The organism is Streptomyces sp. NPDC043878, assembly GCF_056435735.1.
In genome coordinates, this window is sequence record NZ_JBWKDW010000042.1 from 1 (window position 1) to 45998 (window position 45998).

At 70.9% G+C, this 45998-nt stretch carries 41 protein-coding genes; 12 read left to right on the forward strand and 29 right to left on the reverse strand.

Annotated features, from left to right (window positions below; genetic code table 11):
- The 4 genes from AC07AZ_RS36240 to AC07AZ_RS36255 all read left to right on the forward strand — a co-directional run.
- Nucleotides 1–1097 (forward strand): CynX/NimT family MFS transporter (locus tag AC07AZ_RS36240; protein ID WP_478855012.1); only part of this gene is annotated, 1097 nt, incomplete at its 5' end.
- Between the two features lie 43 nt (nt 1098–1140).
- Nucleotides 1141–1257, forward strand: a complete 117-nt coding sequence (locus tag AC07AZ_RS36245; protein ID WP_003947372.1) for an SGM_5486 family transporter-associated protein — start codon at nt 1141–1143, stop codon at nt 1255–1257.
- Between the two features lie 336 nt (nt 1258–1593).
- Nucleotides 1594–3147 (forward strand): amino acid permease, encoded by a 1554-nt coding sequence (locus AC07AZ_RS36250; RefSeq protein ID WP_478855013.1) that lies wholly within the window; start codon nt 1594–1596, stop codon nt 3145–3147.
- A 492-nt stretch (nt 3148–3639) separates the two neighbouring features.
- Entirely contained in the window at nt 3640–4608 is a 969-nt protein-coding gene (locus AC07AZ_RS36255) for a pseudouridine synthase (RefSeq protein WP_478855014.1), read from the forward strand.
- On the opposite strand, the gene AC07AZ_RS36260 is transcribed toward AC07AZ_RS36255, so the two are convergent.
- The 6 genes from AC07AZ_RS36260 to AC07AZ_RS36285 form a co-directional block, all read right to left on the reverse strand.
- Nucleotides 4602–6101 (reverse strand): cytochrome P450, encoded by a 1500-nt coding sequence (locus AC07AZ_RS36260; RefSeq protein ID WP_478855015.1) that lies wholly within the window; start codon nt 6099–6101, stop codon nt 4602–4604. The genes AC07AZ_RS36255 and AC07AZ_RS36260 overlap by 7 nt on opposite strands.
- A gap of 179 nt (nt 6102–6280) precedes the next feature.
- On the reverse strand, nt 6281–6901 hold the full coding sequence (locus AC07AZ_RS36265) for a GTP-binding protein (RefSeq protein WP_478855016.1): 621 nt from the start codon (nt 6899–6901) through the stop codon (nt 6281–6283).
- A complete protein-coding gene (locus AC07AZ_RS36270; RefSeq protein WP_478855017.1) occupies nt 6882–7271 on the reverse strand; it encodes a DUF742 domain-containing protein in 390 nt (129 codons plus the stop codon). The genes AC07AZ_RS36265 and AC07AZ_RS36270 overlap by 20 nt, the downstream gene beginning before the upstream one ends.
- Complete coding sequence (locus AC07AZ_RS36275) at nt 7268–7675, reverse strand: roadblock/LC7 domain-containing protein (RefSeq protein WP_478855018.1); 408 nt, start codon at nt 7673–7675, stop codon at nt 7268–7270. Before AC07AZ_RS36275 ends, AC07AZ_RS36270 begins: the two co-directional genes overlap by 4 nt.
- On the reverse strand, nt 7672–9249 hold the full coding sequence (locus AC07AZ_RS36280; protein ID WP_478855019.1) for a sensor histidine kinase: 1578 nt from the start codon (nt 9247–9249) through the stop codon (nt 7672–7674). The genes AC07AZ_RS36275 and AC07AZ_RS36280 overlap by 4 nt, the downstream gene beginning before the upstream one ends.
- 504 nt (nt 9250–9753) lie before the next feature.
- Nucleotides 9754–10389, reverse strand: coding sequence for a TetR/AcrR family transcriptional regulator (locus AC07AZ_RS36285; RefSeq protein ID WP_478855020.1), 636 nt, complete (start codon nt 10387–10389; stop codon nt 9754–9756).
- Between the two features lie 216 nt (nt 10390–10605).
- Here AC07AZ_RS36285 and AC07AZ_RS36290 point away from each other — a divergent pair, with 216 nt between their 5' ends.
- Genes AC07AZ_RS36290 through atzF form a run of 4 tightly spaced genes read left to right on the forward strand, consistent with a single transcriptional unit; the run spans nt 10606 to nt 17223 of the window.
- Nucleotides 10606–11430, forward strand: a complete 825-nt coding sequence (locus tag AC07AZ_RS36290) for an urea amidolyase associated protein UAAP1 (RefSeq protein ID WP_478855021.1) — start codon at nt 10606–10608, stop codon at nt 11428–11430.
- A complete protein-coding gene (locus AC07AZ_RS36295) occupies nt 11427–12044 on the forward strand; it encodes an urea amidolyase associated protein UAAP2 (protein ID WP_478855022.1) in 618 nt (205 codons plus the stop codon). Before AC07AZ_RS36290 ends, AC07AZ_RS36295 begins: the two co-directional genes overlap by 4 nt.
- Nucleotides 12041–15553, forward strand: coding sequence for a 5-oxoprolinase/urea amidolyase family protein (locus AC07AZ_RS36300; RefSeq protein ID WP_478855023.1), 3513 nt, complete (start codon nt 12041–12043; stop codon nt 15551–15553). Before AC07AZ_RS36295 ends, AC07AZ_RS36300 begins: the two co-directional genes overlap by 4 nt.
- A 17-nt stretch (nt 15554–15570) precedes the next feature.
- Nucleotides 15571–17223 carry an allophanate hydrolase gene (gene atzF / locus AC07AZ_RS36305; protein ID WP_478855024.1) on the forward strand — a complete coding sequence of 551 codons (1653 nt, stop codon included), beginning with the start codon at nt 15571–15573 and terminating at the stop codon, nt 17221–17223.
- Nucleotides 17224–17510: 287 nt separating this feature from the next.
- On the opposite strand, the gene AC07AZ_RS36310 is transcribed toward atzF, so the two are convergent.
- From AC07AZ_RS36310 to AC07AZ_RS36360, 11 genes are all read right to left on the reverse strand, one after another.
- The gene (locus AC07AZ_RS36310) at nt 17511–20363 is read right to left on the reverse strand and encodes a DEAD/DEAH box helicase (RefSeq protein ID WP_478855025.1); all 2853 of its coding nucleotides are present in this window, start codon (nt 20361–20363) and stop codon (nt 17511–17513) included.
- Nucleotides 20364–20455: 92 nt separating this feature from the next.
- The gene (tatC, locus tag AC07AZ_RS36315) at nt 20456–21361 is read right to left on the reverse strand and encodes a twin-arginine translocase subunit TatC (protein WP_478855047.1); all 906 of its coding nucleotides are present in this window, start codon (nt 21359–21361) and stop codon (nt 20456–20458) included.
- Nucleotides 21362–21453: 92 nt separating this feature from the next.
- A complete protein-coding gene (gene tatA, locus AC07AZ_RS36320) occupies nt 21454–21741 on the reverse strand; it encodes a Sec-independent protein translocase subunit TatA (RefSeq protein WP_356041690.1) in 288 nt (95 codons plus the stop codon).
- A 262-nt stretch (nt 21742–22003) separates the two neighbouring features.
- Nucleotides 22004–22198, reverse strand: a complete 195-nt coding sequence (locus AC07AZ_RS36325; RefSeq protein WP_478855026.1) for a hypothetical protein — start codon at nt 22196–22198, stop codon at nt 22004–22006.
- 54 nt (nt 22199–22252) lie between these two features.
- Nucleotides 22253–22546, reverse strand: coding sequence for a hypothetical protein (locus AC07AZ_RS36330; RefSeq protein WP_478855027.1), 294 nt, complete (start codon nt 22544–22546; stop codon nt 22253–22255).
- Nucleotides 22543–23595 carry a helix-turn-helix transcriptional regulator gene (locus AC07AZ_RS36335; protein WP_478855028.1) on the reverse strand — a complete coding sequence of 351 codons (1053 nt, stop codon included), beginning with the start codon at nt 23593–23595 and terminating at the stop codon, nt 22543–22545. Before AC07AZ_RS36335 ends, AC07AZ_RS36330 begins: the two co-directional genes overlap by 4 nt.
- Before the next feature lie 18 nt (nt 23596–23613).
- Entirely contained in the window at nt 23614–24567 is a 954-nt protein-coding gene (locus tag AC07AZ_RS36340) for a helix-turn-helix transcriptional regulator (protein ID WP_478855029.1), read from the reverse strand.
- A 187-nt stretch (nt 24568–24754) separates the two neighbouring features.
- Nucleotides 24755–25126 carry an FKBP-type peptidyl-prolyl cis-trans isomerase gene (locus AC07AZ_RS36345; RefSeq protein WP_478855030.1) on the reverse strand — a complete coding sequence of 124 codons (372 nt, stop codon included), beginning with the start codon at nt 25124–25126 and terminating at the stop codon, nt 24755–24757.
- A gap of 58 nt (nt 25127–25184) precedes the next feature.
- Nucleotides 25185–26201 carry an FKBP-type peptidyl-prolyl cis-trans isomerase gene (locus tag AC07AZ_RS36350; protein WP_478855031.1) on the reverse strand — a complete coding sequence of 339 codons (1017 nt, stop codon included), beginning with the start codon at nt 26199–26201 and terminating at the stop codon, nt 25185–25187.
- Nucleotides 26202–26327: 126 nt separating this feature from the next.
- A complete protein-coding gene (pafA, locus tag AC07AZ_RS36355; RefSeq protein ID WP_057607036.1) occupies nt 26328–27689 on the reverse strand; it encodes a Pup--protein ligase in 1362 nt (453 codons plus the stop codon).
- 9 nt (nt 27690–27698) lie between these two features.
- The gene (locus AC07AZ_RS36360) at nt 27699–28958 is read right to left on the reverse strand and encodes an MFS transporter (protein WP_478855032.1); all 1260 of its coding nucleotides are present in this window, start codon (nt 28956–28958) and stop codon (nt 27699–27701) included.
- Nucleotides 28959–29077: 119 nt separating this feature from the next.
- Between AC07AZ_RS36360 and AC07AZ_RS36365 the strand changes: the two genes are divergently transcribed.
- Nucleotides 29078–30094 (forward strand): LacI family DNA-binding transcriptional regulator, encoded by a 1017-nt coding sequence (locus AC07AZ_RS36365; RefSeq protein ID WP_478855033.1) that lies wholly within the window; start codon nt 29078–29080, stop codon nt 30092–30094.
- Nucleotides 30095–30155: 61 nt separating this feature from the next.
- Here the strand turns inward: AC07AZ_RS36365 and prcA are convergent, their stop codons facing one another.
- The 6 genes from prcA to arc all read right to left on the reverse strand — a co-directional run bounded on the left by prcA (nt 30156) and on the right by arc (nt 36273).
- The gene (gene prcA / locus AC07AZ_RS36370; RefSeq protein ID WP_478855034.1) at nt 30156–30902 is read right to left on the reverse strand and encodes a proteasome subunit alpha; all 747 of its coding nucleotides are present in this window, start codon (nt 30900–30902) and stop codon (nt 30156–30158) included.
- 60 nt (nt 30903–30962) lie between these two features.
- Entirely contained in the window at nt 30963–31808 is an 846-nt protein-coding gene (gene prcB, locus AC07AZ_RS36375; protein ID WP_478855035.1) for a proteasome subunit beta, read from the reverse strand.
- Nucleotides 31760–32353 (reverse strand): endonuclease VII domain-containing protein, encoded by a 594-nt coding sequence (locus tag AC07AZ_RS36380; protein WP_478855036.1) that lies wholly within the window; start codon nt 32351–32353, stop codon nt 31760–31762. Before AC07AZ_RS36380 ends, prcB begins: the two co-directional genes overlap by 49 nt.
- Nucleotides 32354–32386: 33 nt before the next feature.
- Nucleotides 32387–32605, reverse strand: coding sequence for a ubiquitin-like protein Pup (locus AC07AZ_RS36385; RefSeq protein ID WP_478855037.1), 219 nt, complete (start codon nt 32603–32605; stop codon nt 32387–32389).
- A gap of 155 nt (nt 32606–32760) precedes the next feature.
- The gene (gene dop / locus AC07AZ_RS36390) at nt 32761–34272 is read right to left on the reverse strand and encodes a depupylase/deamidase Dop (protein ID WP_478855038.1); all 1512 of its coding nucleotides are present in this window, start codon (nt 34270–34272) and stop codon (nt 32761–32763) included.
- 234 nt (nt 34273–34506) lie between these two features.
- Entirely contained in the window at nt 34507–36273 is a 1767-nt protein-coding gene (arc, locus tag AC07AZ_RS36395; RefSeq protein ID WP_478855039.1) for a proteasome ATPase, read from the reverse strand.
- A gap of 244 nt (nt 36274–36517) precedes the next feature.
- On the opposite strand from arc, the gene AC07AZ_RS36400 reads away from it, so the two are divergent.
- Nucleotides 36518–36823, forward strand: coding sequence for a ferredoxin (locus tag AC07AZ_RS36400; RefSeq protein WP_478855040.1), 306 nt, complete (start codon nt 36518–36520; stop codon nt 36821–36823).
- Nucleotides 36824–36879: 56 nt separating this feature from the next.
- Here the strand turns inward: AC07AZ_RS36400 and AC07AZ_RS36405 are convergent, their stop codons facing one another.
- The 3 genes from AC07AZ_RS36405 to AC07AZ_RS36415 form a co-directional block, all read right to left on the reverse strand.
- Nucleotides 36880–37470, reverse strand: coding sequence for a hypothetical protein (locus AC07AZ_RS36405; protein WP_478855041.1), 591 nt, complete (start codon nt 37468–37470; stop codon nt 36880–36882).
- Between the two features lie 280 nt (nt 37471–37750).
- On the reverse strand, nt 37751–38653 hold the full coding sequence (locus AC07AZ_RS36410) for a tRNA (adenine-N1)-methyltransferase (protein ID WP_266395020.1): 903 nt from the start codon (nt 38651–38653) through the stop codon (nt 37751–37753).
- A 104-nt stretch (nt 38654–38757) separates the two neighbouring features.
- Nucleotides 38758–40290, reverse strand: coding sequence for a site-2 protease family protein (locus AC07AZ_RS36415; protein WP_478855042.1), 1533 nt, complete (start codon nt 40288–40290; stop codon nt 38758–38760).
- Nucleotides 40291–40490: 200 nt separating this feature from the next.
- Here AC07AZ_RS36415 and AC07AZ_RS36420 point away from each other — a divergent pair, with 200 nt between their 5' ends.
- Nucleotides 40491–41516 (forward strand): RecB family exonuclease, encoded by a 1026-nt coding sequence (locus AC07AZ_RS36420; RefSeq protein ID WP_478855043.1) that lies wholly within the window; start codon nt 40491–40493, stop codon nt 41514–41516.
- 15 nt (nt 41517–41531) lie between these two features.
- Nucleotides 41532–42203 carry a response regulator gene (locus tag AC07AZ_RS36425; protein WP_058926326.1) on the forward strand — a complete coding sequence of 224 codons (672 nt, stop codon included), beginning with the start codon at nt 41532–41534 and terminating at the stop codon, nt 42201–42203.
- Between the two features lie 70 nt (nt 42204–42273).
- On the opposite strand, the gene AC07AZ_RS36430 is transcribed toward AC07AZ_RS36425, so the two are convergent.
- From AC07AZ_RS36430 to AC07AZ_RS36440, 3 genes are all read right to left on the reverse strand, one after another.
- Nucleotides 42274–43872 carry an ABC transporter substrate-binding protein gene (locus AC07AZ_RS36430; protein WP_478855044.1) on the reverse strand — a complete coding sequence of 533 codons (1599 nt, stop codon included), beginning with the start codon at nt 43870–43872 and terminating at the stop codon, nt 42274–42276.
- A 421-nt stretch (nt 43873–44293) separates the two neighbouring features.
- Nucleotides 44294–44992: an HAD family hydrolase gene (locus AC07AZ_RS36435; protein ID WP_478855045.1), complete on the reverse strand. Its 699-nt coding sequence runs from the start codon at nt 44990–44992 to the stop codon at nt 44294–44296.
- A gap of 194 nt (nt 44993–45186) precedes the next feature.
- A partial coding sequence (locus tag AC07AZ_RS36440) for a vitamin B12 dependent-methionine synthase activation domain-containing protein (RefSeq protein ID WP_478855046.1) occupies nt 45187–45998 on the reverse strand: 812 nt, incomplete at its 5' end.

Consider the following 45998-nt stretch of genomic DNA (forward strand, 5'->3'; position numbering starts at 1 on the left):
GCGACGGGCTCGGCATGAGCGGCAGCGTCGCCGGACTCCTCACCTCCGTGCCCCCGCTCTGCTTCGCCCTCTTCGGCGTCATGGCGCCCCGGCTGGCCCGCCGCTTCGGCCCGCCCGCCGTGGTCTGCGCCGGCATGGCCGCCATCGCGACCGGTCTGCTGGTCCGCCCCTTCACCGGGGCCACCCCCGCGTTCCTGCTCTTCAGCGCCCTCGCACTGATGGGCATCGCGGTCAGCAACGTCCTGATGCCGGTCATCGTCAAGCGCTGGTTCCCCGACCGGGTCGGCACCATGACCGGCCTCTACTCCATGGCGCTGGCCGTCGGCACCTCCGCCGCGGCCGCCGTCACCGTGCCGCTGACCCGCGCCCTCGGTGACGACTGGCGCTTCGGCCTGCTGGTCTGGGCCGCCCTCGGTGTCGCCGCGGTCCTGCCCTGGCTTCTCTTCGCCCGCGAGCGGCAGGAGCAGGCCGCCCCCGCCCCCACCGGCGGGGCGCCGGCCGCCCGGCTCAGCATGGTCCGCAGCCCCACCGCCTGGGCCCTCGCGGTCTTCTTCGGCCTCCAGGCCACCGGCGCCTACATCACCATGGGGTGGATGGCGCAGATCTTCCGCGACGCCGGGGTCGCCGCCGGCACCGCCGGCATCCTGCTCGCCGTCACCATGGCCATGGGCATCCCGCTCGCCTTCGTCATCCCCCGCGTCGCCACCCGCCTGCCCCGCCAGGGCCCGGTCGTGGTCGTCCTCGGCACCTGCGGCCTCATCGGCTACGCCGGGCTCTACCTCTGGCCGGTCGGCGGCGCCTGGCTCTGGGCCGTGCTGCTCGGCATCTCCAACTGCGCCTTCCCGCTCGCCCTCACCATGATCGGCATGCGCGCCAGGACCGGCCCCGGGGTCGCCTCGCTCTCCGCCTTCGCCCAGAGCACCGGCTACCTCATCTCCATCCCCGGCCCGCTCCTGGTCGGCGTCCTCTACCAGCACAGCGGCGGCTGGAGCCTGCCCATCGCGCTGATGGCCGCCCTGATGGTGCCGCAGATCGTCGCCGGCATCCTCGCGGGCAAGAACCGCGTCATCGAGGACGAGGCCGCCGCGCGGGCCTGACCCGGGTCCACCGGGGCCGGGCGGCGGTGCGACACTGGGGGCCATGGGCGTACTGGAACCGAACCCTCCGAACGGGCAGCGCAAGTTTCTCGGCCTGCTCAGCCTGATACTCGGCATCAGCGTGATCATCGGCATCATCGCCACCATCGCCTCACCCTGAGGCGCCGGGGCCAGTGGGGCCCCCCCCCCTTCCCCCGGGAGGGGTTCGGCAGCCGCCCGACTGCCCGGCGGTGCCGCTGCCTCCGCCGTACGCGCCCGGCTGCCCGACTGTGTGGCCGTGTGGCTGCCCGACGGTGTGGCCCCGGCTCCTGGCGGCGGCTTCCCGCACCCGCTTTCCCACCCCCGGGAACAGACGCGACCCATCGCGACAGGGCGGGGTCGCCCGGAACGTGAGGACTTGGGCCCGGCTCGGACACGCTCACGTGACGCCACGGAAACAGCGGCTCCCTAATTTCTGTCAACCGACAGGAATTCAGCGCCCAAGGCAGGTGCCGCCGTGACCACGACCCTTCCCTCCGACCTGCGCCCCGACCCGCCGGAGTCCCCCGGCGACCGCTCCCTCGCCGAGTTCGGCTACCGCCAGGAACTGCACCGCAGCCTCGGCCGGTACGCCTCGTTCGCGGCCGGCTTCTCGTTCATCTCCGTCCTGACCACCGTCTTCCAGTTCTTCGCCTTCGGCTACGCGTTCGGGGGCCCCGTCTTCTTCTGGGCCTGGCCGATCGTCCTGACCGGACAGCTCCTGGTCGCCGCCTGCTTCGCCGAACTCGCCGCCCGTTACCCCATCTCGGGCGCGATCTACCAGTGGTCCTCGCGCCTGTCGAACCCCACCTTCGGCTGGTTCGCCGGCTGGATCATGGTGATCGGACAGATCGTGGTGGTCGCGGCAGCCGCACTGGCGCTCCAGATGGTGCTCCCCGCCATCTGGTCGGGCTTCCAGCTGATCGGCAGCGACCCCTCACCGGTCTCGGCCGACGGAGCCGCCAACGCTGCCGTCCTCGGTGTGGTCCTGCTGGTCCTCACCACGATCGTGAACCTCGTGGACAACCGGGTGATGTCCGTCGTCAACCGGGTCGGCGTGACCGCCGAGATCATCGGCGCGGTCCTCATCGTCGTCCTGCTGCTGACCCACTCGGAACGCTCCCCCGGGATCACCTTCCACACCGGGACCGCCGCCCAGTCCGGCCTGTTCGGCGCGCTGCTCGTGGGCTCGTTCACCGCGGCGTACGTGATGATCGGCTTCGACAGCGCGGGCGAGATGAGCGAGGAGACCCACAACCCCCGGCGCACCGCGCCCCGCACCATCCTCACCGCGCTGGGCGCCGCCGGCCTGCTCGGCGGACTGATCGTCCTCGGCGGACTGCTCGCCGCGCCGAGCCTCACCGACGGCCACCTGGGCGTCGACGGACTGAGCTACGTCCTCACCAGCAGCCTGGGCGACGGCGTCGGGCGCGCGCTGCTGGCCGACGTGGTGGTGGCGATCGCCGTCGCCACGCTGGCGATCCAGACCGCGGCCTGCCGGATGCTGTTCTCGATGGCCCGCGACGGGCAGCTCCCCTTCGCCCGCCGCCTCGCCAAGGTCAACACCCGCACCGGGATGCCCGGGGCGCCCGCCCTGGTCGTCGGCGTCCTCGCGGCGGCGCTGCTGCTGCTCAACTTCGCCTCCCCTGAGGCGTTCCTCGCGATCGGCACCACCTGCATCGTGATGCTGTACCTGGCGTACGCGATGGTCACCGGCCCGCTGCTGCTCCGCCGCCTGCGCGGCGGGTTCACCTCCGAGGGCACCGACGAGACGGGTGCCCGTCTGTTCTCCCTGGGCCGCTGGGGCGTCCCGGTGAACGTGCTGGCCCTGCTCTACGGACTGTTCATGACCGTCAACCTGGCCTGGCCCCGGGCCGCGGTGTACGACCCGGCGGGCGGCCACTGGTACTTCCTGTGGTTCACGGTGCTGTTCCTGCTGGTCACGGTGGGCGCCGGAGCGCTGTGGCGGGTGGCGTCCACACACCGCGGCCGATCAGTGACACCAGCTGCGGTCCCGGAAGCGGCGTCCTAGTGCCGTGGCAGGCAACGTTTGCCCGTGAAGGAGCGGCGTCCGGTGCGTGCTCTGGGGGTCCCCCCGGCCGGAGGCTGGGGGAGTGCCGGCCGGAGGCCCTCGACTGGACGTACTCGGGTCTTCGGCTGGTGCGGCGAGTGGGGGCACCTCCCCCGCCCTTACGGCAGTGGGGGAGCGTGCCGGGCGTCGCGACGGGGCGAACGTCGCCTGTCGCGGCACTAGCCGCGCTCGGCGGGCCGCGGGGTCGCGGGGGCCGTTGCGACGGGACGGAACCCGGGCTGTCGTACGGCGGACCGGATGGCCGTACGACAGCCCGGCGCCGCGCCCGGCAGAGCGCCGGGGCCACCCGACCGGGGCGGCGCCTCGGACGGCGAGGGGCCGTTCGACCAGGGCGGCGCCGGAGCGCGCGCCGAGGGCCGGTCCCGTGCTTGCGTGGACCGGCCCTCGGGCGCGGGGAGTCGCCCGGGACCGCACCTCGTACGCTTGCTCCCGATGAGACGCAAGCCCCGGATTCCGCCCTCTCCCCTGCCTCAGCGCGAGGGGATCGATCCGGTGCGGGTGCGGCTGCCCCACGAGGGTGACTGGGCCACGGTGCGAGAGCATCTCGCGGAGCGGCTCTCGGGGGCAGGTGCCGGGGTCGTCGACCGGATGTTCTCGGCGGGCCTGGTCGTCGGGGCGGACGGCCGGGCGGTCGCGGCCGACGCGGTGTTCGAGCCGGGGATGTTCGTCTGGTTCCACCGCGAGCTGCCCGCCGAGGTGCGGGTGCCGTTCCCGCTGGAGGTCGTGCACCGCGACGAGCACATCGTGGTCGTCGACAAGCCGCACTTCCTGGCCACCACACCCCGGGGCAGCCATGTCACCGAGACCGCGCTCGCACGGCTGCGGCGGGAGCTGGACCTCCCCGCCCTCGGTGCCGCCCACCGCCTGGACCGACTGACCGCCGGACTCCTGCTGTTCACCGTGCGACCGGAGGAACGCGGCGCGTACCAGTCGCTGTTCGGCGAGCGGAGAGTGCGCAAGGTGTACGAGGCCGTCGCGCCCCTCGACGTCTCGCTCACCCTGCCCCGGACCGTACGCAGCCGGATCCTCAAGGAGCGCGGAGTGCTGGCCGCCCGCGAGATCGACGGCGAGCCGAACGCGGTCACCCGGGTCGAACTGGCGGAGCACCGCCCGCTGCCGGACGGGCTGGGCCTCCTCGGCCGCTACCGCCTGCTGCCCGCCACGGGACAGACGCACCAGTTGCGCGTCCACATGAACACGCTCGGCGTGCCGATCCTCGGCGATCCGCTGTACCCGGTGGTGACCGGTCCCGTGCCGGCCGGTGACTTCCGGCGCCCGCTGCAACTGCTGGCACGGGAACTTGAGTTCACCGATCCGGTCACAGGGGTCGAGCACCGGTTCCGCAGTGGGCTGGAGCTCGGGGCCTGGGCCTCGTACGACCGCTGGTCGGCCGGTCAGTAGCCGCGCCACCACACCAGGAAGCGCCGCCAGGCCCCCATCGGGCGGGCCGGTTCGGCCGCGGGCTGCGCCGGAGCGGCCGCCACGGGCACCGGGTCCGGCAGCGGCGCCGGTGCCGGTGGCGCGGTCCGGACGGCCTGGGGCGGCGGGGTGCCGATCTGCCACGGGGCCCGCTGGGGTGGGACCGGGGCGTGGCTCGGTTTCTGCATCACGTCCTGCTGCGGCTTCGGCTCGAAGCGGACCGGCATCTCCACCAGGTGGCGTGAGGCGAGCGACTCGGTCCAGGACAACTCGTCCTCGTCGATGTCGAGTTCGACGTCCGGCAGCCGCATCAGCAGGGCGTCGACGCCGGTGTCGGCGATGGCGCGCCCGATGTCCTGGCCGGGGCACTCGTGCGGGCCGCCGCCGAAGGCGAGATGGGAGCGGTTGCCCTGCATGTGGGCGCCGAGGTCGGGGCGCACCCGGGGGTCGACGTTGCCGGGCGCGATGCCGAACAGCAGTCCGTCGCCCTTGCGGATGCGCCGGCCGCCGAGTTCGGTGTCCTGCTTGGCGAAGTAGGCGAAGACCGTGCTGAACGGCGGTTCGTCCCACAGGGACTGCTCGACCGCCTCGGGCACCGTCATCTGCCCGCCGTTGAGCTGCGCGCGGAAACGCGGGTCGGTGAGGACCATGCGCAGCACGTTGGCGATGAGGTTGGCGGTGGCCTCGTAGGCCGCCATGAGGACGACCCACAGGTGCTTGGTGACCTCGTCGTCGGTGAGGCCCGCCGGGTGGTTGACGAGGTGGCTGGCGAAGTCCTCCTCGGGCTGGGCGCGGCGGCGGACGGTGAGCCGCTGGAGGGCGGACATGACGTAGGCGTGGCTGGCGATGGCGGTCTCGGTGCCGCGGAGCATGTCGCGGGCGGCCTGCACCATGCGGTCGTTGTACTCCTCGGGCATGCCGAGGATCTCGCACAGCACGGCCATCGGCAGGTGCTCGGCGAACTGGCTGACCAGGTCGGCCGCGCCCTCCTCGCAGAACTCGTTGACCAGGCGCTGGGTGTAGCGGTTGATGTGCCGGCGGGTGCTGCGGTAGTCGATCGTCGAGATGGCGCCGGTGACCGCGCCGCGCAGCCGCAGGTGCTCGTCGCCCTCGGTGTGGGAGCAGATGGGCTCCCAGGCGATGTGCGGCATGAGCGGGTGGTCGGGCTTGACCATGCCCTCCAGGAGGGGTGTCCAGATGCGGCTGTCCCGGCAGAACTGGGAGGGCGTGCGTACCATGTGCAGGTTCTCGGCATGACCGAGGACCACCCACATCGGCACGTCGTCGTGCAGCAGCACGGGCGCCACCGGGCCGTGTTCCTCGCGCAGTTGGTCGTACAGGGAGCTCAGGTCCTCCGCGTCCGGGCCGTACAGCCGGCGCAGCCCCCCGGGGCCGCGGCCGTGGGCGGGGCAGCCGGGCGGCGGACCGGCCGTGGGGTCCTGCGTACCGGTGAGGGAGTGGGACTCAGACGTCACAGTGATCGCTCCGAAGTGGATCCGGGGTCTGGGCAGTCGGTGGATACGGGGGTGTGGGGCTATGGGGCTCTGGGCCATCGGGCTATGGGGCTATGGGGCTATCGGGCTATCGGGATGCGGCCGGGCGGGAGCCGGTCGGCGCGGCCGGGTCGGTCCGGCGGGTGTGACCGGCCGGGTCCTCAGGTGAGCGAGCCCGTCATCGCGAGGGAGTGCAGGAAGCGCATCAGGGTCATCAGGACGTCCCGGCTGGAGGCACGGCGGCGGGCGTCGCACTCGATGATGGGGATGTCCGGGCTCAGGTCGAGCGCCGCGCGCAGGTCCTCGACGGGGTGACGGGGTCCGTCCGGGAAGGTGTTGACGGCGACCACGAACGGCACACCGCGCTCCTCCAGTCGGTCCATGACCTCGAAGCTGACCTCCAGCCGGCGGGTGTCGATCAGCACGACCGCGCCGAGGGCGCCCTCGAACAGGCCGTTCCACAGGAACCAGAAGCGTTCCTGGCCGGGGGTGCCGAACAGGTACAGCACGAGCTGGTCGGTGATGCTGATCCGACCGAAGTCCATCGCCACGGTGGTGGCCGTCTTGGAGTCGGAGCCGTAGTTGTCGTCGACCCCGACGCCGGCCTGCGTCATGGTCTCCTCGGTGGTCAGCGGCCTGATCTCACTGACCGAGCCGACCATGGTCGTCTTGCCGACCCCGAAGCCGCCCACGATCACGATCTTCACGGCGGCCTGGGCCGTGTGCGGCAGGTGGTCCTCGGTCCGTGGACCCGTGATGGTGTCAGAGCTTTTGAAGTCCATGCATCACCGCTTCGAGGAGGGAACGGTCGGGGAGCGCCTGGCGGACGATCGGGGCGCGCGCCTGGACCAGTCCGGCCGTCAGCAGCTCGGTGAGCAGGACGGTCACCACGCTGTACGGCAGGTTGAGATAGGCCGAGATCTCGGCCACGGACAGGGGGGTCGAGCACAGCCGGACCAGGGCCGCCTGCTCGGGCTGCGCGGAGGGCGGGGGGTCGGCGCGTGCCACGATCAGCGTGACCAGGTCGAGTTCCGCGCGCTGCCCCTGGTCTCCGGCGCCGGTGAGCACGTAGAGCCGCTGGGGGTCCTTGCCGCCCTGTCTGGGCGGCGGTTCTGTTCGGGGGTGTCGCCGCCGGCGTTGCGGAGGAGTCATACGGTCTGGCCGTTGCGCCGGGGCGGGCTGGTGAGGTGTGCTCCGATCCGGACGACGAGGTCGCGCATGCGGTTGCTCATCAGGCCCGGCTCGGCGACCACGTCGGACAGGACCGCGAGGTAGGCGTTGGGGCCGGCGGCCATCAGGTAGAAGTAGCCGCCGTTGACCTCGATGATGACCATGCGCATCCGGCCGTCGCTGTCCGGGATCTCCTGGGCGACGGCTCCCGCCAGGCTCTGCAGGCCCGCACATGCCGCGGCGACGCGGTCGGCGGCGTCCTGTTCGCCGCCGTGGCGGGCGATGCGCAGGCCGTCGGCGGAGAGCACCACGATCATCTCGATACCGGGGACGCCGTCGGCGAGATCCTTCAGCATCCAGTCGAAGTTCGCTCGTTGCTGGATCACTTGAGGTCCCTCTCGTCGTCGGCCTCGATGCGGGCCGGCTCGTGTGTCGGCTGGGTGAATGCGGTCGGGTCCGGGGCGCCCTTGAGGCCGTCCATGAACGCCTCGACCCACAGCCCCGGTTCGGGGTCCTTCGGCGCCGGTTCCGGGGCGGGCGTCGACCAGATCGTGGGCCGGCCCTCGCGTTCGGCGCGCTCGATGGCCGCCTGCTCGGCGAGCCGCTGGGCGAGCGGGGTCTTGACCCGGCTGCGGCGCTGCGGCAGACCGCCCGCCGTCCACTCCGTGACCTCGGGAACGTCGTCCTCCATGGAGAGCGGCGCGGTGATGCGGGGGCTGGTGGGACGGCGCTTCTTGGGCGTGCGCTTGGGTCCTTCGAGCGCGCCGAGGTCGGTCTTGGGCGCGGCGGTGGCGCCGATGCCGTGGGCGAGGCCGGGGGCGTGGTCGGAGGTCATCATGTCGCTGGGCACCACGAGGACGGCGCGGACACCGCCGTAGGCCGAGGCCCGCAGCGAGACCTGCATCTTGTACGTCTTGCAGAGCCGGCCGACGACGGCCAGGCCCAGCCGGGGCGACTCGCCGAGGTCCTCCACGCCGCCGGTCCTGGCGCGTTCCAGCATGCCCTCGACCTGGGCGCGGGCCTCCTCGCTGAGACTGACGCCGGCATCCTCGATCTCGATGGCGACACCGGTCTGCACCTCGTGCGCGGTGACGTGCACCTTGGTCTGGGGCGGCGAGTAGCGCGTGGCGTTGTCGAGGAGTTCGGCCGCGGCGTGGATGAGGGGTTCGACGGCGGTGCCGCGGATGTTGACCTTGGCGATGGAGTGCAGCTCGATGCGGCGGTACTCCAGGATCCGGGACATCGCGCCGCGCATCACGCTGAACAGCGGCACGGGTTCGGGCCACTGGCGGCCGGGGCGGCCGCCGCCGAGGACGGAGATGGAGTCGGCGAGCCGGCCGATGAGCGCGGTGCCGTGGTCGATGCGCAGCAGGTCGTCGAAGACCTCGGGGTTGCGGCCGTGGTCCTCCTCCATCTCCCGCAGTTCGTTGGCCTGCTGGTGGACGATGGCCTGGACGCGGCGGGCGATGTTGACGAAGGAACGCTGCGCGGCGTCGCGCATCGACTCCTCGCGGTCGACGATGTCGAGCACCGTCTTCAGCAACGACACCTGTGCCTGGGGAAGTTCGCGGTAGGAGGGGTCGATGTCCCCGAGGTGGCGAATCACCTCTCCGGGGGAGTTTCCACCGCGCATCCGGTTCAGCGCGGCGGGCGCGATCTCCTTGGCGAAGCGGAGCATCTCCTGGTCGTGGGCGGCGATCCGCTGTTCCAGGTACGCGGTGTGACGGGTCTGCTCGGCGCTCAGGTCGCGCAGGGAGCGCCCGCGTCGGACCGCCGACGCGGCGGTGACGAGTACCAGCAGGGTGGCGGCGGCGCCGCACCAGCCGACGGCCGTCCGGGCCGGCTCCGCCACCACGGCGACGGCGGCTCCGGTAACCGCCGCCATCGCTATGGCGGGCAGCAACAGCACCCGTGCGTACGGGAGTTCACGGCGGTCTGGAGTGGGTCGAACACTCACCATGTGGGCCCTCTGAAACAAGTCGGCTGGGAGTCTGGGGTGTGCGGTGGGGGGTATGTCCAAGGAAATTCAGGATCTTCGGTATGTTTGGGAACAAGCGCACGAATACACCTCAACTCGGTGCGCTGCGGGCGAGCTTAGTCCGACCGGATCAAGGCCGTGTCATATTCGGCAAGCGCCTGAATCGCCCCTCGCGACAGGAGTACCCTCTGCCTCATTTATACGCTCAGCCTCCATTCGCACACGGAGCGTCACGGAGCACAGGCGTGCGAAAACCACTCACCGTGACGGGTGACGGGGTCCCCCGGACGGTCCGGGCGAGGGCCACCGGAGGGCCGGGGAGGGGCCCGGCGGACGCCCGGACGGGACCCGGCGGCGGTACGGGCGGGGCCCGACGACGGCTCAGGGCGGGACCCGCCTGAGGTACGGGCGGGACCCGGCGGACGCCCGAACCGGACCCGGTAGCGGCTCAGGCCGGACCCGGCGGCGGTTCAGGCGGAGGTTCCCTCAGACGCCGGCGATCCGGAGCGCCGCGTCCGCCGTGGCCTCGGCGAACACCGACACGGACCGCTCCGGATCGGAGCGGTGGACCAGGATGACCCCCTCGATCAGCCCGAACACGAGGTCCGTACGCAGATCGAGGTCGGTCTTGGCGAGCGCGCCCCCCGCGGCCGTGGCGGCGAGCAACTGCCGGTAGGCGTCCTTGAGTTCGGCACGTACGGCGTGGAAGCCGGCGAACTTCTCGGCCCGCACCTCGGGCAGCAGGTAGAGGCCGCCGAGGTTGTGCGGTCCGCCGCACAGCAACTCCACGTCCGTACGGCACAGCTTCCACAGCCGGCCCTCGGCCGGGGCCGTGTCGTCCGCGAGGAGGGAGCGGGCGTAGGCGAGGGAGGGCGTCACCGTGGACTCCAGGAGCGCGGCGAGCAGTTCCTCCTTGCCGGAGACGTAGTGGTACATGGAAGCCTGCCGCATGCCCGCCCGTTCGGCGACGGTCCGGGTGGTGGTGGCCGCGTAACCGCGGGTGGTGAACAACTCGGCGGCGGCCGCGAGCAGTTCCTCGCGCGGCCGCAGACCGCTGTCCGGCCGCTGCGCGGCCCGCGGCCGGCCGACCCGGCGGCCCGGCGGTTCCCCTGTCGTCCCCATGCGTTCGATCCTCGCACACGGCATCGCGGGCGATCTCCCGGCGACGACGTCACTGCCCCCGGGCGGACCCGGCAGCTTCGCGTGAGTGCTCGGTAACCCGGCGGCAACGCGAGGGCAACGCCCACGACCCGGCCCCCGCCTAATTTCTGTCGGGCGACAGAAATACAACGGAGCCGTCCGCCGGGACGGTCCCCCACCGGAGCCGGAGGTCCCGCGATGGCGACAGCGACCACTTACGGAGCCCGCGCCCATGCGCGTGCCCAGCAGGGCACGCGCACCGAGGCCATGCCCGTCGTACCGGCCGGGAGCTGGCCGGCGCCCCCCTGCGAGGCGGGCCACCTGGTGTGGGCCGAGACGGTCGCGGGCGGCAACTACACGCACCGGGTACTGGCCCGCGGCACCGAGCTGCGGCTGACCGACCTGCGGGGCGACGCCTGCGCCCACCTGCTGCTGTACGCGGCCGACCGGCCCTGGGAGCGGCTGAACGTCGCCGACACGGTCAAGGTCCAGTGGAACGCCTACCTCGGCGAGGACCGGCTGCTCCTGTCCGACCAGGGCCGGGTCCTCGCCTCGGTGGTCGCCGACAGCTCCGGCCGGCACGACGCCCTGTGCGGCACCTCCACGCTCGTGCGCAACACCGCGCGCTACGGCGACGGCGCCCCCCAGTCCCTCTCCCCCGCCGGCCGCGAGCTGTTCAAACTGGCGGCCGCGAAGAACGGCCTGGAGCCCCGCGACCTGCCGCCCTCACTCTCCTTCTTCCAGGGCGTCGAGGTCCGCGACGACGGCACCCTCGACTTCACCGGCTCCGCGGGCCCCGGCGGCAGCGTGACACTCCGCGCCGAGCAGGACGTGACCGTGCTGATCGCCAACGTGCCGCACCCCGCCGACCCCCGCCCGGACTACGTCAGCACCCCGCTGGAGGTGCTGGCCTGGCGCGCCGAGGCGACCGGGCCGGGCGACCCGCTGTGGGAGGCCACCCCGGAGGGCCGCCGCGCCTTCCTCAACACCGCCGAACTTCTCGCCGCGAGGGGGCTCGCATGAGCACGTCCGTCGTTCCCGCCCGGGCCGCCTGGTCGTCCGTCGTCCGCGCGGGCCAGACGCTCACCGTCACCGACCTGCACGGCAACCAGGCCGTCGACTTCCTCGTCTACGACGCCCACGACACGTCGGTGCGCTACAGCGCGCCCGACACGATCCACGCGCAGGGCGGCATCTTCCTCACCACCGGCAGCGTGCTGATGTCCAACGAGCACACCCCGCTGATGACAGTGACCGCCGACCAGGTGGGCCGGCACGACACGGTCGGCGGCGCCTGCTCCAAGGAGTCCAACACCCTCCGCTACGGCCACCACACCTGGTCGCAGCACGCCTGCGTGGACAACTTCCTCGCGGAGGGCGCGAAGTACGGACTCGGCAAGCGGGACCTGGTGTCCAACATCAACTGGTACATGAACGTGCCGGTCGAGAAGGACGGCACCCTCGGCATCGTCGACGGCCTCTCGGCTGCGGGCCTGAAGCTGACCCTGCGCGCCGAGCGGGACGTGCTCGTCCTGGTCTCCAACTGCCCCCAGATCAACAACCCGTGCAACGGCTTCGAGCCGACGGCGGTGGAGATGACCGTCACCGCCGCCGACACCGAGGCGGGCACCGCATGACCTTCGACACGCTGCTGGTCGCCAACCGGGGCGAGATCGCGGTCCGCGTCATCCGCACCGCCCGCGAACTGGGCCTGCGCACGGTCGCCGTGTACTCCGACCCCGACCGCTCCGCGCCGCACGTCCGGCTCGCCGACGAGGCGGTGCGGCTCGGTCCGGCGCCCGCGAAGGAGTCGTACCTCGACGCGGACCTGGTCCTGAAGGCGGCCAAGGACACGGGCGCCGGCGCCATCCACCCCGGGTACGGCTTCCTGTCCGAGGACGCGGCCTTCGCACGCCGCTGCGAGGACGCCGGGATCGTGTTCGTCGGCCCGACACCCGGGCAACTGGAGCTGTTCGGTGCCAAGCACACGGCCCGGGCGGCGGCCGAGGCGGCCGGAGTACCCCTGGCACCGGGCACCGGACTGCTGGCATCCCTGGACGAAGCCCTCGAACGGGCGGGCGCGATCGGCTACCCGGTCATGCTCAAGGCGACCGGCGGTGGCGGCGGCATCGGCATGTCGGCCTGCCACTCCGCCGGCGAACTCGCCGACGCCTGGGAGCGGGTGCAGCGCGTCGCCGCCGCCTCCTTCTCCCTGGCCGGCGTGTTCCTGGAACGTCTCGTCGAGCGCGCCCGCCACGTCGAGGTCCAGGTCTTCGGCGACGGCGAGGGCCGGGTCGTCACCTTCGGCGACCGCGACTGCTCCCTGCAGCGCCGCAACCAGAAGGTGCTGGAGGAGGCACCGGCGCCCGGCCTGCCCGCGCACGTGCGCGCCCAACTCGCCGACGCCGCCCGCGACCTGTGCGCCTTGGTCGGCTACCGCTCCGCCGGAACGGTCGAGTTCGTGTACGACGCGACCCGCGAGGAGGCGTACTTCCTGGAGGTCAACACCCGCCTCCAGGTCGAACACCCGGTCACCGAGGAGGTCTACGGCGTCGACCTGGTCGCCTGGATGCTGCGCCTGGCCCGCGGTGAGGCGGACGTCGTCCGCGAGCCCGGCCGGCCCCGCGGTCACGCCGTCGAGGCCCGCCTGTACGCCGAGGACCCCTCACGCGAACACCGGCCGAGCGCGGGCCTGTTGACACGGGTGGAGTTCCCGCCGGGGGTCCGCGTGGACGGCTGGGTGGAGACCGGCACCGAGGTGACGACGTCGTACGACCCGATGCTCGCGAAGATCGTCGCGTACGGCTCCGACCGGGCGCACGCCCTCGAACGGCTGGACGAGGCGCTGGCCCGCACCCGGGTCGACGGCATCGAGACGAACCTGGGGCTCGTGCGGGCCGCGCTCACGCACCGGGACTTCCGCGCCGCCGCCCACTCCACGGCGACCCTCGCGACCGTGACCGACCCGACGCCGCGCGTCGAGGTCGTCTCCGGCGGGACACTCACCACCGTCCAGGACTGGCCTGGCCGCACCGGCTACTGGCAGGTCGGCGTGCCGCCCTGCGGCCCGATGGACGACCTGTCCTTCCGGCTCGGCAACCGGGCGCTCGGCAACCACGAGGGCGCGCCGGGACTCGAATGCACCCTCAAGGGGCCCGCCCTCCGGTTCACCCACCCCACCACCGTGTGCGTCACGGGCGCCCCCGCCCCCGTGACCGTGGACGGCGCACCGGCCGCGCAGTGGGAGCCGGTGACGGTGCCCGCCGGCGCCGTACTGGAGATCGGCGCTCCCGCCGAGCACGGCCTGCGCACCTACCTCCTCGTCGCGGGCGGCCTCGACATACCGGCGTATCTGGGCAGCGCGAGCACCTTCACCCTGGGCCGCTTCGGCGGTCACGGGGGGCGGGCGCTGCGCACCGGCGACGTCCTGCACGGCGGAACGGTCCGCGAGGGCACGCCGGTGCCGGCCACCGACCGCCCCGCCTTCGGCGCCGTCTGGCACGTGGCCGCCGCCGAAGGCCCGCACGCGGCACCGGAGTTCTTCACCGAGGAGGACATCCACGACTTCTACGCCGCCGACTGGAAGGTCCACTTCAACTCGGCGCGCACCGGTGTCCGCCTGGTCGGCCCCAAGCCGCGCTGGGCACGCTCCGACGGCGGCGAGGCGGGGCTGCACCCGTCCAACATCCACGACACCCCGTACTCCGTCGGCGCGGTCGACTACACCGGTGACATGCCGGTCCTGCTCGGCCCCGACGGTCCCTCCCTCGGCGGGTTCGTCTGCCCGGCGACGGTGACCAGCGGCGAGCGCTGGAAGCTGGGCCAGCTGCGGCCCGGCGACACGGTCCGCTTCACCCCGGTGGACGTCACGGGGGCGCCCCGCCCGGCCATCGTCGACGGCGGGATACTCGCCCGGGACGGCGACGTCACCTACCGGCGCAGCGGGGACGACAACCTGCTCATCGAGTTCGGCCCCATGCAGCTGGACCTGGCCCTGCGGATGCGCGTCCACGCCCTGATGGAGGCGGTCACCGACGCCTGCCTCGACGGGGTCACCGACCTCACCCCCGGCATCCGCTCCCTCCAGGTCCGGACCGACCCGCGCCGGCTGCCGCAGCACGAACTCCTCACCGCCGTACGGGAGATCATCACCGGCCTGCCGCCGACCGACGAGCTGGTCGTGCCCTCCCGCACGGTCCACCTCCCGCTCTCCTGGGACGACCCGGCCACCCGCGAGGCCATCGCCCGCTACATGGCGGGCGTCCGCGACGACGCGCCCTGGTGCCCGTGGAACATCGAGTTCATCCGCCGCGTCAACGGCCTCGACGCGGTGGCGGACGTGTACGACACGGTCTTCGACGCGGAGTACCTGGTCCTCGGCCTCGGCGACGTCTACCTCGGTGCCCCGGTGGCCACCCCCCTGGACCCGCGGCACCGTCTGGTCACCACCAAGTACAACCCGGCGCGCACCTGGACCGCCGAGAACTCCGTCGGCATCGGCGGCGCCTACCTGTGCGTCTACGGCATGGAGGGCCCCGGCGGCTACCAGTTCGTCGGCCGTACGACCCAGGTGTGGTCGGGCTGGCAGCAGCGCGGCGCGTTCGAACCGGGCTCCCCCTGGCTGCTGCGGTTCTTCGACCGGATCAAGTGGTATCCGGTCGAGGCGGACGAACTCCTCGAACTGCGCGCCGACATCACCTCCGGCCGCTTCGTACCGCGCATCGAGGAGGGCACCTTCTCGCTCGCCGGCCACGAGGCGTTCCTCGCCGGGAACGCCGCGTCCATCGCGGAGTTCCGCTCCCGGCAGCGGACGGCCTTCGCGGCGGAGCGGGACGCGTGGGAGACGGCGGGCGAGTTCGCGCGCGCCGACGCGGCGGCGGCACCGGCCGCTCCCCCGGCGGAGGTCACCGTGCCCGCGGGCGGCCGGCTCGTCGAGGCCGAGTTCGCCGCCTCGGTCTGGCAGCTGAACGTCGCACCCGGCGACACGGTGACCGCCGGACAGCCGCTTCTGGCCCTGGAGGCGATGAAGATGGAATCCAGGGTGCACGCGCCGGTCGCCGGCGTGGTGGCGGACATCCTGGCGAAGCCGGGAGACCAGGTGGAGGCGGGCACGGCGCTCCTCGTGCTCGCCCCGGCCCCGAACTGAAAACCGAGGAACAGCGCATGTCCAGCACCCTCTCCCGCGTCGACGCCGCCTACGCCCGCCTCGACGCCGTCCACCGCCCGGAGATCTGGATCGGCCTGCGCCCGCGGGCCGAGGTCGAGGCGGAGGCCCGCGCGCTCGACGCGCGGGTGTCCGCCGGCGAGCGGCTCCCGCTCGCCGGACGCCTGCTCGCCGTCAAGGGCAACATCGACGTGGCCGGACTGCCCACCACCGCGGGCTGCCCGTCGTACGCCTACGAGCCGCAGGCCGACGCGCCGGCGGTCGCCCGCCTCCGCGCGGCCGGCGCGATCGTGCTGGGCACCACCAACCTCGACCAGTTCGCGACGGGCCTGGTCGGCACCCGCTCGCCCTACGGCGCGGTACGCGGCGCCCACGACCCGGCGAGGATCAGCGGCGGCTCGAGTTCCGGCTCCGCCGTCGCGGTGGCCCTGGGCCTCGTGGACCTGGCGCTGGGCACCGACACCGCGGGCTCGGGCCGGGTCCCGGCCGCCTTCAACGGCGTCGTCGGCCTCAAACCGACCCGCGGCCTGGTCCCGACGACCGGAGTCGTTCCGGCCTGCGCCTCCCTCGACTGCGTCACGGTGTTCGCCCGCACCCTCCCGGAGGCCGAACAGGCGCTGTCGTACATGGCGTCGCCCTCGGCCCGCGACCTGCCCCCGCTCCCGCAGCGCGCTCCCGGGCCGTGGCGCGTCGCGGTCCCGGCCCGGGAGCAGCTCGGCGAACTGGACGAGGGCTGGGTGGAGGCCTACGAAGCCGCCGTCACCCGGCTGGGCGCGGCGGGCGCCGACCTCCGCACCCTCGACCTCGCCCCCTTCACCGAGGCCGCCGCGATGCTCTACGAGGGCGCGTTCGTGGCCGAGCGCTATACAGCGGTGGGTGGTTTTGTCGACAAGGCAATCTCCGAAGGCGACGAGTCCCTCGATCCCACCGTCGCCGGCATCATCACCCGCGCCCGTGACATCCCGGCCCACCGGCTCTTCACCGACCACGACCGCCTGGCCGCCCTGCGCACCCGGGCCCTGGCCGAACTGGGCGACGCGGACGCCGTGTTGCTGCCCACCGCACCCGGCCATCCCACCCTCGCCGAGGTCGCCGCCGACCCGCTGGGCAGCAACGCCCGGCTGGGCCGCTTCACCAACTCCACGAACCTCTTCGACCTGGCGGCCGTCGCCGTCCCGGCGGGCGAGGTGAACGGGCTGCCCTTCGGCGTCATGCTGGTCGGCCCGGCGTTCACCGACGAACGACTGGCCCGCGTCGCGGCCCTCCTGCGGCCGGTGACCCACCTGGCCGTCGTCGGCGCCCACCTCACGGGCCAGCCCCTGAACCCACAGCTGCTCTCCGTGGGCGCCCGCCTCGACCGTACGACCACGACGGCCCCCGTCTACCGCCTGTACGCCCTGCGCACGGACCCGCCCAAGCCCGGCCTGGTCCACGTCGGCGAGGGCGGCGCCCCCATCGAGACGGAGATCTGGCAGCTCCCCCCGGAGGGCCTGGGCCACCTGCTGACCACCCTCCCCCGCCCCATGGCCCTGGGCAGGATCCACCTCTCCGACGGCACCCACACCCCGGGCTTCCTCTGCGAACCCTCAGCCCTGACAGCCGCCGAAGACATCACCCACCACAAAGGCTGGCGCCCCTACCTGACGACCTGACCCGTCAGGACGCGGAACCGAGGCAACAGACCGCAGCCCCAACCCCCTCGGGAACGCGGGGCGAAGCAACAGGCCCCGCCCCAACCCCCTCAGGAACGCGGGGCGAAGCATCAGGCCCCCGCCCCAACCCCCTCAGGGGCGCGGGGAACTGCGCGACCGGCCCCGACAGACCCGCGCCCGGCACACCGGCCGAGACCCCCCGCAGGGGCGCGGGGAACTGCGCAACACGCCCCGACGCCCCGCACCTCACATCACCGCCCGGCTGCCCCACCCGCCGTACGGCGACGTCACCCCACAGACGAGTACGCCACAACCCCCCGCAACAACTCGTCAACGGCCTTACGCGCGACCTTCCCCACACTGGAGCCCTCCGCAGGAGAAGCCGCCGAGATCTGCCCCAGCACGTCGATCACCTGCTTGCACCACCGCACGAAGTCCCCCGCCGGCATCTCCACCTCCCGCAGCACCTCGTCGAGGCCCTTCCCGGACGCCCACATGTACGCGGCCCAGGCGAAGCCGAGGTCCGGCTCGCGCTGGCCGACGCCCTCGGTCTGGTTGATCCGGAAGTCCTCCTCCAGGGCGTCGAGACGACCCCAGATCCGGACCATCTCGCCGAGCGCGGCCTTCGCCTTGCCGGCGGGCACCTTCGGCGCCGTCGCGTCGTCACTGGCCCTCGCCTCGAACACCAACGCCGAGACGCACGCGGCGAGTTCCGCCGGGGCCAGGCCCTCCCAGACACCGGCCCGCAGGCATTCGCTGGCCAGCAGGTCGAGTTCGCCGTAGAGCCGGGCGAGCCGCCTGCCGTGCTCGGTGACCTCGTCGCCGCGCAGGTAGTCGAGTTCGGTCAGCAGCGCGACGATCCGGTCGAAGGTGCGGGCGATCGTGTTCGTACGTCCCTCGATGCGCCGCTCCAACTGCGAGGTGTCCCGCAGCAGCCGGTGGTACCGCTCCGCCCAACGCGCGTGGTCCTCGCGGTCGTTGCACCCATGGCACGGATGCGCCCGGATCGCCGTGCGCAGCCGGGCGATCTCACGGTCGTCGGCGGCCTGGGACCGCTTCTTGCGGGCCCGCTCCGGCGGGATGTGCCCGGCCTTGGTGCGCAGCGCGGAGGCGAGGTCCCGACGCGACTGCGGGGACCGCGCGTTGAAGGACTTCGGGATCCGCATCCGGTCGAGTGCCTCGACGGGCACCGGGAAGTCCATCGAGGCCAGCCGCTTGACCTGCCGCTCGGCGGTCAGCACCAGGGGGCGCGGACCGTCGTGCTGCTCGAAGCCGCGGTGGCCGTTGGAGCGCCCGGCGGGCAGCCCCGGGTCCAGCACGAGGGCGAGGCCCGCGAACCGGCCGGTGGGCACGTGGATGATGTCACCGGGCTTGAGCTTCTCCAGCGCGACGGCCGCCTCGGCCCGGCGTTCGACGGCGCCCTGCCGGGCCAGCTCGGTCTCGCGGTCGCTGAGTTCGCGGCGCAGCCGCGCGTACTCCTCGAAGTCGCCGAGGTGGCAGGTCATGGACTCCTTGTAGCCCTCCAGCCCTTCCTCGTTGCGCTGCACCTGACGCGAGATGCCGACCACCGACTTGTCGGCCTGGAACTGCGCGAAGGACGTCTCGAGGAGTTCGCGCGAACGGTGCCGCCCGAACTGCTCGACCAGGTTGACCGCCATGTTGTACGACGGCTTGAAGCTGGAGCGCAGCGGATAGGTGCGGGTCCCGGCCAGGCCGGCGAGGTGCTCGGGGCTGCTGCCGCGCTGCCACAGCACGACCGCGTGTCCCTCGACGTCGATGCCGCGCCGGCCGGCCCGGCCGGTGAGCTGCGTGTACTCGCCGGGGGTGATGTCGGCGTGCTGCTCGCCGTTCCACTTGACGAGCTTCTCCAGCACCACCGAGCGCGCGGGCATGTTGATGCCGAGGGCGAGGGTCTCCGTCGCGAACACGGCCTTCACCAGGCCGCGTACGAAGAGTTCCTCGACGACCTCCTTGAACGTGGGCAGCATGCCGGCGTGGTGGGCGGCGATGCCGCGCTCCAGGCCCTCCAGCCACTCGTAGTAGCCGAGGACGTGGAGATCCTCCGTCGGGATGGAGGCCGTGCGCTCCTCGACGAGGGCCCGCACCTGTTCCCGCGCCTCCTCGTCGTTGAGCCGAAGACCCGCGAACAGGCACTGCTGTACGGCTGCCTCGCAGGCGGCGCGGCTGAAGATGAAGGTGATGGCGGGGAGCAGGTCCTCGTTGTCGAGCCGTTCGATGACCTCGGGCCGGCTGGGCGTCCACACCCGGGAGCGCTGTCTGCGCTCGCGTTCGCGGTCGGCCTCACGCATGGCGCGGCCCCGCCTGCGGTCCTGGTAGGAGGGGCGGCTGGCCTCCATCCGGGCCAGGCGGGTGAGGTCGGGGTTGACGGCCTTCTTGTGGCCCTCGCCCTCCTCGAACAGGTCGTACATCCGGCGCCCGGCGAGCACGTGCTGGAACAGCGGTACGGGCCGGTGCTCGGAGACGATCACCTGGGTGTCACCGCGGACGGTGTCCAGCCAGTCGCCGAACTCCTCGGCGTTGGACACGGTCGCCGACAGGGAGACGAGGGTGACCGACTCGGGCAGGTGGATGATCACCTCCTCCCACACGGCGCCGCGGAAGCGGTCGGAGAGGTAGTGCACCTCGTCCATCACGACGTAGCCCAGGCCGAGGAGGGTCTGCGAGCCGGCGTACAGCATGTTGCGCAGCACCTCGGTGGTCATCACGATCACCGGTGCGTCGGAGTTGACGCTGTTGTCGCCGGTCAGCAGGCCGACCTTGTCGGCGCCGTACCGGCGGGACAGGTCGGCGTACTTCTGGTTCGACAGCGCCTTGATGGGGGTGGTGTAGAAGCACTTCTTGCCCTGCTGGAGGGCGAGGTGGACGGCGAACTCGCCGACGATCGTCTTGCCCGAGCCGGTGGGCGCGGCCACCAGGACACCCTTGCCGCCTTCGAGTGCCTGGCAGGCCTCGATCTGGAAGGGGTCGAGGCCGAAGTCGTACATCTCGCGGAAGCCCGCGAGCGAGGTGGCCTGCTCGACAGCGCGCTTACGGGCTGCCGCGTACCGCTCGGCCGGTGAGAGATCCTCTGTCATCGTGCTTTCGAGCGTACCGGGCGCCACTGACAACAGGACGATCATTATCCGGATCTACCGCCGGCACCCGCGGCCCACCGTGGACGAGGACCGCGATCGCGCCGGCCGGGCCCCCGGAGCGGGGCCCGGCGGGGGCGTCACGTCACGTCGTCGTACCCGTTGACCCGGTCCGTGGTCGTCTGCTCGGGCAGCGCCCGGGTCGCGGAGACGGTCTCGATCTCCCCGATGTCCTCGGGGGTGAGGTCCAGGTCGGAGGCTTCGTCGTCGGCGGGGCCACCGGCGTCGCGCAGGCGCCTGCGCCGGTCGTTCAGCAGGGAGAAGACGACCGCGCCGAAGTACAGCACCCAGATCGGTCCGGCGAGCGCCAGCATGGTCAGCGGGTCGGTGCTCGGGGTCGCGACGGCCGCGAACACGGTGATGCCCATGATCATGCCGCGCCACCAGCCGAGCATGCGCCGGCCGGTGATCGCACCCGTCAGGTTGAGCATGATCAGCAGCAGGGGCAGCTCGAAGGAGAGGCCGAAGACGAGCACCATGCGCGTGACGAGGTCGAGCAGGTCGTCCAGTGGCAGCAGGTTGTGGACGTCGTGCGGCGTGAAGCCGATCAGGACCTTCGCGGTGGTCGGCAGCACCACGTAGGCGAAGTAGGCGCCGGCCAGGAACAGCGGGACACCGGTGCCGACAAACCCGTAGGCGTACTTGCGTTCGTGCTTGTGCAGTCCGGGCGCGACGAAGGCCCACAGCTGGTACAGCCAGACCGGCGAGGCAAGGACGACACCGGCCATCAGGGACACCTTCAGGGCCAGCGTGAACGGCGTCAGCAGACCGTTGATGGTGATCTGCGCGCACTGCTGGCTGGCGTCCGTCGACCTCGACAGTTCCTCGAAGGACTTGGGGCAACCGATCGAGTCCAGCACCGGCTTGGTGATGAGGTTGACGATGTCGTTGTAGAAGAAGGCGGCCACGGCCGTGACCAGGACGATGGCCAGCATCGCCTTCGCGAGCCGGTTGCGAAGCTCACGCAGGTGGTCCGCGAGGGGCATCCGCCCCTCGGGGTCACTCTCCTTCTTGCGGGCAGGCTTGAGCAACCCACGTTCCCATCTCGTGCGGCGGGCCGGAGGTCACCGGCCCTGCGTCAGCGCTTCGTGGTGTCCGTCGGCTCGGTGACCGGGCGTGCGCTGGTCACGTCGCCGGGCGAGGCCTGGATCGTGCGCTGGGACGGGGACTGCTCGTCGGTGTGCGGCGGGCCGGCCGGGGTGGCCGTGCTGTTGCCGTCGTCCTTCATCGCCTTCGCCTCGCTCTTGAGGATGCGAGCGGACTTGCCGAGCGAGCGCGCCATGTCGGGAAGCTTCTTCGCGCCGAACAGCAGGATGACGACGACGAGGATGAGAATGATCTCGGGGGCGCCGAGCCTTCCGAACATAAGTCTTTACCTTCTCACCGAGGCGGCTGGGGTGGAGATGCCGTCCGACCGGTCGGACCTGCGTCCGATCAATCGTGCTGACAGCGATCGTAACGCTCAGGGGTGAACGTCTGGCAATCCCTGTGCGTACTCCCGGTCCGCGGTCCGCGCCTCGTTCTGCGGGCCGCGATCAGCAGCGTACCTGTCCTAACCGTCGGCTCGACAGGGCGAAGTGGCCCAAAACGCATCCGGCGCACGACTCACACCATGCGCACATCGGGACTCACAGCGAGTCCACAGCGCGGGCCGTGCTCACGGCCGCCCGCTCCAGATCCTCCGCCGCCCGGCCGATGCGCAGCGCCGAGTCGCTGACCTGCCTGCCAAGCCGCCGCGCCTCCACGAAGACCCGTACGGCCAGCACACCGAGAACGGCGAGACCCAGGAAACCCACAGCTACCGCGAACATCGGCCAGAACATGGGGCCGAGCCTAGACCGTCCCCCGGCCCGGGGCGCAGCCGCCCGGCAGTGTGCCTACAGCGCGGAGTGCAGCCGCAGGGTGCTGACCCCGCCCCCGGTCAGCAGCTCGACGACCCGCTCACCGGCCGGCTTGCGGACGGCGGCGCCGCAGTCGGGGCAGGTGAAGGAGTAGAAGGTGGTGCGGCTCGTGGCGCCGATGACCAGCCGCAGGGCTCCCGCGGCCAGCTCGAAGCGGCCCCGGCAGTCGGGGCAGCCCGCCCGGAACCACACCGGGTCCACCCCTCTCATCCCCGAGAACGCGTCCGCCACCGTCATGCCCCGCACCCCGGCCGTCGACGACTCGTTCACAGCGCCTGCTCCTGCCTGTCGTACTGCCCCTCGGTCACCGCGGGCGCGCCGTGGGCGTCCCGCGCCTCGACCCCGTCGTACGCCGCGAGCGCCTCCCGGGCCGCCTCACGAGCGCTGTCGGCGAGGTCGCGCGGCGACACGATCCGGCCGTCGCGACCCAGCCGCAGCGCCAGCCGCCGCAGGGACGTCGGGTCCGGGGTCCGAAGGGTGATACGCAGTCCGCCGTCGGGAAGCTCATCCGCACTGTCGTGCGGGTAGTACTCGGCGACCCAGCGGCCGCCCGGGCCGACCTCGACGACCACCTCGGGGTCCTCCGCCGCGGGCTGCACCAGCGCCTCGGACAGGTCCCGCAGCTCGATCTCGGGCGGCGCCGACTGCTCGTCGAGGATCCTGATCTCGGCGACCCGGTCGAGGCGGAAGGTGCGGCGCGCCTCGGAGCGGCGGCACCACGCCTCGACGTAGGTGTGCCCGACGCTGACGAGACGGATCGGGTCGATCTCCCGCTCGCTGAGCTCGTCACGGGCCGGCGAGTAGTAGCGGATCCACAGCCGGCGCCGCTCGGAGATCGCCCGGTCGACGTCGGCGAAGACACCGCCCTCCGACTCGAAGGTCACCGACAGCCGGGAGCTGGCCCCGGCCTGCTCGCCGGCCGCGGCCTCCACCTTGGCGGTGGCGCGCAGCAGCGCCTGCCGGTCGCTCTCGCGCAGCCCGGGCAGGGTCGACACCGCGCGGGCGGCCACCAGCAGCGCGGTCGCCTCGTCCGCGGCCAGCCGCAGCGGTTCCGCGGTCTCCTCGCCGAGGGCGGCGGGGTTGTGCCACCAGATGCGCTCGCCGTCGGTGTCGATGTCGAGGAGGTCGCCGCCGCGGAAGCTGGTACCGCACATGGGCAGCACGTCGAGGTCGGAGACCAGTTCGTCCTCGGTGATCCCGAAGGCGCGGGCGACGTCCTCGACCCTCGCTCCGGGGCGCTCCTTCAGATACGTCACCAGCGAGAGCATCCGCCGGGTCTGGTCGATGGCGTTCGTGGGCCTGACCGGTTTGCCTGCCACTGTGTTGTCCGTTCCCCCTCAGCCCTTGGCCACGGCACGCAGCCGGTCCACCACGTCGGCCCGCAGTTCGGCGGGCTCCAGGACCACCACGTCCGGGCCGAACTCCACCAGCCAGGCGTCGAGTCCGTGGCCGTACGGGATCTCCAGTTCGTCCCAGCCGTCCCCCAGCGCCCGCACCGCGGTGGCCTTCGCCCGCAGCGGATACCCCGCGCCCCCGCGCAGCCGGATCAGCGCGGAGCGGTCGGCGCTCTCCCCCGCCCAGCTCGCGACGGTCTCCCGCACGGTGACCACGTCGGGCACCGGAGCGGTGAACCGCGCGCCGCGCGAGCGCACCTTCCCCGTGATGCGCGACAGCCGGAACACCCGCTCCGCGCCCCGGTCCCGGTCCCAGCCCGCCAGGTACCAGTGCCCGCGCCAGCACTCCAGCGCCCACGGCTCGACGACCCGGGGCTCGGGGTGGGCGGCGTTGGACTTGCGGTAGTCGAAGTGCACCGGCCGGCGGTCGCGGCAGGCCAGCATCAGCGGCTCGAACGCCGCCTCGTGCACCGGGATGCGCGGCTCCAGCGCGCCGTGCGCCTCGTAGGCGTCGAAGTCCTCGGGCAGCCCCGCCGCCCGCAGTTTCTGCAGCGCGCCGCTGGCCGCGCCGGCGAGCCGGGCCTGCTGCCACACCTTGGCGGCCAGGCCCAGGGCTGCGGCCTCCTCGGCGTCGAGGGTGACCGGCGGGAGGCGGTTGCTGTCGCGGCGCGCCAGGTAGCCGACCTCGCCGTCGAGGTTCTCGACGGTGTCGATCACCAGCCCCAGTTCCCGCAGGTCGTCCTTGTCCCGCTCGAACATGCGGTTGAAGGAGTCGTCGCTGCCCGCTTCCAGGTAGGCCTCGATGGACTCGCGCAGCTCACGCTTGCTGAGCGGCCGGCGCGTTCCGAGCAGACACAGCGCCAGGTTCATCAGCCGCTCGGCCTTGGCAATGGCCATCGACGCCCTTCGCCTCCCTATGGTGCTTACGACCGTTGACCGTACCGCCCCGAAGTGGCCGGGCAAAAGCCGAGGGCCCACGCCCGCACGGGCATGGGCCACTGGTGACCGGGTCCGACCGGATCCCGTACGGACGTCGTACGGCGGTCGGACCGCTATGCGATCACTTACGACTGCTGTACGACGATCAGACCCCGAGCAGGTCGACGACGAAGATCAGGGTCTCACCGGGCTTGATCGCCGGGGTCGGGCTCTGGTTGCCGTAGGCGAGGTGCGCCGGAATGGTCAGCTGACGCCGGCCACCGACCTTCATGCCCTGAACGCCCTGGTCCCAGCCCTGGATGACCCGGCCGCCGCCCAGCGGGAAACGGAACGGGGTGCCACGGTTCCAGCTGGCGTCGAACTCCTCGCCGGTGCTGAAGGCGACACCGACGTAGTGGACGCTCACGGTCTGGCCGGCGGTCGCCTCGGCGCCGTCGCCCTCCCAGATGTCCTTGATCTCGAGGTCGGCCGGCGGCTCGCCGCCCGGGAAGTCGATCTCGGGCTTCTCGATGCTCACGTCTTGACTCCTGCTTGTGTACGAAAGGCAACGCGGACAGTCTTACAGATCCGGCCCCTCACATCGCGGCCAGGATGTCGACGGAGAACACCAGCGTGGAGTCCTTCTTGATGACGCCACCCGTCGGCGGGTTGTCGCCGTACCCCAGCTTCGGCGGCATCACCAACAGCACCCGGCTGCCCACCTTCTTGCCCTCCAGCCCCTGCGCGAGCCCCTTGACCAGCTGCTGCATCTGCGTCAGGGAGAAGGAACTGAGCTGCTTGCGGGCGTACGTCGACTCGAACTCCTTGCCGCCGTCCCAGACCACGCCCTCGAACTGCACCAGGACCGTCTGGTCCGCCTTCACCGGCGCCCCGTCGCTCTCCAGCACGTACTTCGCCACGAGCTTCGTCGGCGCGTCGCCCTTGGGTACCTCGATGGAGGGCGCCCTGCCGTCGGTGTTGGTGCCCACCTTCGGCAGGCTCGCGTCGTTCTGCGCGACGACCTTGCCCCTGGCGGAGCTCCGGGCGTTGAACGCGTCCTGGATGTCGATCACGAAGACCAGCGTGTCGGTGCCCTTGATGCCCGCCTGCGCGTTGCCCTGCGTGCCGTAGCCCCAGGTCGGCGGGACGGCCATCTCGACCCGGCTGCCCACCTTCCGGCCCGCCAGACCGTACCGCCAGCCGTCGATGATGCCACCCTGCGCCAGCTGGATGACCAGCGGGGTCTTGCGGTCGTAGGAGTTGTCGAAGACCTTCGCCGAGGACCAGATCTGACCGAGGTAGTTGGCCTGGACGTAGTCGCCCTCCGCCACCGCCCGCCCGTTGCCCGCGATGACCGTCTTCACCGCGAGGTTCTTCGACGGCTCGCCACTGCCCTTGGCCACCGTCGGCTTCTCGTCGAACTTCGTCCCCGCGGTGATGGCCGGCACCGGACCGTCGACGATCTTCGGCGGCGGCGCGGCGGACGTGGCCGAGGCGGAGGGAGAGGGCGAGGCGCTGTCACTCGCCTTGCTCGAGTCCGTCTTGTCGTCGCTGCATCCGGCGAGCGTGACCAGTCCAGCGGGTACGGCGATGAGAAGTGAGCGTCGGCGCACGGTGAAAGCCTCGTATCGGTCGATCTTGATGATGGCGTGCGCGCAACTCTACGGCGTGCGAAGGGCGCCGTACGGAAAACGTACGGCGCCCGTGTTGCGCTCCGGAACCCACTCCGGAACGCATCGCTACATTCCGGCGATCAGCTTCTCCACCCGGTCGTCCACCGAACGGAACGGGTCCTTGCACAACACCGTGCGCTGGGCCTGGTCGTTGAGCTTGAGATGAACCCAGTCGACCGTGAAGTCACGGCGCTGTTCCTGGGCCCTGCGGATGAAGTCGCCGCGCAGCCTGGCCCGAGTGGTCTGCGGCGGAACCGACTTGCCCTCGAAGATCTTCAAGTCGTTGCAGATCCGGGCGGCCTGACCCTTCCTCTCCAGAAGGTAGTACAGCCCCCGACGGCGGTGGATGTCGTGATACGCGAGGTCTATCTGCGCGACCCGCGGATGGGACATGGTCATGTTGTGCTTGGCCCGGTACCGCTCGATGAGCTTGTACTTCATGACCCAGTCGATCTCGGTCCCGATCCGGTCGAGGTCCTCGGCCTCGATCGCGTCCAGCGTGCGTCCCCACAGCTCCAGGACCTGGTCGACGGTGCCCGTACGGACACCGCGGCGCTCCACGAAGTCCACGGCCTTCTCGTAGTACTCGCGCTGCACCTCCAGCGCGGAGGCCTCCCGGCCACTGGCCAGACGCACCTTGCGCCGGCCCGTGATGTCGTGGCTGACCTCGCGGATCGCCCGGATCGGGTTCTCCAGCGTCAGGTCACGCATCACCGTGCCCGCCTCGATCATGCGCAGCACCAGGTCGGTCGCGCCGACCTTCAGCAGCATGGTCGTCTCGGACATGTTCGAGTCGCCCACGATGACATGCAGACGGCGGTAACGCTCCGCGTCCGCGTGCGGCTCGTCGCGCGTGTTGATGATCGGCCTCGACCGGGTCGTCGCCGAGGAGACGCCCTCCCAGATGTGCTCGGCGCGCTGACTGACGCAGTACACCGCGCCGCGAGGGGTCTGCAGCACCTTGCCGGCACCGCACAACAACTGCCTCGTGACCAGGAAGGGAATGAGGATGTCGGCGAGCCGGGAGAACTCCCCGTGCCGGGCGACGAGGTAGTTCTCGTGGCACCCGTAGGAGTTTCCCGCCGAGTCGGTGTTGTTCTTGAAGAGGTAGACGTCGCCCGCGATTCCTTCCTCGTGCAGGCGTCGTTCGGCGTCCACCAGGAGTCCTTCGAGAATGCGCTCGCCGGCCTTGTCGTGAGTGACGAGTTCCGTCACGTTGTCACATTCGGGTGTGGCGTATTCCGGATGCGAACCCACGTCGAGATAAAGCCGGGCGCCGTTTCGAAGAAAGACGTTGCTGCTACGGCCCCATGACACGACACGGCGGAAGAGGTACCGCGCCACCTCGTCAGGAGACAGGCGGCGCTGTCCCCTGAACGTGCACGTGACGCCGTACTCGTTCTCCAGCCCGAAAATGCGGCGGTCCATGACTGAACATTACGCCCGATCCCCTGACCGCAAACGGGGTTCGACAGCACGGTTTGGATCATTTTCCGATGAAGCCGCAACCACCGCCCGCCCAGCGGGAGCTGCGAGGACCCGTCCGGTGGCCAGCACGACGAGCAGGGACACGCCCCCCGCGACACCCGGCGCGGCGAAGCCCCACAACGCCCCGCCCCCCTCCACGACCGGCCCCGCCAGGCCCGTTCCCACCGACGCGCCCACGGTGAACGTCGTCACAAGCCAGGAGAAAGCCTCGGTGACCGTCCCGGCCGGCGCGTGCCGGTCGACCAGGACGAACGCACACGCGATGGCCGGCGCCAGGAAGACACCCGCGAGGACCGTCAGCAGCGTCATCGCCACCGCGCCCGGCATCAGCATCAGCGGCAGGTAACACACCGCCAGAAGCGCCACCAGCCAGCGCAGTCGCCGCGCCGGGTCACCGGTCCACCGCCGCGCCCCGTAGAACAGCCCGCCGATGAGCGCGCCCATGCCCAGGGCCGCCATCAGCCAGCCGTACACCGCGTCCCCGCCGTGGTCATCGGCGTACGGCACCGAAGCGACCGTGATCGAGCCGAGGGCCATCCCGACGAAGAGGAACGCCCCGAGCAGAGCGAGGAGTCCGGGCGAGCGCAGCGCGCCGAGCCAGTGCGCCTCACGCGGGGCCGACCGCCACGCGCGCGAGGGCGGCGAGAGCACCACGGACAGCGCGCCCAGGACCCCGATGACGCTCAGCACGAGCAGCGCCACCCGGGCCGACCACAGCGACACGCACAGCGTCACGAGCAACGGCCCGACGGTGAACATCACTTCCTGTGCCACGGCGTCCATCGCGTACGCCGTGTGCACCTGCCCCTCGCCGCGCAGGACACCGGGCCACAGCGCCCGCAGACCGCCCTCCAGCGGCGGCGTGAACAGCCCGGCCGCCGCGACACAGGCATGCGCGAGCGGCAGCGGGGCCGTGCCCGCGAACGCGAAGCCGGTCATCGCCAGCGCCGACAGCACCGCCGCGGGCAGCTGCACCCGCGGCTGCCCGTACAGGTCCACGAGCCGCCCCAGCACCGGCTGCCCCACCGCGTTGGCGACCCCGTACGTCGCCGCCAGCCCCCCGGCCAGCGTGTAGGAACCGCCCTCCGCCCGCACGAACAGCACGATCGCGAGCGCGGCGGTCGCGTTCGGCAACCGCCCCACGAGCGTGCCCACCAGCAGCCGGGCGGCATGCCTCGCCCTGAGGATCTCCAGATACCCCGCGGCCATCTCCGCCCTTCCCGTGCCGGTGACTCACTGCTGTGGCGCAGGAGGTTTTACGTATAACGTCCTCCGTCATACGTACCATGTGCGCTGTTCACCCGTCCAGACGAAGGAGCAGACCCACGGTGGCACGAGGCAGCACCCGCCCCACGAGCCGTGACGTCGCCCAGGCCGCCGGCGTCTCCCAGGCCGCCGTCTCCCTGGTCCTCGGCGACAAGTGGCGCGGACGCGTCTCCGAGACCACCGCCGCACGCGTCCGCGAGGCCGCCCGCGACCTCGGCTACCGCCCCAACCTCGCCGCCCGCAACCTGCGCCTCGGCCACACCCGCACCGTCCTCCTCGTCGTCCCCGCACTCACCACCGAGTTCTTCGCCGGCGTCTACACCGGCGCCGCCCGCGTCGCCGCCGACCACGGCTTCGGCGTCGTCCTCTACCCCTCCCCCGAAGGCGTCGGCCCCGCCCGCGACCCCTTCGCCTCCGCCCAGGCCGCCCTCGACGGCGTCATCGCCTCCTCCATGGCCGCCGACGCCCTCACCGCCATCCGCGGCGACCAGCTCCCCCTCGTCATGCTCGACAGCGACCCCGCAGGCAGCCTCGGCGCCGCCACCGTCAACCTCGACATCACCGACGGCATCCGCCAGATCGCCGACCACCTCCTGCACCTCGGACACCGCCGCTTCCTCCACCTCGCCGCCGACGTACCCTCCTGGACCTTCGACGTACGCGCCCGCGAACTCGCCACCCGCGTCCACACCACCCCCGGCACCACACTCCGCACCGCCCGCGCCCCCCTCACCATCGACGACGCCCTCACCGCCACCGAGACCGCCCTCACCCGCCCGGGCCCCCGGCCCACCGCGATCGTCTGCGACGACGACAAACTCGCCGCCGGCGCCTACAAGGCCGCCCGCCGCCTCGGCCTGCGCATCCCCGACGACCTCTCCGTCACCGGCCTCGACGACCTCGCCCTCGCCACCGCGCTCGACCCCGAACTCACCACCGTCCGGCTGGACGCCGAACTCTTCGGCGAACACGGCATGCACGCCCTCCTGGCCGTCCTGGACGGCCGCACACCGCCCGCCGGGGACATCCCCGTCGAACTCGTCGTACGCCGCTCCACAGCACCCCCCGGCGCCCCCTGACACACCTGTGCCCCGGCCGCAGGAACGACCGGGGCACAGAAAAACCGAACAGGCCACGTCTCTACTTCTCGTCCGGCTCCTCGGCGCTCTCCGCCTCGGTCGTCGCGCCGCCCGCCTCCAGCAACCGCGACAACTGCCCGCCGACGATCCGCTTGAACTTGCGCTGCTGCGGACGCGTACGGTCCAGCACCGCGACCTCCAGACGCTCCGCCGGAATCTCCCGCTCACTGCCGTTCGTGTCACGCGACAACGCCTGAACAGCGAGCTTCAAGCCCTCCGCCAGACTCATACCGTCCTGATGCCGCTGATCGAGATAGCTGCTGATCTGCTCCGCGTTACCGCCGACCGCCACCGAACCGTGCTCGTCGACGATCGACCCGTCATGCGGCAACCGATAGATCTGGTCACCCTCCGGAGTGTCCCCGACCTCCGCGACCACCAACTCCACCTCGTACGGCTTCTCCGCCGCCGACGAGAAGATCGTGCCCAGCGTCTGCGCGTACACGTTCGCCAGACCGCGCGCGGTCACATCGTCCCGGTCATAGGTGTAACCCCGCAGATCGGCATACCGCACACCACCGATCCGCAGATTCTCGTACTCGTTGTACTTGCCGGCGGCCGCGAAACCGATCCGGTCATAGATCTCGCTGAACTTGTGCAGCGCACGGGACGGGTTCTCGCCGACGAACACGATGCCGTCGGCATACTGCAGCACGACCAGGCTGCGGCCACGCGCGATGCCCTTACGGGCGTACTCCGCCCGGTCCGCCATCGCCTGCTGGGGTGAGACATAGAACGGCGTCGACACCGGTTAACCGTCCCTTTCTGTCGAAGTCACTGGACCACCTGGATAAGAACGCGCCATCGCCTACAGCAACGGGGCCCGCGGGCCGTCCGGCTGCTCCAGGCGCCGCTCCAGGATCGAACGGGCGATCCCGGAGGACTCCTCGTCGTTGAGCCGACGGAAACCGTCCTCGGTGATCACGGTGACAATCGGGTAGATCCGGCGCGCCACGTCGGGACCACCGGTCGCCGAGTCGTCGTCCGCCGCGTCGTACAGGGCCTGCACCACCAGGGTCGTCGCCTCGTCCTCGGTCAGATCCTCACGGAACAGCTTCTTCATCGCCCCGCGCGCGAACACCGAACCCGAACCCGTGGCCGCGTAGTAGTGCTCCTCCGAACGACCACCCGTCACGTCGTACGAGAAGATCCGCCCCTTCGCCCGGTCCACGTCGAACCCGGCGAACAACGGAACCACCGCCAGACCCTGCATCGCCATACCGAGATTCGACCGGATCATCGTCGACAGCCGGTTCGCCTTGCCCTCCAGCGAGAGCTGCGCCCCCTCGACCTTCTCGAAGTGCTCCAGCTCCAGCTGGAACAGCTTGACCATCTCCACGGCCAGACCGGCGGTGCCGGCGATACCGACAGCCGAGTACTCGTCCGCCGGGAAGACCTTCTCGATGTCCCGCTGCGCGATGACATTGCCCATCGTGGCCCGACGGTCACCGGCGAGCACCACACCGCCCGGGAAGGTGACCGCGACGATCGTGGTGCCGTGCGGCGCCTCGATCACGCCCTGGGTGGGCGGCAGTTGCCGGTTGCCCGGCAGGATCTCCGGCTGATGCTCGGAGAGGAAGTCCATGAAGGACGACGACCCGGGCGTCAGGAAGGCAGCTGGTAGACGCCCGGTGCTACGAGTGTTGGCTTCCACGAAGTTCCCTCCAGGTAGGCGGCTGCCCGACGAACAGCGTCGGGGTCGTCTCCCAACTTGCCGATGGCCGAATTGCAGTTGAAGCACAGTACGCCACGGACCCTACCCGTCTCGTGGCAATGATCCACATGAACGGCGGGAGCCTTCAGACAGATCACACAGAGACCCATCTGAGAGGCCACCATCTCCTCACGCTGGGCTTCCGTCATGCCGTATTGGCGCTTCAGATGGCCCGCGCGCCCCTTGGCCGCCCGGCAGGTCTTGCAACTCGTCGAGAGACCGTCGGAAGCCGTCGCGTTGCGATGCCATTGAGCGTGCGGCCTGACCTCACCACAGCTCCGGCAGAACTTGTGGCCCTCCGGTGTCTCCACCCGGGGCCGCACGCTCTTCCCCTTCGCCAACTGCCGGGCCTGGTGATAGTCCGCCCAGCAGGTACGGCAGTAGGCCTGCAGCCCGTCTCGGGCCGACCTGTTGCTGGCGAAAGCTGCTCGCGGCTTGGCTTGGCTGCACCGCGAGCAGCGCTTCGCATCCCCTTCACTTACCAAGGCGAGCCCCCGGCGACGCCTTCATTTCGAAGGCTACTCGCCGCCCTTCTGAACGAAACTTCGAACGAAGTCCTCGGCATTCTCCTCGAGTACGTCGTCGATCTCGTCCAGAACCGAGTCGACGTCGTCGCTCAGCTGTTCCTGGCGTTCCTTGAGGTCGTCGGTCGCCTGGGCGTCCTGTGTCTGCTCCTCGACCTCCTCGGTCGAGCGCGTCGCCTTCTGCTGGCCGCCGCCGGTGTCCTTGGTCGCCATAACCCTCACCCCGCTCGGTTCGACGTTCTTGATCAGACCCTACAAGCAGGGTCCGACATCGGCCCCGCAGTTGCGTCAACGTCCGGGGACCACCTCGATGATTCCCTCGCGCCGACATTTCCACCCTGCGGACCGAGCCGGCCCCGGGAATGGATTCAGTTGCCCGACAACACCCTGACCAGGTCTTCCGCGGTGCGGCAGCGGTCCAGGAGCTCCTTGACGTGATTACGCGTTCCGCGAAGCGGCTCCAGGGTTGGGACGCGCTGGAGCGAGTCCCGGCCCGGCAGGTCGAAGATCACCGAGTCCCAGGAGGCCGCGGCGACGTCGTCCGCGTACTGCTCCAGGCAGCGGCCGCGGAAATAGGCGCGGGTGTCCTCGGGCGGCTTGGTGCGGGCCCGCTCGACGTCGTTCTCGTCCAGCAGGCGTTTGATGCGGCCGCGGGCCGCGAGGCGGTTGTAGAGGCCCTTGTCGGCCCGTACGTCGGCGTACTGGAGGTCGACGAGGTGCAGGCGGGCGGCGTCCCAGTCGAGGCCGTCGCGGCGCCGGTAGCCCTCCATGAGTTCTCGTTTGGCGACCCAGTCGAGTTCGCCGGCGAGGCTCATCGGGTCGTTCTCGAGGCGGTTGAGGGTGTCCTCCCAGCGGGAGAGGACGTCCTTGGTCTGGTCGTCGGCGTCCGCGCCGTAGCGCTCCTCGACGTACTTGCGGGACAGCTCGTAGTACTCCATCTGGAGCTGTACGGCGGTGAGGGTGCGGCCGCTGCGGAGGGTGACCAGGCGCTTGAGCGTCGGGTCGTGGGAGACCTGGTGCAGGGTGCGGACGGGCTGGTCCACGGCGAGGTCGACGGCGATGAAGCCGTCCTCGATCATCGACAGGACCAGGGCGGTGGTGCCGAGTTTCAGGTAGGTGGAGATCTCGGACAGGTTGGCGTCGCCGATGATCACGTGGAGGCGGCGGTAGCGCTCGGCGTCGGCGTGCGGCTCGTCGCGGGTGTTGATGATCGGGCGCTTGAGGGTGGTCTCGAGGCCGACCTCGACCTCGAAGTAGTCGGCGCGCTGGCTGAGCTGGAAGCCGTGTTCGTGTCCGTCCTGGCCGATGCCGACGCGGCCGGCGCCGGTGACGACCTGGCGGGAGACGAAGAACGGGGTGAGGTGGCGCACGATGTCCGAGAACGGGGTTTCCCGCTTCATCAGGTAGTTCTCGTGCGTGCCGTAGGAGGCGCCCTTGTTGTCGGTGTTGTTCTTGTAGAGGTGGATGGGCTGGGCGCCGGGGAGCTGGGCGGCGCGTTCGGCGGCTTCGGCCATGACGCGTTCGCCGGCCTTGTCCCACAGGACGGCGTCGCGGGGGTTGGTGACCTCGGGTGAGCTGTATTCGGGGTGTGCGTGGTCGACGTAGAGCCGTGCGCCGTTGGTGAGGATGACGTTGGCGAGTCCGATGTCCTCGTCGGTGAGCTGGCTGGAGTCGGCGGTTTCGCGGGCGAGGTCGAAGCCTCGCGCGTCGCGCAGCGGGTTCTCCTCCTCGAAGTCCCAGCGGGCCCGGCGAGCCCTGTGCATCGCCGCCGCGTAGGCGTTGACGATCTGGGACGAGGTGAGCATGGCATTGGCGTTGGGGTGGCCGGGGACGGAGATCCCGTATTCCGTCTCGATGCCCATTACTCGCCGTACGGTCATGCGGCCCTCCTTGCCCGGCGGCGCCCTCGGTCGGGGGTACCGCTCACGTACCGCTGGCGCTCCGGTGCGTGTGCGGTGCCCGTCCCCGCACTGCGCGACTCGGCGGTACCGAAGAGCCTAGAACGCCTCCGCGCCGACGGGGAGATCATTTGAGTCATTGCCTTGCTCCGGCCGTGGCCCGGAAAGCAGTCGGCTGCGGGTACCCGGTGGGGGCACCCGCAGCCGCCCTGTGTTTTACAGGTACTGCCCGGTGTTCGCCACCGTGTCGATGGAGCGTCCGGTGTCCGCGCCCTGCTTTCCGGTGATGAGGGTGCGGATGTAGACGATCCGTTCACCCTTCTTGCCGGAGATGCGGGCCCAGTCGTCGGGGTTGGTGGTGTTGGGCAGGTCCTCGTTCTCCTTGAACTCGTCCACGCAGGCCTGGAGGAGGTGGGAGACGCGAAGGCCCTTCTGGCTGTGTTCGAGGAAGTCCTTGATCGCCATCTTCTTGGCGCGGCCCACGATGTTCTCGATCATGGCGCCGGAGTTGAAGTCCTTGAAGTAGAGGACTTCCTTGTCGCCGTTGGCGTAGGTGACTTCCAGGAAGCGGTTCTCCTCGGATTCGGCGTACATGTGTTCCACGGCCGTCTGGATCATGCTCTGGACGGTGGTGGACCTGCTGCCGCTGTGTTCGCCGAGGTCGTCGGAGTGCAGGGGCAGGCGCTCGGTGAGGTACTTGCCGAAGATGTCCTTGGCGGCTTCCGCGTCGGGACGTTCGATCTTGATCTTCACGTCGAGCCGGCCGGGACGCAGGATGGCGGGGTCGATCATGTCCTCGCGGTTGGAGGCGCCGATGACGACCACGTTCTGCAGGCCTTCCACGCCGTCGATCTCGGCGAGCAGCTGCGGGACGATGGTGTTCTCCACGTCCGAGCTGACGCCGGATCCGCGGGTGCGGAAGAGGGATTCCATCTCGTCGAAGAAGACGATGACGGGGGTGCCCTCGCTGGCCTTCTCGCGAGCACGCTGGAAGACGAGGCGGATCTGCCGCTCGGTCTCGCCGACGTACTTGTTGAGGAGTTCGGGGCCCTTGATGTTGAGGAAGAAGCTCTTGCCGGTGGCCTGGCCGGTGACCTCGGCGACCTTCTTGGCCAGCGAGTTGGCGACGGCCTTGGCGATGAGCGTCTTGCCGCATCCGGGGGGCCCGTAGAGCAGCACACCCTTGGGTGGCCGCAGTTCGTGCTCCTTGAAGAGGTCGGGGTAGAGGTAGGGGAGTTCCACGGCGTCGCGGATCGCTTCGATCTGGCCGCCCAGGCCGCCGATCTGCTCGTAGCCGATGTCCGGTACTTCCTCGAGGACGAGTTCCTCGACCTCGCTCTTGGGGACCACTTCGTAGACGTAGCCGGAGCGGGGTTCGAGGAGCAGGGCGTCGCCGGGCCGGATGATGACGTCGAGGAGGGGTTCGGCGAGCCGTACCACCCGTTCTTCGTCGGTGTGTCCGACCACGAGGGCGCGTTCGCCGTCCTCGAGGATCTCCTTCAGGGTGACGATGTCGCCGACGCTCTCGTACTCCATGGCCTCGACCACGTTGAGGGCTTCGTTGAGCATCACTTCCTGGCCGCGCCGGAGCTCTTCGAGCTCGACGCTGGGGCTGACGTTCACGCGGAGTTTGCGGCCTCCGGTGAAGATGTCGGCCGTGCCGTCCTCGTTCGCCGTGAGGAAGACTCCGAAGCCGGCCGGTGGCTGTGCGAGCCGGTCGACTTCCTCCTTGAGGGCCACGATCTGGTCGCGGGCCTCACGGAGCGTGTTGGCGAGTCTCTCGTTCTGGGCGGACACGCCGGCCAGGTTGGTCTGCAGCTCGACGATCCGCTCTTCGAGAATCCTCGTGTGTCGCGGAGAGTCGGCGAGCTTGCGTCGCAGGACGGCGATCTCCTGCTCAAGGTAGGCAATCTGCCCGGACGGGTCGTCGGACCCTCGTCCCGGGCGGATGCCGCGGTTCATGTCGTCGTCGTGGGCTGCCACGGTCCTCACCTCCTCCAAGGGGAGCTGGACGCTTCCAGACCCTACCTGGGCGGGTGTCGATTGAAACCCCTAGATCACAAAGACTGTCGGGGTGTGTCCGATCTTCACCCTTGCGCTCTCCCTCACGCCAGGGGAATACCCACCGAACATGATTGGAAAGCTGCCGGAGGTAGGGTCGAAGTGTTCAACACCCGTCAGAGCTGGCCGGATTCCCGTTCAGCTCGGCGCTGAAACGGCAGGAGACATGAGCGTGCAGCAGGAGGCCGTGGCCGGCAGTGGGGCGCTGGAGGTCTGGATCGACCAGGATCTCTGTACCGGCGACGGTATCTGCGCCCAGTACGCGCCTGAGGTGTTCGAGCTGGACATCGACGGTCTGGCCTATGTGAAGGGCGCGGACGACGAGCTGTTGCAGGACAGGGGCGCGACAACGCCCGTGCCGCTGCCGCTTCTCACGGACGTGGTGGATTCCGCGAAGGAGTGTCCGGGCGACTGTATTCACGTGCGCCGGGTGTTGGACGGGGTCGAGGTGTACGGCCCGGACGCGGAGTGACCGGAAAAGCACCTTGCGTGATGACTGTCTGATTGCCCACAGCGGGGTGTCGCGGGTCACACGGTGTGGGATCCGGCGGGTGTCGAGCGGAGGAACGCGCCGTTCTTCCACTGCCATTTCGCGCTGTCCTTCGTGTCCGGGCAGCAGTTGGGCACATCCTCGTTCGAGTAGCCGAGGAGTGTGGCCTGGACGGCTCCGTCACGGACGGCGAACTCGCTGACGGTGAGGCGGTCCTTCGGGTCGACGAGGGTGGCGACGACGCGCGGTGTGCCGGATTTCCTGGCGGCGGTCAGGACGTACACGGCGTCGGGCGGGGTGCCCATGGCGGAGTCGCAGTGCACGACGGCGACTGTTTCCGGCCTGCCGTCGCCGTCGAGGTCTCCGGATGCCTTCCTCTGCACCAGGACCTTCAGGGGGCCGCACTGGATGGGGAAGGTGACGCCGGTGGGGTCGGGCGCCGTGGCGACGGCGGGGGCGGGTGCGTGGGTGCTCGTGGCCGCCGGACCGGCGGTCTGGGCCGCTGTGGCCGGGTTGGGCTGGAGCATCGAGGACAGGGCGACCACGCCTGCGACGGCGGTGGCGGTCGCGACCCAGTGGATCGGTCGGGTGTGCGTGTGAGCCAGTTCCGGGACGGCGGATTGCTGCACTAGGAAGTGTCTCCTGTGAGGGCTGTGCCGGTGGGGTGGCCAGCATGGTGCCACACGTCACAGGACGGGGGAACGGCGGGGTCGGGACTTGTGGCGCCGGGGCTGCGGATCTTCACGGCCGGGAGCGGGGTCCGTGGCGCCGGGCACGGGGTGCGTGGCGCCGGGCGCGGGCCGCCGCCGGGGTGGCGTCGCGTCAGGGGCACAGCGCTGTGGCCGAGTTCCCGGTACCGCTCGGGAACTCGGCCACGGCGTCGTCACGTTGGCGGGGAGGGGGACCGGCTCAGCGGCCGGCGCCCGCGTCGGCGTTGGGGCCGGAGTAGTCCTCGCCGTAGGCGCCCTTGGCGGGGCGGCGGCGGCGCATGGGCGGCTCGACACCGTCGGCGAGACGGCGGGCGGTGAGGAGGAAGCCGGTGTGGCCGATCATCCGGTGGTCGGGGCGGACGGCCAGGCCCTCGATGTGCCAGTTGCGGATCATCGACTCCCAGGCGCTCGGCTCGTTGAAGCAGCCGATCTCGCGGATGGACTCGACGGTCCGTGCGAGCTGGGTGGTGGTCGCCACGTAGCAGCAGACGATGCCGCCGGGGACCAGGGCCTTGGAGACGGCCTCCAGGCATTCCCAGGGGGCGAGCATGTCGAGGATGACGCGGTCGACGTCGGTGTCACTCAGGTTGTCCTGGAGGTCACCGACGGTGAGCTGCCAGGCGGGGTGCGGGCCGCCGAAGTAGCGTTCCACGTTCTGCTGGGCGATCTCGGCGAAGTCCTCGCGCCGCTCGTAGCTGTGCAGCATGCCCTGGTCGCCGATGGCGCGCAGCAGGAAGCTGCTGAGCGAGCCGGAGCCGACGCCTGCCTCCACGACGCGGGCGCCGGGGAAGATGTCGGCGAAGGCCAGGATCTGCCCCGCGTCCTTGGGGTAGACCACGGCGGCGCCGCGGGGCATGGACAGGACGTAGTCGGGGAGCAGGGGGCGCAGCGCGAGGTAGGCGACGTTTCCGGTGGTGCGGACAACGCTGCCCTCGGGAGCGCCGATCAGCTCGTCGTGCGGGAAGGAACCCTTGTGGGTGTGGAAGTTCTTCCCGGCCTCGAGCGTGAACGTGTAGTGGCGGCCCTTGGGGTCGGTCAGCTGAACCTGGTCCCCGACCTTGAAGGGCCCGCGCCTGCGGGCGGCACCGGTCGGTTCGGACATGTGACCAGCCTACCGGCCTTTGCGCGGGCGCCCGACCACGGGCGGGCCGGGCGAATCGGGCGCCGGACGGGCCGGCGGGTCGTCCTGGAAGAGGGCTACGGAGGTTACGCGGAGGCCGACGGCCGGGCCATGGCGTTGACGAAGGCGCGTTCCACGTCGGCGGCGGACAGGACGCCGTAGATCTCGCCGGTGTCCTCGATGACGAGGTACTCGGTGGCGGGGGTGGCGCGCAGGACGTCCAGGAGGTCCTCGCCGGCGAGTTCCGCGGAGACGCACATGCCGTCGGTGAGGTCCTGGGCCAGGCCGCCGACGGCGACCCAGGGGCGGCGGTGTTCCGGTACGCCGACGATGGCGGCCTCGCGGACCAGGGACAGGGGTTCGCCGTCGGTGTCGACGACGACCAGGGCACGGGCTCCGGCGTCGTTGGCGCGGCGCAGGGCCTCGGAGAGGGGGGTGTCGGTCTGGACGGGGACCGCGCGGCGGGTGAGGTTGCGGGCGCGCAGCTCGGGCAGGTGTTCGCGCAGTCGGGCCATGCGGAGGCTGTTGCCGGCGCCGGTCCAGATGATGGCGGCGAGGATCGCGGCGAGCAGGGCGTCCATGACGGTGTCCATGCCGACGTTGTCCTCGGCGTTGGAGCCGAGGGCCCCGGACTGGGTGAGCAGGGGGAGACCGATGAGGACGACGACGGCGAGGGCGCGGCCGACCCAGGCGGCGGTGACGGTGCCGGTCATCGGTCTGCCGGTGAGTTTCCAGACGACCGCGCGGAGCATGCGTCCGCCGTCGAGGGGCAGGCCGGGCAGCAGGTTGAATCCGGCCACGATGAGGTTGGAGACCATCAGGCCGGCCAGCAGGACGCCCGGTACGGTGCCGGGCTCGACGCCCAGCATGGCGAGGTAGAAGAGGCCGGAGAGGATCAGGGACAGGAGCGGGCCGACGAAGGCGAGGACGAACTCGCGGCCGGGGGTCTCGGCCTCTTTCTCGATCTCCGAGACGCCGCCGAAGAACTGGAGCTGGATGCGGCGGACGGGGAGCTTGAAGCGGAGGGCGGCGACGGTGTGGGCGAGTTCGTGGACCAGGACGGAGGCGTAGAAGGCCACCGCGAAGAAGAGGGAGACGAGGTAGCGGAGGGCGCCGAGTTCGGGCAGCACGCGGTCGAGCTGGCCGCCGAACACCCAGGTGATGAGGGCGGCGACGAGGAACCAGCTGGGCGCGACGTAGACGGGGACACCGAAGGGCCGTCCCATGAGCAGTCCGCCGCCGGGTTCCTTGGGGCGGCGGGGCGGACGGCTCTTGGTCACACCGGCGTGGGCGAGGGTGCGTTCGGGGTGGTCGGGAGCGGCGCCGGGCCGGGTTTCGGTGTGGGGGCCGGTGGCGGTGCCGGGTGCGGTGCCGTCGCCGGTGGCGGAGGTGCTGGTGGTGGGGTCGTCGCCGTTCGTGGAGGGGGCGCCGGTCGTGCCGTCACCGGTCGTCCTGTCACCGCTCGGGGATTCGTCGCTCGGGGACTCGCCGGTCGCGGAGTCGTGGCGGGCCGGGTCCGGGTGTGCGGGGTCGGGTGCCGGGGTCGCGGGACCCGGGCGCTGTTCGGCCGGCTCGCCGGTGCCGGACCGCGGCTGCCCGCTCCCGCCGCTCTCGTCCACGATGTCCCCTCGTTCGAAGCGTCTCCCGCCTGCCCGGTGGGAGCATCTCGGGTCGATGGTATGCGGCCGTCGCCGCGCGTTCCGCCCCGGCACCCCCCGTGTTCGCCCGCTGTCGCGGCGGTCCGGGGTCGTACCCGGGCGCCGGGAGGACGTGCTCGCGGCTGGGTGACTGTCGGTGGCGGGCCGTATGGTCTGTGGTCATGGAGACGAGTACGGAGGACGGCGCGGAGGCCGACGGCAGTGGTGGGGCCGTGGCCGAGGCGGCGGTCGTGGGCCCCCGTGTGACGGTGGCGGCCGGGGAGCGGGCGGCCGACGCGGGGACGGCCGGCGCCGGTGCGGGCGGTGGTGTCGCGGGCGCCGAGGTGGTGTTCGTCGCCAGGCCGCCGGCGTCGTTGTCGCCGTCGCGGGCGAGTGACTTCATGCAGTGCCCCTTGCTGTACCGGTTCCGGGTGATCGACCGGCTGCCCGAGAAGCCGAGCGAGGCGGCCACGCGGGGCACCCTCGTGCACGCGGTGCTCGAGCGGCTCTTCGACGCGCCGGCCGCCGAGCGGACCGCGCCGCGCGCCAAGTCCCTCGTCCCCGGCCAGTGGGACCGGCTGCGGGAGAGCCGGCCGGAGGTCGTGGAGCTGTTCGCGGAGGACCCTGAGGGCGAGCGTCTCGCGCGCTGGCTCGGCGAGGCGGAGCGGCTCGTGGAGCGCTGGTTCTCGCTGGAGGACCCCACCCGTCTGGAGCCCGCGGAGCGGGAGTTGTTCGTCGAGGCGGAGCTGGACTCGGGGCTGCGGCTGCGCGGGATCATCGACCGGGTGGACGTGGCGCCGACCGGTGAGGTGCGGATCGTCGACTACAAGACCGGCAAGGCGCCGCGGCCGGAGTACGCCGAAGGCGCGCTGTTCCAGATGAAGTTCTACGCACTGGTGGTGTGGCGGCTGAAGAACGTGGTGCCTCGGCGGCTGCAACTCGTGTACCTCGGCAGTGGGGACGTGCTGACGTACGACCCCGTCCTCGCCGACCTGGAGCGCGTCGAGCGCAAGCTGCTCGCGCTGTGGGAGGCGATCCGGCTGGCGACGGAGACCGGTGAGTGGCGGCCGCGGCCCACCAAGTTGTGCGGCTGGTGCGATCACCAGGCGCACTGCCCGGAATTCGGCGGTACTCCCCCGCCGTATCCGCTGGAGGTCAGGGCGGCCGAGTCCGGCGCCGCCGAGCAGGGCAGAATGGGGCCGGACTAGCCGAAGGAGACTTACGTGGCCATCCGCGTCCTACTGGTCGACGACCAGCCGCTCCTGCGTACGGGCTTCCGCATGATCCTGGAGGCGGAGCAGGACCTCGCGGTCGTCGGCGAGGCCGGAGACGGCCTGCAGGCTCTGGATCAGGTGCGGGCGCTTCAGCCCGATGTGGTGTTGATGGACATCCGTATGCCGCGGATGGACGGCGTGGAGGCGACCCGGCAGATCACCGGCCCCGGCCGGGACGGTCCGGCGAAGGTGCTGGTGCTGACCACGTTCGATCTCGACGAGTACGTGGTGGAGGCGCTGCGGGCCGGTGCCAGCGGGTTCCTGCTGAAGGACGCCCCGGCCAACGAGCTGGTCCAGGCGATCCGGGTGGTGGCCGCGGGGGAGGCGATGCTCGCGCCGAGCATCACGCGCCGGCTGCTCGACAAGTACGCCACGCATCTGCCGTCCGGTGACGAGCCGGTGCCGGACACCCTGCACACGCTGACCGAGCGTGAGGTGGAGGTGCTGAAGCTGGTGGCGCGCGGGCTGTCGAACGCGGAGATCGCCGCCGACCTGTTCGTCAGCGAGACCACCGTCAAGACCCATGTGGGTCACGTCCTGACGAAGCTGGGGCTGCGGGACCGGGTGCAGGCCGCGGTGTACGCGTACGAGAGTGGTCTGGTGCGTCCCGGAGCGCAGTAGGAAAGCGGCTGTACGACGCGGAGGGCGCCCCCAAGGAGGGGGCGCCCTTCGTGGTGTGCGGGGGTGCCGCTCAGCTCACGCCGCGGCTGAGCTCCCACAGCTGGAGGGTGGCGGAGGAGTTGAGCGCGTAGGCGGTGCCGGTGACGTTGTCACGGGCGGCGACGTACTGCTTGCCCTGCCACAGCGGGAGGAGCGGGACCTCGTCGGCGACGATGTCCTGAATCTGCGTCAGGCTGGAGGCGGCGGCCAGTCGGTCGGCCTCGCGGCGGGACTCGGGGATCAGCTTGGTGCGGATCTGGGCGTTGGCGTAGGGCAGCTTGAGGAAGTTGTCCTTGTCGAGGAACGGCGCCAGGTAGTTGTCGGCGTCGGGGAAGTCGGGGAACCAGCCCATGCCCCAGACCTCGTAGGAGCCCTTGCGCTCGGCGGGTACGAACGCGTCCCAGGCGGTGCCCTTGATGGTCACGTCGAACAGGCCGCTGTCGTTGAGCTGCTTCTGGAGAAGCTCGAACTCCTGCTTGGTGGCGGGGCCGTAGTGGTCGGTGGTGTAGTTCAGCGTCAGCTTCACCGGGGTGGTGATGTTGGCGTCGGCGAGCATCGTCTTGGCCTTGCCCACGCTGGGGTCGCCGTACTTGTTGAAGAAGGCGTTGGAGTGGCCGGTGATGGACGCCGGGACCAGCGAGTACAGGGGCTGCGCGGCGGAGCCGTAGACCTTGGAGGTCAGTTCGCTGCGGTTGATGAGCTGTGCCATCGCCTGGCGGACGGCCTTGGTCTTCACACCGGGGTCGTTGGTGTTGAAGGCCAGGTAGCGGATTTCCAGGCCGGGCATCTCGACGAGGTCGACGTTGCCGTCGGAGGCGTCCGTGAGCTTCTTGATCTGCGCCGGGGACATGGTGCGGGTCATGACGTCGAGGTCGCCCTTGGCGAGGGCGTCGCCCATGGCGTCCGCGGTCTCGAAGGAACGCATGTCGACTTCTTCGTTGTTCACCTTGAGCGCCCCCTTGTAGTGGGGGTTCTTGGTGAACACGGCGTTGGTGATCTCGTCGTTCTTGACCTCGGCCCGCAGCGTGTAGGGGCCGGAGCCGTCCACGTCGAAGCCGTCGCGCAGCTTGTTCTTCGCGTAGTCGTCGGGGTTGACGATGCCGGCGACCGGGGTCGACAGCTTGAACGGGAAGGTGGCGTCGGCGGTCTTGAGGTGGAAGATGACCTCGCGGTCGCCCTGGGTCTCGACGGTGTCGATGGTGGACAGCAGGGCGAACACACCACTGTCGGCCTTGATCGCGAGGGCCCGGTCGATCGAGTACTTGACGTCCGCGGCGGTGATGGCGTCGCCGTTGGCGAACTTGAGGCCCTCACGCAGCTTGCAGGCGTAGCGCTCGTTGCCGCTGTCGGTGAAGCCGCAGCTCTCCGCCGCCTCGGGGACGGGGTCGCCCTCGCCCTTGGGCTGGATCATCAGGGTCTGCACGGTCTGGCGCAGGATGTTCCAGGTGCCGACGTCGTAGGCGTAGGCCGGGTCGAGGGGGGCCGGCGCGTCCTTGGAGGCGATGAACCGGTCAGTGGTGCCGACCTTGATCGCGTCTCCGCCGCTTCCGCTTCCGGACCCGCCACAGGCGGCGAGCACCGGAGCGAGCAGGCCGACCACGGCAGGCAGCACCAAAGTCTTGCGGTTCATGCTCGAGTTTCTCCAGAGCTGTTCAGGTCCGTGTACCCGGCATGCAGGGGTGTCGCGGCGGATCACGGGGGTAGGGGCGAGGTTCTCGCGACGAGGTTAGTCCGGACCGGCACGGGAGTTCGCCGTCATCGCGGTCGAGGGCCCATCACGGAGCGAAACCGGGTGTGGACAGACCGAAAACCCGACAGGGGAAGGATTAGTGCAGCGTTCCATCAATCGGGACACAAGGGCACGTCCTCGGCGTCCGAAACGGGGTGAACAGCACACCGGGTGGTGACTGTCGACCCTTCTTCGCGTGGGGAAGGTCACAGTCGCGGGGGCGTGGGGCCGTACCGGAATTCGGCCATCCGGCAGGTAGCGAATTGTTTCGATCCCGGCGTCGGTGAATTCCCGGCTATCCGGCCGCACGCTGGGTGAACGGCTAGCGCATTTCCGTCATCAGTCCGTGCAGGAATGCCAGGTCGACCTCTTCGAGGGAACCGACGACCGTGCGCCGGGCGGCCGGGCCGATCGGGGCCACGGAGGGCACCACCACCACGTGGCAGCCCGCCGCCTCCGCCGAGGCGACGCCGGTCGCGGTGTCCTCGACGACCGCGCACCTGGCCGGATCGACACGGAGTCCGGCGGCGGCGAACAGGTACGGGTCGGGGTGCGGCTTGGTCCGCGGGACCTCGTCGCCGGCGACCGTCAGCGCGAAGGGGTGCCGGAGGGAGGTGAGGACCCGGTCGATGATCCGCCGGTGGGAGGCGGAGACCAGGGCGGTGGGGATCTCGTGGGCGGCCAGTTCGGCCAGCAGCCGGGCGGCGCCCGGCATCAGCGGGAGGCTGCTGCGGATGCGCTCCTCGAAGCCGTCGTTGAGCAGGACCGCGAGCTCGGGGAGGGTGATGTCGGCGCCGGTCGCCTCGATCAGGAAGCCGGCGCTGCGGGTCATGGGGCCGCCGACCACGACATGGCGCCAGGAGTCGTCGAGGGGGTGGCCCAGGCGGGCGAAGATCTCGACCTCGACGTCCCACCAGAACCCCTCGGTGTCCACCAGGGTTCCGTCCATGTCGAGGAGAACGGCCTGCAGGGCTGAGCCTTCGGCCGTACGGGTTCCGAGCGCGGGGACCGTGCTGGTCATCCTGGCGCACCTCCTTGAGGGACGACCAGGCCGGTTCCCCTGGGGGAACCGGCCTGCGGTGGACCGACCAGTGTACGACTTATCCGATCAGTGTGCGGCTTTCCCGATCATCGCGCGTGTTGCGGGGCCCCGGGTGTTCCGCCCCGGAGCCGTGAGGGGCCTGCCGAGGCTCCGTGCTCCTGTCGTGCCGGGTGTCACCTGGCGTTGAAGTACTTGGCTTCCGGGTGGTGGATGACGATGGCGTCGGTGGACTGCTCGGGGTGGAGCTGGAACTCCTCGGAGAGCTGGACGCCGATGCGCTCGGGCCGGAGCAGTTCGGCGATCTTGGCGCGGTCCTCCAGGTTCGGGCAGGCGCCGTAGCCGAGGGAGAAGCGCGCGCCGCGGTACTTGAGGGCGAACATGTCCTCCATCGCGCCGGGGTCCTCACCGGCGAAACCCAGTTCCGAACGCACCCGGCCGTGCCAGTACTCGGCGAGCGCCTCAGCCAACTGGACGGACAGGCCGTGCAGTTCGAGGTAGTCGCGGTAGGCGTCGGCCGCGAACAGCCGCGCGGTCCGCTCGCCGATCCGGGAGCCGACGGTGACCACCTGGAGCCCCACGACGTCCGTCTCCCCCGACTCCTCCGGGCGGAAGAAGTCGGCCAGGCACAGCCGGCGGCCGCGGCGCTGGCGGGGGAAGGTGAACCGGGTGCGCTCGTTGCCCTGTTCGTCCAGGAGGATCAGGTCGTCGTCCTTGGACACGCAAGGGAAGTAGCCGTAGACCACGGCGGCCTCCAGCAGGTTCTCCGTCTGGAGCGTGTCCAGCAGACCGCGCAGCCGGGGCCGGCCCTCGGTCTCGACGAGGTCCTCGTAGGTGGGTCCCTCGCCGGTGCGGGCCTGCTTGAGGCCCCACTGGCCCTTGAACAGCGCGCCCTCGTCCAGCCAGGTGGCGTACTCCTTGAGCTGGATGCCCTTGACGACGCGGGTGCCCCAGAAGGGGGGTTGGGGGATCGGGTTGTCGGTGGCCA

Coding starts and splice junctions, on each gene's coding strand:
- AC07AZ_RS36310 (WP_478855025.1), bottom strand. CDS start 20,363: ATGATCGTCCTGTTGTCAGTGGCGCCCGGTACGCTCGAAAGCACGATG.
- AC07AZ_RS36430 (WP_478855044.1), bottom strand. CDS start 43,872: ATGAACCGCAAGACTTTGGTGCTGCCTGCCGTGGTCGGCCTGCTCGCT.
- AC07AZ_RS36360 (WP_478855032.1), bottom strand. CDS start 28,958: ATGGCCGCGGGGTATCTGGAGATCCTCAGGGCGAGGCATGCCGCCCGG.
- AC07AZ_RS36270 (WP_478855017.1), bottom strand. CDS start 7,271: ATGACTCCTCCGCAACGCCGGCGGCGACACCCCCGAACAGAACCGCCG.
- tatC (WP_478855047.1), bottom strand. CDS start 21,361: ATGCCCCTCGCGGACCACCTGCGTGAGCTTCGCAACCGGCTCGCGAAG.
- dop (WP_478855038.1), bottom strand. CDS start 34,272: ATGACCGTACGGCGAGTAATGGGCATCGAGACGGAATACGGGATCTCC.
- AC07AZ_RS36280 (WP_478855019.1), bottom strand. CDS start 9,249: ATGGTGAGTGTTCGACCCACTCCAGACCGCCGTGAACTCCCGTACGCA.
- tatA (WP_356041690.1), bottom strand. CDS start 21,741: ATGTTCGGAAGGCTCGGCGCCCCCGAGATCATTCTCATCCTCGTCGTC.
- AC07AZ_RS36385 (WP_478855037.1), bottom strand. CDS start 32,605: ATGGCGACCAAGGACACCGGCGGCGGCCAGCAGAAGGCGACGCGCTCG.
- AC07AZ_RS36300 (WP_478855023.1), top strand. CDS start 12,041: ATGACCTTCGACACGCTGCTGGTCGCCAACCGGGGCGAGATCGCGGTC.
- AC07AZ_RS36295 (WP_478855022.1), top strand. CDS start 11,427: ATGAGCACGTCCGTCGTTCCCGCCCGGGCCGCCTGGTCGTCCGTCGTC.
- AC07AZ_RS36255 (WP_478855014.1), top strand. CDS start 3,640: ATGAGACGCAAGCCCCGGATTCCGCCCTCTCCCCTGCCTCAGCGCGAG.
- AC07AZ_RS36340 (WP_478855029.1), bottom strand. CDS start 24,567: ATGGCCATTGCCAAGGCCGAGCGGCTGATGAACCTGGCGCTGTGTCTG.
- AC07AZ_RS36410 (WP_266395020.1), bottom strand. CDS start 38,653: ATGTCCGAACCGACCGGTGCCGCCCGCAGGCGCGGGCCCTTCAAGGTC.
- AC07AZ_RS36400 (WP_478855040.1), top strand. CDS start 36,518: ATGAGCGTGCAGCAGGAGGCCGTGGCCGGCAGTGGGGCGCTGGAGGTC.
- AC07AZ_RS36290 (WP_478855021.1), top strand. CDS start 10,606: ATGGCGACAGCGACCACTTACGGAGCCCGCGCCCATGCGCGTGCCCAG.
- AC07AZ_RS36435 (WP_478855045.1), bottom strand. CDS start 44,992: ATGACCAGCACGGTCCCCGCGCTCGGAACCCGTACGGCCGAAGGCTCA.
- AC07AZ_RS36265 (WP_478855016.1), bottom strand. CDS start 6,901: ATGGACTTCAAAAGCTCTGACACCATCACGGGTCCACGGACCGAGGAC.
- AC07AZ_RS36420 (WP_478855043.1), top strand. CDS start 40,491: ATGGAGACGAGTACGGAGGACGGCGCGGAGGCCGACGGCAGTGGTGGG.
- atzF (WP_478855024.1), top strand. CDS start 15,571: ATGTCCAGCACCCTCTCCCGCGTCGACGCCGCCTACGCCCGCCTCGAC.
- AC07AZ_RS36325 (WP_478855026.1), bottom strand. CDS start 22,198: ATGTTCTGGCCGATGTTCGCGGTAGCTGTGGGTTTCCTGGGTCTCGCC.
- AC07AZ_RS36285 (WP_478855020.1), bottom strand. CDS start 10,389: ATGGGGACGACAGGGGAACCGCCGGGCCGCCGGGTCGGCCGGCCGCGG.
- AC07AZ_RS36245 (WP_003947372.1), top strand. CDS start 1,141: ATGGGCGTACTGGAACCGAACCCTCCGAACGGGCAGCGCAAGTTTCTC.
- pafA (WP_057607036.1), bottom strand. CDS start 27,689: ATGGACCGCCGCATTTTCGGGCTGGAGAACGAGTACGGCGTCACGTGC.